The sequence below is a fragment of the Kribbella sp. NPDC050820 genome, from assembly GCF_040653975.1.
Classification (GTDB): Bacteria; Actinomycetota; Actinomycetes; order Propionibacteriales; family Kribbellaceae; genus Kribbella.
On record NZ_JBFAHB010000067.1, the window covers coordinates 1 to 51016 of the forward strand.

57 protein-coding genes are annotated in these 51016 nt (G+C 69.2%); 36 read left to right on the plus strand and 21 right to left on the minus strand.

What is annotated here, in order from left to right:
- Nucleotides 1-296: 296 nt before the first annotated feature.
- The 12 genes from AB0H36_RS37500 to AB0H36_RS37555 all read left to right on the plus strand — a co-directional run bounded on the left by AB0H36_RS37500 (nucleotide 297) and on the right by AB0H36_RS37555 (nucleotide 10246).
- A complete protein-coding gene (locus AB0H36_RS37500; protein WP_360534871.1) occupies nucleotides 297-1436 on the plus strand; it encodes a hypothetical protein in 1140 nt (379 codons plus the stop codon).
- Nucleotides 1433-1747 carry a hypothetical protein gene (locus AB0H36_RS37505; protein ID WP_360534873.1) on the plus strand — a complete coding sequence of 105 codons (315 nt, stop codon included), beginning with the start codon at nucleotides 1433-1435 and terminating at the stop codon, nucleotides 1745-1747. The genes AB0H36_RS37500 and AB0H36_RS37505 overlap by 4 nt, the downstream gene beginning before the upstream one ends.
- Nucleotides 1748-1767: 20 nt before the next feature.
- Nucleotides 1768-1941 (plus strand): hypothetical protein, encoded by a 174-nt coding sequence (locus AB0H36_RS37510; protein ID WP_360534875.1) that lies wholly within the window; start codon nucleotides 1768-1770, stop codon nucleotides 1939-1941.
- Entirely contained in the window at nucleotides 1938-2243 is a 306-nt protein-coding gene (locus tag AB0H36_RS37515) for a hypothetical protein (protein WP_360534877.1), read from the plus strand. Before AB0H36_RS37510 ends, AB0H36_RS37515 begins: the two co-directional genes overlap by 4 nt.
- 28 nt (nucleotides 2244-2271) lie before the next feature.
- Nucleotides 2272-2769 (plus strand): single-stranded DNA-binding protein, encoded by a 498-nt coding sequence (locus tag AB0H36_RS37520; RefSeq protein WP_360534879.1) that lies wholly within the window; start codon nucleotides 2272-2274, stop codon nucleotides 2767-2769.
- Between the two features lie 94 nt (nucleotides 2770-2863).
- Nucleotides 2864-3787: a bifunctional DNA primase/polymerase gene (locus AB0H36_RS37525; RefSeq protein WP_360534881.1), complete on the plus strand. Its 924-nt coding sequence runs from the start codon at nucleotides 2864-2866 to the stop codon at nucleotides 3785-3787.
- A complete protein-coding gene (locus AB0H36_RS37530; RefSeq protein ID WP_360534883.1) occupies nucleotides 3787-5379 on the plus strand; it encodes a DNA cytosine methyltransferase in 1593 nt (530 codons plus the stop codon). The genes AB0H36_RS37525 and AB0H36_RS37530 overlap by 1 nt, the downstream gene beginning before the upstream one ends.
- Nucleotides 5379-6173, plus strand: coding sequence for a hypothetical protein (locus AB0H36_RS37535; RefSeq protein WP_360534885.1), 795 nt, complete (start codon nucleotides 5379-5381; stop codon nucleotides 6171-6173). Before AB0H36_RS37530 ends, AB0H36_RS37535 begins: the two co-directional genes overlap by 1 nt.
- Nucleotides 6173-7186: an AAA family ATPase gene (locus tag AB0H36_RS37540; RefSeq protein ID WP_360534887.1), complete on the plus strand. Its 1014-nt coding sequence runs from the start codon at nucleotides 6173-6175 to the stop codon at nucleotides 7184-7186. The genes AB0H36_RS37535 and AB0H36_RS37540 overlap by 1 nt, the downstream gene beginning before the upstream one ends.
- A gap of 146 nt (nucleotides 7187-7332) precedes the next feature.
- Nucleotides 7333-7530, plus strand: a complete 198-nt coding sequence (locus AB0H36_RS37545; protein WP_360534889.1) for a helix-turn-helix domain-containing protein — start codon at nucleotides 7333-7335, stop codon at nucleotides 7528-7530.
- The gene (locus AB0H36_RS37550; RefSeq protein WP_360534891.1) at nucleotides 7530-8903 is read left to right on the plus strand and encodes a tyrosine-type recombinase/integrase; all 1374 of its coding nucleotides are present in this window, start codon (nucleotides 7530-7532) and stop codon (nucleotides 8901-8903) included. The genes AB0H36_RS37545 and AB0H36_RS37550 overlap by 1 nt, the downstream gene beginning before the upstream one ends.
- 185 nt (nucleotides 8904-9088) lie before the next feature.
- Nucleotides 9089-10246: a hypothetical protein gene (locus AB0H36_RS37555; protein ID WP_360534893.1), complete on the plus strand. Its 1158-nt coding sequence runs from the start codon at nucleotides 9089-9091 to the stop codon at nucleotides 10244-10246.
- 202 nt (nucleotides 10247-10448) lie between these two features.
- Here AB0H36_RS37555 and AB0H36_RS37560 read toward each other — a convergent pair whose 3' ends face one another.
- The 3 genes from AB0H36_RS37560 to AB0H36_RS37570 all read right to left on the minus strand — a co-directional run bounded on the left by AB0H36_RS37560 (nucleotide 10449) and on the right by AB0H36_RS37570 (nucleotide 14773).
- On the minus strand, nucleotides 10449-11972 hold the full coding sequence (locus tag AB0H36_RS37560) for an alkyl sulfatase dimerization domain-containing protein (RefSeq protein WP_360534895.1): 1524 nt from the start codon (nucleotides 11970-11972) through the stop codon (nucleotides 10449-10451).
- Nucleotides 11912-12334 carry a hypothetical protein gene (locus AB0H36_RS37565; RefSeq protein WP_360534897.1) on the minus strand — a complete coding sequence of 141 codons (423 nt, stop codon included), beginning with the start codon at nucleotides 12332-12334 and terminating at the stop codon, nucleotides 11912-11914. Before AB0H36_RS37565 ends, AB0H36_RS37560 begins: the two co-directional genes overlap by 61 nt.
- Nucleotides 12335-12406: 72 nt before the next feature.
- Nucleotides 12407-14773, minus strand: a complete 2367-nt coding sequence (locus AB0H36_RS37570) for an arylsulfatase (protein WP_360534899.1) — start codon at nucleotides 14771-14773, stop codon at nucleotides 12407-12409.
- Nucleotides 14774-15027: 254 nt separating this feature from the next.
- Here AB0H36_RS37570 and AB0H36_RS37575 point away from each other — a divergent pair, with 254 nt between their 5' ends.
- The gene (locus AB0H36_RS37575; protein WP_360534901.1) at nucleotides 15028-15516 is read left to right on the plus strand and encodes a DUF1269 domain-containing protein; all 489 of its coding nucleotides are present in this window, start codon (nucleotides 15028-15030) and stop codon (nucleotides 15514-15516) included.
- 40 nt (nucleotides 15517-15556) lie between these two features.
- Here AB0H36_RS37575 and AB0H36_RS37580 read toward each other — a convergent pair whose 3' ends face one another.
- The gene (locus tag AB0H36_RS37580; RefSeq protein WP_360534903.1) at nucleotides 15557-16126 is read right to left on the minus strand and encodes a hypothetical protein; all 570 of its coding nucleotides are present in this window, start codon (nucleotides 16124-16126) and stop codon (nucleotides 15557-15559) included.
- Nucleotides 16127-16292: 166 nt separating this feature from the next.
- On the opposite strand from AB0H36_RS37580, the gene AB0H36_RS37585 reads away from it, so the two are divergent.
- From AB0H36_RS37585 to AB0H36_RS37605, 5 genes are all read left to right on the plus strand, one after another.
- On the plus strand, nucleotides 16293-16865 hold the full coding sequence (locus AB0H36_RS37585; protein WP_360534905.1) for a TetR/AcrR family transcriptional regulator: 573 nt from the start codon (nucleotides 16293-16295) through the stop codon (nucleotides 16863-16865).
- 72 nt (nucleotides 16866-16937) lie between these two features.
- Nucleotides 16938-17693 carry an alpha/beta hydrolase gene (locus AB0H36_RS37590; protein WP_360534983.1) on the plus strand — a complete coding sequence of 252 codons (756 nt, stop codon included), beginning with the start codon at nucleotides 16938-16940 and terminating at the stop codon, nucleotides 17691-17693.
- Between the two features lie 67 nt (nucleotides 17694-17760).
- Nucleotides 17761-18537 carry a 6-phosphogluconolactonase gene (locus tag AB0H36_RS37595; protein WP_360534907.1) on the plus strand — a complete coding sequence of 259 codons (777 nt, stop codon included), beginning with the start codon at nucleotides 17761-17763 and terminating at the stop codon, nucleotides 18535-18537.
- Nucleotides 18538-18549: 12 nt separating this feature from the next.
- On the plus strand, nucleotides 18550-19845 hold the full coding sequence (locus AB0H36_RS37600) for a glycoside hydrolase (protein ID WP_360534909.1): 1296 nt from the start codon (nucleotides 18550-18552) through the stop codon (nucleotides 19843-19845).
- 3 nt (nucleotides 19846-19848) lie between these two features.
- Entirely contained in the window at nucleotides 19849-20835 is a 987-nt protein-coding gene (locus tag AB0H36_RS37605; protein ID WP_360534911.1) for a BadF/BadG/BcrA/BcrD ATPase family protein, read from the plus strand.
- On the opposite strand, the gene AB0H36_RS37610 is transcribed toward AB0H36_RS37605, so the two are convergent.
- The 5 genes from AB0H36_RS37610 to AB0H36_RS37630 all read right to left on the minus strand — a co-directional run bounded on the left by AB0H36_RS37610 (nucleotide 20832) and on the right by AB0H36_RS37630 (nucleotide 24984).
- The gene (locus AB0H36_RS37610) at nucleotides 20832-21554 is read right to left on the minus strand and encodes a GntR family transcriptional regulator (protein ID WP_360534913.1); all 723 of its coding nucleotides are present in this window, start codon (nucleotides 21552-21554) and stop codon (nucleotides 20832-20834) included. The two genes, AB0H36_RS37605 and AB0H36_RS37610, sit on opposite strands and share 4 nt — an antisense overlap.
- A gap of 35 nt (nucleotides 21555-21589) precedes the next feature.
- A complete protein-coding gene (locus AB0H36_RS37615; protein WP_360534915.1) occupies nucleotides 21590-21982 on the minus strand; it encodes an SgcJ/EcaC family oxidoreductase in 393 nt (130 codons plus the stop codon).
- A 56-nt stretch (nucleotides 21983-22038) separates the two neighbouring features.
- On the minus strand, nucleotides 22039-22995 hold the full coding sequence (locus AB0H36_RS37620; RefSeq protein ID WP_360534917.1) for a sigma-70 family RNA polymerase sigma factor: 957 nt from the start codon (nucleotides 22993-22995) through the stop codon (nucleotides 22039-22041).
- The gene (gene trpD, locus AB0H36_RS37625; RefSeq protein WP_360534919.1) at nucleotides 22995-24041 is read right to left on the minus strand and encodes an anthranilate phosphoribosyltransferase; all 1047 of its coding nucleotides are present in this window, start codon (nucleotides 24039-24041) and stop codon (nucleotides 22995-22997) included. The genes AB0H36_RS37620 and trpD overlap by 1 nt, the downstream gene beginning before the upstream one ends.
- Nucleotides 24042-24189: 148 nt before the next feature.
- Nucleotides 24190-24984, minus strand: coding sequence for a glycoside hydrolase family 16 protein (locus tag AB0H36_RS37630; RefSeq protein WP_360534921.1), 795 nt, complete (start codon nucleotides 24982-24984; stop codon nucleotides 24190-24192).
- A gap of 81 nt (nucleotides 24985-25065) precedes the next feature.
- Between AB0H36_RS37630 and AB0H36_RS37635 the strand changes: the two genes are divergently transcribed.
- A complete protein-coding gene (locus AB0H36_RS37635) occupies nucleotides 25066-25944 on the plus strand; it encodes a sigma-70 family RNA polymerase sigma factor (RefSeq protein ID WP_360534923.1) in 879 nt (292 codons plus the stop codon).
- Here AB0H36_RS37635 and AB0H36_RS37640 read toward each other — a convergent pair.
- The gene (locus AB0H36_RS37640) at nucleotides 25910-26677 is read right to left on the minus strand and encodes a phosphotransferase (protein ID WP_360534925.1); all 768 of its coding nucleotides are present in this window, start codon (nucleotides 26675-26677) and stop codon (nucleotides 25910-25912) included. The two genes, AB0H36_RS37635 and AB0H36_RS37640, sit on opposite strands and share 35 nt — an antisense overlap.
- An 84-nt stretch (nucleotides 26678-26761) precedes the next feature.
- On the opposite strand from AB0H36_RS37640, the gene AB0H36_RS37645 reads away from it, so the two are divergent.
- Nucleotides 26762-28012, plus strand: coding sequence for an FAD-binding oxidoreductase (locus AB0H36_RS37645; protein ID WP_360534927.1), 1251 nt, complete (start codon nucleotides 26762-26764; stop codon nucleotides 28010-28012).
- A gap of 71 nt (nucleotides 28013-28083) precedes the next feature.
- Here AB0H36_RS37645 and AB0H36_RS37650 read toward each other — a convergent pair whose 3' ends face one another.
- Both AB0H36_RS37650 and AB0H36_RS37655 read right to left on the minus strand, forming a co-directional pair.
- Nucleotides 28084-28992, minus strand: coding sequence for an SH3 domain-containing protein (locus tag AB0H36_RS37650; protein WP_360534929.1), 909 nt, complete (start codon nucleotides 28990-28992; stop codon nucleotides 28084-28086).
- Between the two features lie 244 nt (nucleotides 28993-29236).
- The gene (locus AB0H36_RS37655) at nucleotides 29237-29872 is read right to left on the minus strand and encodes a helix-turn-helix domain-containing protein (protein ID WP_360534931.1); all 636 of its coding nucleotides are present in this window, start codon (nucleotides 29870-29872) and stop codon (nucleotides 29237-29239) included.
- Between the two features lie 56 nt (nucleotides 29873-29928).
- Here AB0H36_RS37655 and AB0H36_RS37660 point away from each other — a divergent pair, with 56 nt between their 5' ends.
- Nucleotides 29929-30447: an ester cyclase gene (locus AB0H36_RS37660; protein WP_360534933.1), complete on the plus strand. Its 519-nt coding sequence runs from the start codon at nucleotides 29929-29931 to the stop codon at nucleotides 30445-30447.
- Nucleotides 30448-30593: 146 nt separating this feature from the next.
- Nucleotides 30594-31388, plus strand: coding sequence for an enoyl-CoA hydratase/isomerase family protein (locus AB0H36_RS37665; RefSeq protein ID WP_360534935.1), 795 nt, complete (start codon nucleotides 30594-30596; stop codon nucleotides 31386-31388).
- Here AB0H36_RS37665 and AB0H36_RS37670 read toward each other — a convergent pair.
- The 3 genes from AB0H36_RS37670 to AB0H36_RS37680 form a co-directional block, all read right to left on the minus strand.
- Nucleotides 31362-31664: a YciI family protein gene (locus tag AB0H36_RS37670; RefSeq protein ID WP_360534937.1), complete on the minus strand. Its 303-nt coding sequence runs from the start codon at nucleotides 31662-31664 to the stop codon at nucleotides 31362-31364. The genes AB0H36_RS37665 and AB0H36_RS37670 overlap by 27 nt on opposite strands.
- 81 nt (nucleotides 31665-31745) lie before the next feature.
- The gene (locus AB0H36_RS37675) at nucleotides 31746-31901 is read right to left on the minus strand and encodes a DUF6131 family protein (protein ID WP_360534939.1); all 156 of its coding nucleotides are present in this window, start codon (nucleotides 31899-31901) and stop codon (nucleotides 31746-31748) included.
- Nucleotides 31902-31997: 96 nt separating this feature from the next.
- Nucleotides 31998-33401, minus strand: a complete 1404-nt coding sequence (locus AB0H36_RS37680) for an MFS transporter (protein ID WP_360534941.1) — start codon at nucleotides 33399-33401, stop codon at nucleotides 31998-32000.
- A 158-nt stretch (nucleotides 33402-33559) separates the two neighbouring features.
- On the opposite strand from AB0H36_RS37680, the gene AB0H36_RS37685 reads away from it, so the two are divergent.
- The 3 genes from AB0H36_RS37685 to AB0H36_RS37695 are packed head-to-tail and all read left to right on the plus strand — an operon-like array spanning nucleotide 33560 to nucleotide 35871.
- A complete protein-coding gene (locus AB0H36_RS37685) occupies nucleotides 33560-33931 on the plus strand; it encodes a YciI family protein (protein WP_360534943.1) in 372 nt (123 codons plus the stop codon).
- Nucleotides 33928-35169, plus strand: coding sequence for a DUF6596 domain-containing protein (locus AB0H36_RS37690; protein WP_360534945.1), 1242 nt, complete (start codon nucleotides 33928-33930; stop codon nucleotides 35167-35169). Before AB0H36_RS37685 ends, AB0H36_RS37690 begins: the two co-directional genes overlap by 4 nt.
- Before the next feature lie 36 nt (nucleotides 35170-35205).
- Entirely contained in the window at nucleotides 35206-35871 is a 666-nt protein-coding gene (locus AB0H36_RS37695; RefSeq protein ID WP_360534947.1) for a hypothetical protein, read from the plus strand.
- Nucleotides 35872-35878: 7 nt separating this feature from the next.
- On the opposite strand, the gene AB0H36_RS37700 is transcribed toward AB0H36_RS37695, so the two are convergent.
- The 3 genes from AB0H36_RS37700 to AB0H36_RS37710 are packed head-to-tail and all read right to left on the minus strand — an operon-like array spanning nucleotide 35879 to nucleotide 37618.
- Nucleotides 35879-36430 carry a DUF4240 domain-containing protein gene (locus tag AB0H36_RS37700; protein WP_360534949.1) on the minus strand — a complete coding sequence of 184 codons (552 nt, stop codon included), beginning with the start codon at nucleotides 36428-36430 and terminating at the stop codon, nucleotides 35879-35881.
- Between the two features lie 50 nt (nucleotides 36431-36480).
- Entirely contained in the window at nucleotides 36481-36801 is a 321-nt protein-coding gene (locus tag AB0H36_RS37705; protein ID WP_360534951.1) for a dihydrofolate reductase family protein, read from the minus strand.
- Nucleotides 36802-36814: 13 nt separating this feature from the next.
- A complete protein-coding gene (locus tag AB0H36_RS37710; protein WP_360534953.1) occupies nucleotides 36815-37618 on the minus strand; it encodes an alpha/beta hydrolase in 804 nt (267 codons plus the stop codon).
- A 103-nt stretch (nucleotides 37619-37721) separates the two neighbouring features.
- Between AB0H36_RS37710 and AB0H36_RS37715 the strand changes: the two genes are divergently transcribed.
- Nucleotides 37722-38414 (plus strand): TetR/AcrR family transcriptional regulator, encoded by a 693-nt coding sequence (locus AB0H36_RS37715; protein WP_360534955.1) that lies wholly within the window; start codon nucleotides 37722-37724, stop codon nucleotides 38412-38414.
- Here AB0H36_RS37715 and AB0H36_RS37720 read toward each other — a convergent pair.
- Nucleotides 38394-39509 (minus strand): LacI family DNA-binding transcriptional regulator, encoded by a 1116-nt coding sequence (locus AB0H36_RS37720; protein WP_360534957.1) that lies wholly within the window; start codon nucleotides 39507-39509, stop codon nucleotides 38394-38396. The genes AB0H36_RS37715 and AB0H36_RS37720 overlap by 21 nt on opposite strands.
- Before the next feature lie 215 nt (nucleotides 39510-39724).
- On the opposite strand from AB0H36_RS37720, the gene AB0H36_RS37725 reads away from it, so the two are divergent.
- The 8 genes from AB0H36_RS37725 to AB0H36_RS37760 all read left to right on the plus strand — a co-directional run bounded on the left by AB0H36_RS37725 (nucleotide 39725) and on the right by AB0H36_RS37760 (nucleotide 47369).
- Nucleotides 39725-39973 (plus strand): hypothetical protein, encoded by a 249-nt coding sequence (locus AB0H36_RS37725; protein ID WP_360534959.1) that lies wholly within the window; start codon nucleotides 39725-39727, stop codon nucleotides 39971-39973.
- Complete coding sequence (locus AB0H36_RS37730) at nucleotides 39970-40305, plus strand: L-rhamnose mutarotase (protein WP_360534961.1); 336 nt, start codon at nucleotides 39970-39972, stop codon at nucleotides 40303-40305. Before AB0H36_RS37725 ends, AB0H36_RS37730 begins: the two co-directional genes overlap by 4 nt.
- Nucleotides 40302-41465 (plus strand): L-rhamnose isomerase, encoded by a 1164-nt coding sequence (rhaI, locus tag AB0H36_RS37735; protein ID WP_360534963.1) that lies wholly within the window; start codon nucleotides 40302-40304, stop codon nucleotides 41463-41465. The genes AB0H36_RS37730 and rhaI overlap by 4 nt, the downstream gene beginning before the upstream one ends.
- Complete coding sequence (locus AB0H36_RS37740; protein ID WP_360534965.1) at nucleotides 41462-43501, plus strand: bifunctional aldolase/short-chain dehydrogenase; 2040 nt, start codon at nucleotides 41462-41464, stop codon at nucleotides 43499-43501. Before rhaI ends, AB0H36_RS37740 begins: the two co-directional genes overlap by 4 nt.
- 10 nt (nucleotides 43502-43511) lie before the next feature.
- On the plus strand, nucleotides 43512-44954 hold the full coding sequence (locus AB0H36_RS37745) for an L-fucose/L-arabinose isomerase family protein (protein WP_360534967.1): 1443 nt from the start codon (nucleotides 43512-43514) through the stop codon (nucleotides 44952-44954).
- A complete protein-coding gene (locus AB0H36_RS37750; protein WP_360534969.1) occupies nucleotides 44951-46372 on the plus strand; it encodes a rhamnulokinase family protein in 1422 nt (473 codons plus the stop codon). Before AB0H36_RS37745 ends, AB0H36_RS37750 begins: the two co-directional genes overlap by 4 nt.
- 6 nt (nucleotides 46373-46378) lie before the next feature.
- The gene (locus AB0H36_RS37755) at nucleotides 46379-46621 is read left to right on the plus strand and encodes a LuxR C-terminal-related transcriptional regulator (protein ID WP_360534971.1); all 243 of its coding nucleotides are present in this window, start codon (nucleotides 46379-46381) and stop codon (nucleotides 46619-46621) included.
- A gap of 157 nt (nucleotides 46622-46778) precedes the next feature.
- Nucleotides 46779-47369 (plus strand): hypothetical protein, encoded by a 591-nt coding sequence (locus AB0H36_RS37760; RefSeq protein WP_360534973.1) that lies wholly within the window; start codon nucleotides 46779-46781, stop codon nucleotides 47367-47369.
- Nucleotides 47370-47427: 58 nt separating this feature from the next.
- Here the strand turns inward: AB0H36_RS37760 and ilvA are convergent, their stop codons facing one another.
- Nucleotides 47428-48720 carry a threonine ammonia-lyase IlvA gene (ilvA, locus tag AB0H36_RS37765; RefSeq protein WP_360534975.1) on the minus strand — a complete coding sequence of 431 codons (1293 nt, stop codon included), beginning with the start codon at nucleotides 48718-48720 and terminating at the stop codon, nucleotides 47428-47430.
- A 232-nt stretch (nucleotides 48721-48952) separates the two neighbouring features.
- Between ilvA and AB0H36_RS37770 the strand changes: the two genes are divergently transcribed.
- Nucleotides 48953-49819: a hypothetical protein gene (locus tag AB0H36_RS37770; protein WP_360534977.1), complete on the plus strand. Its 867-nt coding sequence runs from the start codon at nucleotides 48953-48955 to the stop codon at nucleotides 49817-49819.
- A 116-nt stretch (nucleotides 49820-49935) separates the two neighbouring features.
- Entirely contained in the window at nucleotides 49936-50469 is a 534-nt protein-coding gene (locus AB0H36_RS37775) for a GNAT family N-acetyltransferase (protein WP_360534979.1), read from the plus strand.
- Here AB0H36_RS37775 and AB0H36_RS37780 read toward each other — a convergent pair.
- Nucleotides 50454-50879 carry a GNAT family N-acetyltransferase gene (locus tag AB0H36_RS37780; protein WP_360534981.1) on the minus strand — a complete coding sequence of 142 codons (426 nt, stop codon included), beginning with the start codon at nucleotides 50877-50879 and terminating at the stop codon, nucleotides 50454-50456. The two genes, AB0H36_RS37775 and AB0H36_RS37780, sit on opposite strands and share 16 nt — an antisense overlap.
- Nucleotides 50880-51016: the final 137 nt, after the last annotated feature.

Sequence of the window (51016 nt, forward strand, 5' to 3'; positions counted from 1 at the left end):
CACCCTGCGATCCTCGGCCGGAACATCCACGGGCACAGTCAACGCCATAACCCATGATCCCACGAGGTAAAGCTATTTCGTTACCGCGACACTAGCACCTGGCCCCGCTAGACCTAGCACCTCCGCTAGCAACCGAAAGTAACCCGTGACCTGCGAAGACACCAGGTCTAACGGGTCCGCGAAGCCATGCCACAAACAGCCCAATTCAGGCCTCAGGAGCGCCCTTGACCCCCCGAACCACCGCTAGTGCTAACCCCACCCCTCAACGGCCCGCAGATAGCCATAGGAGCCCGCTGATGCGCACTCTCACCACCGCCTGGAAGACGCTCCGCGACCACCTCAGCGGTTACTCTCCGCGACCGGAATTGGTGTGTGGTGGGTTCGCCTCGACCCCGCCGGCGCTGCCCGGCGCCCCGTTGGCGTTCGGTGCCGGCGACGTGCCGATCGGCCTGGACTACTACGGCAACCTGGTGCACCTGCCGCCCGGTCACGTCCTGATCAGCGGCGACCGCAAGACCGGAGTGACCACGACGGTGCGGGGATTGGCGATCCACGCCGCCAAGTACCCCGGCGCGCGGCTGCACGTCTACGACAGCACCGGCGAATGGGCCGCGATGCGGCTGCTCGCGGACCGGTTCGTCACCCGCGCCCACGGCATCGCTGACGGCCTGTCCGACGACACCGCCGCCGCGCAGGTGCTGGCCGACCTCGACGCCCTGCACCGCGAGATGCAGCGCCGCAACGACCACCTCCAGGCGCTCAACGCCGACCTCGCCGCCGCCGGCGCCACCCGGCAGGTGACCAGCGTGGCCGACGCGACAGCGCTGCCGCCGTCAGCGCTGAAGGCGGCCGGGATCGACCCGGCCCGCACCGACACCGAGACCGCGGGACTGCACCGGCACGTGGTCGTCATCCCCAACCTGGACTGGTGGCTCACCCACGACCCGCACGGCACCGGCCGCGACATCGGAGACAAGCTGTTCTGGCTCGCCGGCCGCGGTGAATCCGTCGGCATCCACCTCGCCGCCGCCGTCACCGCCCGCCGCCTGCCCGACGTGTCGCCCGCGCTGGTCCAGCGGCTCCGCACCCGGATCGTGCTGCGGATCGCCAACCACACACACGGCGAGCGCGTCATCCCAAGCTTCGGGCACGCCGAGGCTTTCGCCGCCGCCGAGACCGCACACGACCGGTTCCCGATGCTGGCCTGGATCGCGACCCCCGACGACGGTGGAACGCTGCTGCGCAGGGTCCAGCTCTACCGCACCGACCCGATGCGCCTGCACCGCGCCCTCGGCTGGTGCCACAACGATCGAGGCCGGCGCGGCTGGCTCACCGGCGACGCCCTTGCGGTCTGGGAAGAGACCCAGGCCTGGCACGCCGCCCAGCGTGCCAGCGGTACGGCCAGTGACACCAGCGACGGTGAGGGCCGCCGGTGATCGCGCCGCTGATCCAGCCCGTCGAAACCGTCCACGCCGTCGCCCACACGGTGCCCCTGGCCGCGCTCGTCAGCGCCGCAAGCGTGCTGGTGCTGATCGTCGCGGCCGTGGTGTTCGGCGGCGGCTACCTGCTCACCTGCCGGATCTGGCCGTTCCGGGCCTGCGGGCGCTGCAAGGGACTCGGCCGGTTGCACGCCCCCAATGGCAAGGCATGGCGCGACTGCCCCCGCTGCAAAGGCACCGGCCGCCGCCTGCGGATCGGCCGCCGGTTGTGGAACCACGCCGAACGCACCAAACGCAACGCCATCTGACCCACCACCCGAGAGGACCCATGACCGTGGCGAGAACCAAGACCAGCAAGAAGAAGCTCACCCGGCGCGAGGAGTACAACGAGGCGCTGGCCGACCTGAACCGCTACTCCGACAACAACGAAACCCGCGACGCGGTCAAGGCCCGGCGCCGGTTCGAGAAGGCCGCCGGCCGCGTGCGGTGGTGGCACCGGTGACCACCGTAGATCTGATCATCGAGGCCACCCGCGCCCGCGCCAACGCGCACGCCAAGCACGGCGCCAACAGCATCGAAGCCTTGGCGGCGGACTCGCCGCGCTGGCTGCCGGTCCTGGTCGAGGAAGTCGGCGAGCTCGCCAACACACTCACCTACGACGGACCCGGCCACAACACCCGCGCCGAACTCATCGACGTGCTCGCCGTCGTCACCGCCTGGCTCGACGCCATCGACAGCCGCACCCGGCTCAACGCCCGCCGCGCCGAACGCGGACTGGCACCGATCGGCCCCAACGCCGCCTGACACACCACCTCCCAGGAAGGAAATTGCTGTGAGCAACGAAACCATCATCACCATCGTCGGGAACCTGACCGACGACCCCGAACTGCGCTTCACCACCTCCGGTGCCGCGCTGGCCCGGTTCTCCATCGCCTCGACCCCGCGCCGCTACGACAAGGCCGCGGGCGAGTACGTGGACGGCGACACGCTGTTCCTGCGGGCCACGGCGTGGCGGCAGGTCGCCGAGAACGTCGCCGAATCCCTCCAGCGTGGCCAGCGGGTGATCGCGACCGGCCGGTTGCGGCAGTCGAACTGGGAGACCCCCGAGGGCGACAAGCGGTCCTCGATCGACCTGGAGGTTGACGAGATCGGCCCGTCGCTGACGTTCGCCACCGCCAAGGTCTCCAAGGCGACCCGCGCCGCGAAGACCAGCGGCAACCCCGACGACCCGTGGGCCAACGCCAACCGCCAGCCCGCCACCGTCGCCGCGGGCGGTGCGGTTGGCGGCGACCCGTGGACCCGGCCCGACAGCGGCGAACCGCCGTTCTGACCCACCCCTGAAGCCCGGTGGCCGGGCCGCGCGCACCTGGACCGGCCCGGCCACCGGAGACCACCTGACCTGCTCCGTATCGATTGGAGGAACCGTGACCCCGAACCTGCCGAACCTGTCGGTCGCGCTCGACGCGGCCCGGCGCGGCTGGCCGGTGTTCCCTCTCGCGCCGGGCGCGAAGGTGCCCGCGATCGAGGCGTGGGAGACCGCCGCTACCACCGACGAGGCCCGGCTGACCCGTTGGTGGAACTGGCCCGGCCACGCCCACCATGGCGTCGCGATCGCCTGCGGACCGGCCCGCCTGGTCGTGATCGACCTGGACCGGCCCAAGGCCGGGCAGACCGCGCCGGCTGCGTGGCAGCGGCCCGGGATCACCGATGGCTGCGACGTGTTCGCCGACCTGTGTGCTGAGGCTGGGCAGCCGTTCCCGACAGGTGCGCACGGCACCTACACCGTTCAGACCGGGCGCGGCGGGTTCCACTTGTACTTCACCGCACCCGAAGGTGTGGAGTTGCGCAACACCGGCGGCACCCGGGGTCGTGGGCTGGGGTGGCTGGTCGATACCCGTGCCGCCGGCGGGTACGTCGTGGCCGCCGGGTCGGTTGTCGCAGGCAACCGCTACGACCTGGTCCACGACGTGTCCCCCGCGCCGCTGGCCGGGTGGCTGACCGAACGCCTCACCGTCCCGGCCGTAGTGCCCGCTCCGGTGGCGCCGGTGCGCGTTCACGCCGGGCACCGGTCGGCCTACCTGGACACCGCGGTCGCTGACGAGTGCCGCCACGTCGTCACCGCCGCCGCGGGCGAGCACAACAACGCGCTGTTCATGGCCGCGCAGAACCTGGGCCGTCTGGTCGCCGGGGGCGCGCTGACCGAAGCCGAGGTGTACGCCGCCCTGTTGGACGCCGAACACCAGTTGGCGGCGACCTGTCCCGAGCCGCACTCCGAAACCCAAGCCCACAAGACGATCACGTCCGGCCTGCGGGCCGGTGCGAAGCGACCCCGGAAGGTTGCCGCCTGATGAGTTTCGCGATGAGTTGGACCGACCTGTTCTGTGGGGCCGGGGGATCGAGTACCGGCGCGATCCAGGTCCCCGGCGTGACGGTGCGGATGGCCGCGAATCACTGGCGGCTGGCGGTATCGACCCACCAGGAGAACCACCCGCGCACCGACCACGACTGCGCCGACCTGTCGCAGGTCGATCCGCGCCGCTACCCGCGCACCGATGGCGCGTGGTTCTCCCCGGAGTGCACGAACCACTCCCAGGCCAAGGGCCACAAACGCAACATCGACGCCACCCCGGACCTGTTCGGCGAGACCCTGCCCGACGAGGCCGCCGAACGGTCGCGGGCGACGATGTGGGACGTGCTGCGGTTCACCGAGCACCACCGGTACCCGGTGGTGATCGTGGAGAACGTCGTGGACGCGGCGAAGTGGGTGCTGTGGCCGTCGTGGCGGGCCGGGTTCGACGCGCTCGGCTACTGCCTGCACATCGTCTACCTCAACAGCATGCACGCCCAGGCCGGCGGCCTGCCCGCCCCGCAGTCACGAGACCGCATGTACGTCGTCGCACACCTGAAGAAGACCCGCTGCCCGGACCTGAACCGCTGGACCCGCCCCGTGGCGTACTGCCTCGACTGCGACCAGCTGGTGCGGGCGATGCAGGCCTGGAAGAGACCCGCCTTGGCGTGGGGCCGCTACCGCGCGCAGTACGTGTGGCGCTGCCCGAACGTGGCCTGCCGCAACCAGATTGTGGAGCCGGGCTGGCTGCCTGCCGCGTCCGCGATCGACTGGAGCCTGACCGGCGAGCGGATCGGCGACAAGGCCCGTCCGCTCGCGGCCAAGACCATGGCGCGGATCGCCGCCGCGCTCGACCGCCACGCCCGCATCGCCGCGCTGTCACAGACGCCGCTGGTGGTGCCGATGGAAGGCCGCGACGGCAAACAGGCCATGCCCGTCACCGCCGTGCTGCGGACCCAGACGACCCGCAACGAAAACGCCCTGCTGGTGCCCGCCGGCGGCACCTGGAACGACACCGGCACACCGGTCACCGAGGTGATGCGGACCCGGACCGCGACCGAATGCGAAGGGCTGGTGATCCCGCTGCGCGCCAACAACACCGCCAAGACCACCGGGCAGGTGTTTGACACGTTCGCCGCCGCAGGCAACCACCACGGCCTGCTGATGCCCTACTACGGCAACGCCACGGCGGCCAGCGTCCGCAGCACCGACGACCCGCACGGCACCTTCACCACCCGCGACCGCTACGCCCTCGTCATGCGCAACAACACGGGCGGTGCCGAGATGTCCACCCCGGCCGGGGAACCGCTGCGCACCCTCACCACCGCCGGGCATCAGTCGCTCCTTGAGTACGCCACCCCGGCCGTCGAGGACTGCCTGTTCCGGATGCTGGAGCCGCACGAGATCGCCGCCGGCATGGCCTTCACCCCCGGCTACGTCGTACTCGGCAACAAACGCGAACGCGTCCGCCAGCTCGGCAACGCCGTCACCCCGCCCGCCGCCCGCGACCTGATCGCCGCCACCGCCGAAGCACTCGGCCATGACATCACCGGCATCGGCGACCTCGATGCCGGGCAGGCGGTGGCCGCCTGATGACCGCGGTGGAGTTCTTCCTGGGCACGCACGAGCCGGGCTGGCTCGCCTGGTCGCCGGTGCCGCTGTTCGTGTCGGATCGGCGGCTGCGCCGATACCGCAGCCTGCCGCGCGCGGCCTGCGGTTGGGCGCTGGACTCCGGTGGGTTCACCGAGTTGGACACCCATGGCAGTTGGGACCACGGACCGACGCCCGACGCGTACGTGGCGGCGGTTCGCCGGTACCGCGACGAGATCGGACAGCTGGCGTGGGCTGCACCGCAGGACTGGATGTGTGAGCCGTGGATCACCACCAAGACCGGCCTGTCGATCGCCGAACACCAGCGCCGCACCGTGGACAACTACCTCACCCTGCGCGCCCTCGCCCCCGATCTGCCGTTCGTTCCTGTCGTGCAAGGCTGGCAGGTTGACGACTACCTGGCCTGCGTCGAGTTGTACGCCGCAGCCGGTGTTGACCTCACGACAGCGCCTGTGGTGGGGCTTGGGTCGGTGTGCCGCCGCCAGGCCACCGGCGAGGCGGCCGACATCGTGGACGCGCTCCACTCGGTCGGCGTCGGCCGCCTGCACGGTTTCGGCATCAAGGTGCTGGGCTTGCGCCGCTACGGTCAGCGCCTCGCCTCCGCCGACTCGATGGCGTGGTCGTTCGCCGCCCGGTACGAACCGCCGCTGCACGGCTGCACGCACGTCACCTGTGCGAATTGCCCCCGGTTCGCGTTCGCCTGGCGCGACGACGTGGTCGCTTCCATCCCGCCCCATGAGCCTTTGTCGCTGTTCGATCGAGAGGCCGCTGCCTGATGACCGCCAACCCGCTCGACCCCGGCCACTACGGCGACCAGTTGGGCAGCAACGTACGCGCGCTGCACCCGTTCGCTGACGCCTGGACCGCCGACCGGCTCGTGCAGCACGACTTTCCCGAACCGAACTGGGCCATCACCGGCCTGGTCCCGGAAGGACTCTCGGTGCTCGCGGGGGCGCCGAAGGTCGGCAAGTCGTGGCTCGCACTCGGCTGGGCGGTCGCCGTGGCGGGCGGATACCGGGCACTGCACGCGATCGACTGCGCCGCCGGCCCGGTGCTCTACCTCGCACTAGAGGACAACCCGCGCCGCCTGCAAGGCCGCATCCTCAAGGTGCTCGACGGAGCCACCGCCCCGGCCGGGCTGTACCTGCCCACCGCCTGCCCCAACCTGTCCGCCGGGGGAGCGGACATGATCCGCGCCTGGCTCGACACCCACCCCGACGCCCGCATGGTCGTCATCGACGTGTTCGCCAAGGTCCGAGGAACGCCCGCCGGATCGAACGCCTACAGCGACGACTACCGCGCCGCCGGACTCGCCAAGGCCATCGCCGACGAATACGGCATCGCCGTCGTACTCGTTCACCACACCCGCAAAATGGCCGCCGACGACTTCCTGGAGGAACTGTCAGGAACCAACGGCATCGCCGGAGCCGCCGACACCATCCACGTCCTCGCGCGCTCGCGCCACGAGGCCGACGCCGTGCTCAAGACCACCGGCCGCGACGTGGAAGAAGCCGAACGAGCACTGAAATTCGACCAGCCCACCGGCACCTGGTCACTGCTCGACGGACCCGCCCTCGACCACACCCTGCACGACACCCGGGCAGTGATCCTTCGCTACGTCCGAGGCCACCAAGGCGCCACCCCGAAGGAGATCGCCGACGCCACCGGAACCGCCCACGACAACACCAAGCGAACCTGCTCACGGATGGCCGAAGCCGGCCACCTGGTCCGCGTCGGCAACGGCGGGTACACCGCACCGCCAGAACCGGGGACAGGCGGTCTCCCATGAGCTGTCCCCGCTGTCCCCCTGTCCCCCTCGACGCTCTGACCTGCGGTTTTACCTCCGAACCAGGGGGACAGTCCCCAACCCTGCTGTCCCCGCTGTCCCCCTCCATGAGCGAATCCCTCTCTCGTCGCCTCCCAAGGAGCACCCCGATGACAACGCCGACCACCATCCGTACCCGCCTGACGATCCCCGAAGTCTGCGCTGAACTCGGCATCTCCAGATCCACCTTCTACGAGTGGCGAACCAAGGGCGTCGCCCCGACGTGCATCAAGCTGCCCAACGGCGAGATCCGCATCCGCCGCGACGAACTCGAACGCTGGCTCGACAGCCTGGAGGAGGCCGCCTGATGGAAACAACCTTCGATGTGCGGATCTCCGACGAACTCCAGGTCAACAAGCTTGCCAAAGGCAAACAGAGTTACACCGTCCGCTGGAGGGTCGCTAAGGAACCGTTCAGCCTGACCCGCTCGAACAAGACTCTCGCCAAGAACGAACGGTCCAAGCTGGTCAGCGCGGTCGGTCGCGGCGAGGCGTTCTACACCGACACCGGGCGGCCGATCTCCGAAGCTCGTGCGCTGAATAAGGTGACGTTCTACGAGTTCGCCTGCGAGTACGTGGACATGAAGTGGCCGCGGGCGGCGGCGAACAGCCGTCGCAGCATCGCCGACGCTTTGGTGGCTGTCGCCCCCGTGATGCTGAAGGGGCGCAAGACAGGTGCGGACGCCAAGGCGCTCCGGATGGCGCTACACAAGTGGGCATTCAACAGTGCCCAGCGCGAATCGGCTCCCGACGACGTACGAGCACTTCTGAAGTGGGCTGCTGCAAGCAGCAAACCGCTCTCAGATCTTGCCAAGCCAGACACGATCCGCGCTGCCCTGGACGCGGTCGGAAGCAAGCTGGACGGCAAGGCCGCATCAACCACCTACACGGCCCGCCGGCGGGCCGTTCTGTGGAACCTGTGCGAGTTCGCCGTAGAGAAGAAACACCTCACGGTGAACCCGATCACGACCATCAAGTGGGCACGACCGAAGGTCCACAACACGGACGTAGTGGACCCGGCGACGGTACCGAATCCGCAGCAGGCCAGGGCGCTGCTGACGGCCGTGGGTCAGCTACCTGGCAGCGGGCCACGGATGGTGGCGTTCTTCGCCTGTATGTACTACTCGGCGCTGCGTCCCGGCGAGGCGGTTGACCTGACGAAGGCCAACCTGCACATCCCGGACGAGGGACGCGGGAAGCTGTACTTGACGGGGTCGAATCCGTTCGCGGGCAGCGCCTGGACTGACAGTGGAGAGGACCGCGACCAGCGAGGGCTGAAGCACCGCGAGCAGGGCGCCGGCCGGTGGGCTCCATGCCCACCCGAGCTGACCGAGATCCTTCACGACCACCTCAACAGGTTCGGCACGACCAAGGACGGGTTGTTGTTCTGGGGTCAGCGAGGCGGAGCCCTGCCGGGCAAGACGTACCAGGCGATGTGGAAGGCCGCACGGGTCGCCGCCTTCGGTATCGAGGTGGCCCGAACCTCACGACTCGCCGAGCGCCCGTACGACCTTCGACACGCGGCGGTGTCCACCTGGTTGGCGAGCGGGGTCGATCCGCAACGCGTCGCCGACTGGGCGGGGCACTCGCTCGAAGTCCTGATGAGGGTCTACGCCAAGTGCCTGGACGGCGAGGAGGACCAGGCGATGGACCGGATCGAGGCCAAGCTCCGGGGCGACTGAGCACCTCCGGAGCGATCGGCCCTGACCCGTGGAGCCGGCGCGATGACGCGCCCCGAACGGCACGCTCCCGCACGACGAGGCGGAGCAGTTGGCAGCATCGAGCCTGCAAGCCCGGTGAAAACCGCAAGGCGGATGTCGGCCCCCCGGTGCACACTTGATCCGTCTGACACAGGAAGGCGAAAGGTGTGAACATCGGCTTGAAGGTCCCAATGGCCGAGGAACTCGTGTGGGCAAATGTGATGCGCCCGCGTATCCCGCTGGTGTACCTGGACCTGCACGTGGTCATCCGGATGGCGCGCGCATTGCGGGGCGACACGAAGGTGTCGGCTGAGTACCTCCAGCTGTACCGGGCGGCGCTGCGTGCGAAACTCGAGAGGCGCGCCATGTTCCCGCTCAGCGGCGAGCACCTCTGGGAGATCGCGCAGATCACCGACCCCAAGCAGCGCGGCAACATCGCCGACATGCTTGAGACGCTGTCCGACTACGGCTACTTGGCTGGGCGCACGCTGATCGCAGAACTCGAGATCGAAGCGGGCATGGCGAAGATCCTGGGTGAGGACATCTCTGATCGGAGTGTTGCGCTTGTGCGGTCGACATTCGGACACGCGTTTGGAATGGTCGGCGGGCTGAAAATCGTGAACCAGAACGGTGGCGACACCTCCGACGCGGTCCGTGCCCAGATGTCCGACGCCGAGTTCGACAGTCTGATGGCCAGGATGAATTACGAGATGGAGCGCCGCATGCTGCGCGGTCCGTCCGATGAGGACCTCAAGCAGCTCCAGGCCGATCCCGCCTTCCAGCCGGAGGTGGCCGCTGAAGGTCAGAGGAGTCGGCTCGCATGGGAGCAGGACACCGAACGGGTGTTGAACAAGGATCCGAAGTGGCGTCGCGGCCGACTTCGCGACGTCATCGCTGCTCGCGAGTTCGTGCACGAGTGGATCGAAATGTACACCCGCATGCGGATCGAGCGTCAGAAGGCGGGCTTGCCTAGCTTCGATCCGCCCGACGACGAGTTGCGACGGTTCATGGGGGCGATGCCCCACACTCAGGTCGCGGTGAGCGTGAAGACCAGGTATCACAAGGATCCGCAGCACAGGTGGACCGTGAACGACATCGTCGACATCGATGCTGTTTCGGTGGCGTACGCGTACTGCGAGGCGGTGTTCCCAGATAAGGCGGTGCGCCACGCTCTGTTGAGTTCGAAAGAGCTGCAGCCCATCGGAACCTACGTGCCCCGGCGTCCCGGGGAGCTCGCAGAGTGGCTGGACTCGCTACCGACCCTCGCTGCGCCGGGTCTCCTCGTACCACACCCGGTGAATCGGTCGTCGTCGGCCGCCGGTTGACGCGACAGGCTGGAAGGGGTCGGTTTGTCGAACTGTGCAGAATGCGTGCAATGGTGCCGACCGGCGGATCGTCATCAGCCAGCGTTGATGCAGGTCAGCGCCACAATGGGGCGTTCCGAGCACCTTGGCCTTGAAAACCGGTATGGCGGGTGACCGTCATCGTGGGTTCGAATCCCACACCCTCCGCTCGAGAAGTCTGTGGCTATGGCGTGACGATGGGGAAGTTCTTGTCGCCTGGGTCCAGTGCTGCGGTGAGCCGGGCGAGGGCGCCGGCGTCGCCGGTTAGCTCGAGGCCTGCGGCAGCGAGGGCGTCGGCGGTCAGGCCGCCCAGTGCCAGCGCAGGCAGGGCCCGTTTGGTGGTCGTCAGCGTCGCGTCGGCGTCGCCCCGCTGTGGCCGGCCGCTGTACGTGAGGACACCATTTGCCAGCCGCAGTCGGTACTGCTCGCCTGTGTCTGTCAGTGCTACGTCGATCGTGAGCTTCTCGTCCCACGCCTTCGGCCCGTTGACCTGGATGGCGATGGCGTCGAACAGCATCGCCGGAGTGAGTTGCCCGATGACATCGGGAGCCGCCGTCTCGGTCGGCGTACCGAACTGGCCGTGGCGGAGCTCCGTGGCGCCGGACAGGTAGAAGTCGCGCCAGGTGCCGTTCTCCGAGCCGTAGCCGAGCTGCTCGTAGGTGTCGGCCAGCACCTCGCGCGCCGCGGCGTGGTCAGGCTGTGCGAACACGGCGTGGTTGGCGACCTCCGCGGCCCACCGGAAGTCACCGGCGTCAAAGGCGATCCGGGCGGCCGCGACCGTGGCGTCGATACCGCCGGCGAGATCTACGTACCGCTTCGCCCGCTCGACCGGCGGGTGCTCCCACAGATGCGCCGGATTGCCGTCGAACCAGCCGAGGTAGCGCTGGTAGATCGCCTTCACGTTGTGGCTCACCGAGCCGTAGTACCCATGCGTGCTCCAGGCCCTCTCGAGCGCCGGCGGCAGCACCATCGCCTCGGCGATCTCCGGTCCGACGAGCCCCTTGTTCAGCATGCGCAGCGTCTGGTCGTGCAAGTAGGCGTAGAGGTCGCGCTGGAGCGAGAGGAACTCGACCACCCGCTGGTCGCCCCACGTCGGCCAGTGGTGAGAGGCGAAGACGACCTCGACGTCGCCGCCGAACAGATCGATGGTCTCGGTCAGGTACTGCGACCACCGGTGCGAGTCGCGGACCACCGCGCCACGCAAGGTCAGCAGGTTGTGCAGGTTGTGCGTGGCGTCCTCGGCAGCACACAACGCCTTGAAGTCGGGCAGGTAGATCAGGAATTCCGACGGCGCCTCGGTGTCGGGAGCCATCTGGAAGACCATGCGGACGCCGTCGACGGTTGTCTCGTAGCCGGTCGTCGTGACCAGGTCCGTCGGCTCCGTCAGAGAGACCGCGCCGATCGAGACGGTCTGGCCGAGCCCGGCGCCGACTCCGCCCTGTGGTCCGCGGGCCAGTGCCGCGCCGTACATGTACGCCGCCCGCCGGTTCATCGCCGTACCGGCGTAGACGTTCTCGGCGACCGCGTGCTCGATGAAGCCCTCGGGAGCGAAGATCCGAACCTGCCCGGCATCGACCTCGTCCTGGGAGACGAAGCCCTTGACGCCCCCGAAGTGGTCGACATGGGAGTGCGTGATCACCACGGCTTTCACGGGCCGGTCGCCACGGTGCTTGCGGTACAGCGCGAGCGCGGCCGCGCCGGTCTCCACCGACAGCAGCGTGTCGAAACGACGATGCCCTCCTCGCCTTCGACGAGAGTGGTGTTCGACAGGTCCATCCCGCGAACCTGGTAGATGCCGGGTACGACCTCGAAGAGCCCGTCGATCGCAGCCAGTTGCGACTGTCGCCACAGGCTCGGATGCACCGTGTCCGGGCAGTCGCCCGCCAGGAAGTCGTACGTCGAGTTGTCCCACAACACGGTTCCGTCCGCGCCGACGACCGCCTCCTCGATCGGTACGACGAGGCCACGGTTCGCGTCCTCGACGTCCTGCTCGTCGGAGAACGGCATCGACGCAAGGGCGTCCTTGTGCTGGTCGCGGACAGTGACGCTGGCATCTCGGGAGGTCGTCATGCGCCCAACCCTCCGCGCGAACGATCCACCGCAGCATCCCCCGGACCGGATGAAGCCGGGCCACAATCCTCTCTACTGGCGGGCCATGGCGACCTTCAGGTCGGTGGTGGTGTCGACGATGAGGTCTCCGGAGAGGTCGATGGCGACGCGCTTGAGGGTGCCGGTGAAGGGGAAGTCGTCCTGGTAGTAGTCGTGGGCGACCCGGCTTCCGCTGTCCCGGCCGCAGGTGAGGCCCTCGGTGCTGAAGATGTTGGGTACGGAGTGCGGCATCTCGACGGCGCCGACCAGCTGGCCGTCGATGTAGAGCTGGCCTTGGGCGGGCACTCCCTTCCCGGCCTTGAAGTCTGGTTTGCCCGTCGGTTCGAACTCGTAGCGCAACGAGACATCGCCGTGGGGTACGTCGACGTCGGAGACGACCATGAAGAGATCCCGGCCGAGGAAGTTGTAGGCGAAGTGCAGCTTGTCGTCCTTCACGAACAGGCAGTAGCCGCCGACGCGGCCGCCATGCGCCACCAGCACTCCCTCAGCACCGTCGTCCGGGACCTGCACGTCGGCCGTGATGCTGAACGCGCGGTTGTAGACCTTCGGCGCCGCTGAGAACGGCACCGGCGCGCCGCCGGGGTAGTAGACGAAGGTCTCGCGTGGCTTGCCGATGGTCGGTCGCTCGACGTTCACTCGCTGGAGCATCGAGCCGTCGAGCGGCATCACGCCGTACTTGCCGGCCTCGGCCCACCAGCGGCCGACCATGTCGATCACCTTGTCGCGATGCTCGGCGGCCAGGTTCTCGGTCTCCGCGTAGTCGTTGCTCAGGTCGTACAGTTCCCAGTCGTTCGCCTCGAGATCGGCGAGGATCGTGGCGTCGATGGGGTCTCCGTAGTGGCGGTTCTTCTGCGCCGCCTCGGTGAAGTTCGGGCCCGGCCACGGGCAGACCGCGCGCCAGCCGTCGTGGTAGATCGCGCGGTGGCCGAACATCTCGAAGTACTGCGTGTGGTGCCGGGTGCCGACGTCGGAATCGTCGAAGGTGTGCGCGAAACTCACGCCCTCGATCGGCGCCTGGGTGACCCCGCGGATCTCCTTCGGCGGGGTCAGGCCGAGCGCGTCCAGCACCGTCGGGACCAGGTCGATGATGTGGGCGTACTGCGTCCGAAGCTCGCCGCGAGCGGAGATCCCGTCGGGCCAGGACACGATGCATGGGTCGCTGGTGCCGCCGCGATAGGTCTCGCGCTTCCAGCGCCGGAAGGGGGTGTTGCCGGCGTTCGTCCAGCCCCAGGGGTAGTGGTTGAAGACGTTCGGGCCGCCGATCTCCTCGATCCGTTCGAGGTTCTCCTCCATCGACTCGGGCACGTTGTTGAAGAACATCATCTCGTTCAGCGAACCGACCGGTCCGCCCTCCGAGCTGGCGCCGTTGTCGGAGATCATCACGAAGAGCGTATTGTCCAGCTCGCCGATCTCCTCGAGGAAGTCGATCACTCGCCCGAACTGGTGGTCGGTGTAGCTGAGGAAGCCGGCGTACACCTCCATCATTCGCGCGTAGACACGTTTCGCACTCTCCGGCAGGGTCTCCCACTCGGGTACGTCGGGGTCGTGCGCGGACAGCCGGGTGCCGGGCGGGAGGACGCCCAGCTCCAGTTGACGCGCGTGGACGACCGTGCGGTACTCGTCCCAGCCCGCGTCGAACTTGCCTTTGTACTTGTCCGCCCACTCCTTCGGCACATGGTGCGGCGCGTGCCCGGCGCCGGTGCAGTAGTGCAGGAAGAACGGCTTGTCCGGGGCGTTGACGTACGCGTCCTTGACGAACTCGATCGCCTTGTCGGCCAGATCGCTGCTCAGGTGGTACCCGTCCTCGGGACGCGCGGGCGGTTCGACCGAGTGGTTGTCGTAGACGAGCTCGGGGTACCACTGGTTGGTGTCTCCGCCGAGGAAGCCGTAGAACCGCTCGAAGCCTCGGCCGAGCGGCCAGCGGTCGTACGGACCGGCCGGCGTCTCGTGCTCGGGTGGAGACAGGTGCCACTTGCCGACCAGGAAGGTGTTGTAGCCCTGCGGCCTCAGCATCTCGCTGAGCATTCCCTTGTCGAACGGCAGAATCGCGTTGTAGCCCGGGTAGCCGGTGGACGTCTCGGCGATGGTGGCCAGCCCCAGCGAGTGGTGGTTCCGCCCGGTGAGGATGGCTCCGCGCGACGGTGAGCAGAGCGCCGTGGTGTGCATGTTGGTGTAGCGCAGGCCGTTGTCCGCCAGCCGGTCCAGCACCGGCGTGTCCACCAGTCCTCCGAAGCACGACAGCTGTCCGAAGCCGACGTCGTCGAGGACGAACATCAGTACGTTCGGCGCTCCGTCGCGCGCTCGTGGCGGTGTCGGCCACGCCGGACTCGACTCGTCGCTGGTCCGGCCCACAACCCCCGGGAACGGCTCTCCATCCTGGTACGTCACCAACTCGCCCATCTGCAGCGACCCCTCTCTGTCTGTCAGGACATGTCGGACCGAACGCCGGCCCGCCCGGGCGGGAACGACACGCCACCCCGCATCCACGCTCCCTGGCCGGGCTCGCGATCGGCTCATCCCGAGGGGATGAGGTGCCCGGGGCCTGGGAGTTCTGTGATTGGTTCCGGCGGACGGACAACCGGTCGTCGGCGTACGCCCCCTGCTGGTTGGGATCGAAAGGCTGCGCCGAGGCCTCGAGGTGGAGGAGCGGTGGCATGACCGCGTTCACGGTGTGGAAGTTCGATGATCCGGACGGCGCCGACCGGGCCGTGCGGGTGCTGCGGGATGCTCAGGCCGACGGGCTGGTGAAGATCCTCGACCATGCGGTGGTCAGCTGGCCGAAAGGGGAGTCCAAGCCGGCGACGCACCAGAGCCACGAGGAGACCTGGCGAGGCACCGGGTGGGGTGCGTTCTGGGGTGTGTTGCTCGGAGCGCTCTTCTTCGTGCCGATCATCGGTGGCGTCGTCGGTGCCGCGATCGGCGCGATCAGCAAGGCGACCGAGGACGTCGGCATCAGGAAGGAAGACCTCGAGCGGATCCGCACCGAAGTGACCGAGGGGACCTCCGCCCTGTTCGTCGTCACCGAGCAAGGGGACCTCGATCGCCTGGGCGAGCGCTTCCACGGCATGGGCAGCAAACTCGTCCACACCAACCTCACCGATGCCGAACGTCAAACCCTCCTGGAGACCTTCGGAAGCCGCTGACCGCTCACCCCGCCGGCTGCCGGTCGCAGGTGGCTGCTTGTTACTTGGTCGTGGCGCGGCGGTGGAGGCGGATCGCTGAGATCAGGAAGAAGATGCCGCCCAGCGTCGCGTACCCGGCGAGGGTGGTGAGCGACGGCTTCGCGTCGGCGGCCTGCAGGATGAAGCTGGTGCCGGCGAGGGTGGAGATTCCGCCGCTGAGGATCATCGCCCACTGGCCGCCGAGCCGGTGGCGCAAGATCGCGACGATCAGTTGAACGATGCCTGCGGTGATGGCCCAAACGCCCCACACCCGTAGGACATCGGGAATGCCGGAGGTGACGGCGACGGCCAACCCGACGGCGGCGAGCAGACTCACCGCCATGTTGACGTACAGCGGCACTCTCGGACGGTCGGCTCCCGAAGAGCGGAAGTCGATCACGGCCGCGGCGACGTCGAAGAGCGGGTAGATCACCAGCAGGGCGATGCTCGCCGGGTTGAGCGTCGAAGCGGTCAGGGCGAGCAGGCCCGCCCAGACGACGGCGAATCCGAAGCGGGCGTAGTACAGGTTCCGCAGGCCTTGTGCCGCGCTGGTGGCATCAGCTATGTCGCCGGCGACGATGGATCCGGACATCAGGTCCCTCTCTCGATGGTGAAGCGGTGGGTGATCCCGCCCGGCGGCGCCGAACTGGGAGACAGAACGATCGGTACACCTGATCTTGCGCAAGCTGGTCGGCGATTGTCAAGACCGATCGTTCTGTCTGCTAGCCTCGACGCAGTACTTCGAGGGAGGAAAGCGGATGTCGGAAGCGCGGTATCGGCTGCTCAAGACGGCTAGTGAACTCTTCTATGCCGAAGGCCTGCACGCGGTCGGCATCGATCGCGTGATCGCTGCCGCACCGGTGACGCGCGCCACGCTGTACAGGCACTTCCCGAGCAAGGACGACCTCGTCGTCGCCTACCTGACACAAGCCGACGAGGCGATCCGCGCACGGGTGGACGCGGCCCGGACTGAGGACGCATCCCCCGACGACGTCATACGAACTGTCGGCCGGTTCATCGCCGACGACATCCAGCGCCCCGGCTTCCGGGGCTGCGCGTTCCTCAACGCCGCCGCGGAGTACCCCGACCCGACTCATCCGGTCCACCAAGCGGTTCTCAGGCACCGGCAGTGGTTCCTGGCCACGATCACCGAGCTCTTCACGGACACCGGAAAGCCCGACCCGGAACCCGCCGCGCGGCACTTCATCATGCTCCGAGACGGCGCCATGACCGCCGGTTGCCTGACCGATCCGAAACCCATCACCGAAACCTTCCTGCGCGGAGTCGAAGGCCTCCTCACCTACCGCAGCCACCTGCAACCGCGCGCCTAGAACCAACCCGCAACGAAGACGGCTGAGCGCAGGGTCGTCTGCGGGTGGTCGTGGGAGGGTGGGGGGATGGAGATGCGGGTTCCGGTTCGGGGTGGTGAGGTTTGGGCTGAGCATGTGGCTGGGCCGGGGGTGCCAGTGGTTCTGCTGCACTCAGGGCTCGGGGATTCGCGGGGGTGGGATCCGGTGATGCCGCGGTTGGTGGAGCGGCATCGGGTGGTGCGGTACGACGTCCGCGGGTACGGGCGATCCGCTCCGCCGACGGGTGAGTTCTCGTTGGTCGGGGACTTGGTGAGTGTGCTCGATCAGCTGGGGCTCGAGGAGGTCGTGCTGGTCGGGTGCAGCCTGGGCGGGGATACGGCGCTGAGTTTGGCGTTGGACGAGCCGGCGCGGGTGCGGGCGCTGGTGCTGCTGTGTCCGGGCGTCAGCGGGTTTCCGATGCCTGAAGATCCGGAGGTCGATGCGGAATTCGAAGCGCTCGCGGAGAAGCGGGACGTGGCCGGGGCCGTGCAGCTTGGGCTGCGGCTGTGGGCGGCCGCCGGAGCCGACGAGGCGGTGGTTGCTCAGCTGGAGGCCGCCGTACCGGCGTGGTTCGACCAGGGCGACTTCCTGCGGAAGGGCCGGCCTGTCTACGACCGGCTGCACGAGATCCAGGCGCCGACCGTCGTGATGGTCGGCGACAAGGATCGGTCGATCCTCGCGGCCGTGGCCGGCGCGACCGCGGCCCGGATCCCCAACGCCGACTTCATCTGGCTGCCCGGCGCCGACCACTACCCGAGCCTCCGCTGTCCTGACCTGGTGGCCGAGACCATCCTCCGCCAGGCGGTCTGACCCTTGCTGTAGACCAGTTGAACCAGATAGGTTCATCAGGTCTAGATGGTCGAGTGGAAGGGAGCGCATGCGCGTCACCGTCTTCCCGACGCCTACCGAGCTCGGTCTCGCGCTGGCGGAGCGGATCGCCGACGGAATCGACGCGGCGCGTGGCGCCGGCCGGCCCTACGTGCTCGGCTGTCCCGGCGGCCGCAGCCCGGTCAGCACCTACACGGCACTCGCGGCCCTCGTCCGGAGCCGCGGATCGGACTTGTCCGGCCTGGTCATCGCGATGATGGACGAGTACGTCGAGCCGTCCGGCCAAGGCTTCGCGTACATCGCGCCCGCTCTCCCGCACAGTTGCCGCCGGTTCGCACGCGAGTGGATCGTCGAGCCGTTGTCAGCCGCGGCCGGGCCCGGCTGCGGCATCCGGCCCGAGCATGTCTGGGTGCCTGATCCGCAGGACCCCGAGGACTACGACCGCCGCCTGGAGGCAGCCGGTGGCGTCGACCTGTTCATCCTGGCCTCGGGTGGGTCCGACGGGCACATCGCCTTCAACGCAGCAGGTAGCGACCGCCACTCCCGATCCCGGGTCGCCCAGCTGACCGAGCCGCTCCGCCGCGACAACCTGGCGACCTTCCCGACCTTGGCCTCCCTCGACCAAGTCCCGTCGTACGGCGTCACTGTCGGCATCGAAACCATTGCCCGCCATTCCCGGTCGGCCGTCTTGGTTGCGCACGGCAACGACAAGCGGACGGCCGTCGCCCGGCTCCGCGCGGCCCGCCGGTACGACGCGCAGTGGCCGGCCACCATCGTGCACGAGTGCCCCGATCCCGCGCTCTTCGTCGACGAGACCACGACCTGAGGAGAGATTGCTTTGTCGCGCATCAAACTCGCCTACCTGGGCGGTGGCTCCACCCGCGCCGCGGGCACCATGGCGTCGTTCATGCACAAGGGCGAGCGGTTCGCCGGCTCGGAGGTCGTGCTGATCGACCTCGACGCCGACCGGCTCGCGCTGATCCGCGAGCTGGCCGAGCGGATGGCCAAGGCCGCGGGCGTCGACATCACGGTGACCGCCACGACCGACCGCCGCGAAGGCCTGCGGGACTGTGACGCGCTGCTGTCCAGCTTCCGCCCGGGTGGCTTCGCCGCGCGCGCTCTGGACGAGCGGATCCCGTTGAAACACGGGGTGATCGGGCAGGAGACCCAGGGCCCCGGTGGGTTCTTCATGGCGCTGCGGTCTGTCGCCGTGATGAAGGAGGTCGCGGCGGACATCGCGGCGGTCTGTCCACAGGTGAAGATCTTCAACTACACCAACCCGGTCAACATCGTCGCGCAGGCGATGACGTCGTACACCGACATCCCGACCGTGTCGCTGTGCGAGGGCCCGATCATCTTCCCGGAGTACGTCGCTCGCGCCGCCGGACTCGACCCGGAGAAGCTGAACGTCACCATGGCCGGCATCAACCACCTGTGCTGGAGCACCTTCAACGAGTACGACGGCCAGGACGTCATCCCGCTGCTGCGCGAAGGACTCGAGGCGCGCGACAAGGAGTTGGACGAGGACCAGCGTCGGCTGCTGCGGCTCGCCGTGACGATGGGGCGCGTGCCGTCGGAGTACTTCAAGTACTACTACTTCCGCGACGACATGCTGCGGCGCATGCAGGCCGATCCGAAGGTCCGCGCCGAGGTGATCCTGAACGCCGTACCCGGCTATTGGGAGCACTACACCGAGCAGTCCCGCTCCGACGATCCCGTGCTCGACCAGGCGCGATCGCGGGGTGGGATCCACGAGTTGGAGCTGGCGATCGACGCGATGCACGCGCATTTCAACGACACTGGCGACGTCTTGCCGGTGAACCTGCCGAACGCCGGTGGCGCGTTGCCCGGGTTCGACGAGGACGTCGTCGTCGAGGTCCCGACTCGGGTGGATGCGAGCGCGTTCACGCCGATCCCGCAGCCGGCCCTCGATCACTCGGTGGCGGGTCTCGTGAAGGCGTTGGCCGAGCACCAGGTACTCGCGGCGCACGCGGCGTGGGAGGGCGACAGCCGAGACGCGGTCCGGGCGCTGGCCGCGCACCCGCTGGTGCCGTCGCTGCCCACGGCGGAGGCGCTCTACCTGGAGATGGCACACGCACACGCGGCCCACCTGCCGGCGCGGTTGGTCCCGTAGGTGATGTACCTCGGGGTCGACGCCGGCAACAGTAAGACCGCGGCCATCCTCTGCATGAGCAGCGGGAAGGTCTGCGGAGCAGCTCGGTCCGGTATCGGCGACATCTACGGCGCCTCGCGGCCTGAGGAGGCAGTGGACTCCGTCGTCGATGCCGTCGAGCAGGCCGCGGGTGAGTCGATGGGCGACATCGCCGGCGCAGCGTTCCGGCTGGCCGGTGTGGACTGGCCGGAGGACCACGCGTTCTGGGTGGAGACCTTGTCGTCCCGGCTGCCGGGCTTGCGGCAGGTGTCGATTCTGAACGACGGCTTCGCCCCGATCCGTTGCATCGAGCCGTCTGGGGTCGGCGTGGCCGTCGTGGCCGGGACGGGGCCCGCTGTTGCCGGACGAGGACCCACGCAGCGCGAGTGGAGTGCAAGCTGGTGGATCCTGGAGCCGCTGGGCGCAGGTGGCATGGGCGACCGCGCGCTGCACGCCGTCTACCGGCACGCGCTCGGTCTGGGGCCGGAGACTGCGCTGACTGCGTCGTTGCTGCAGCTCTACGGGTACGACGACGTCGAGCAACTGCGGCACGCCTTCACCCAGCGAGTCGGGTCGCGGCCGTGGCAGGACAAGGCCCAGGCCGCCCGGGTAGTGCACGGCCTGGCGGCTGCTGGTGATGCCGTGGCCGTCGAGATCGTGCGGACTCAGGCGGCTCACTTGGCCGAGTACGCGAGGACGGCGGCTGTCCGGATTGGGTTCACGCCTGGCGTGGACGCCGTACCGGTGGCGTTGTCGGGGTCAGTGCTGACGGCGGAGGCGTCGCCGCTTGCAGAGGAGCTCGTCCGGGCGTTGCAGGTCGAGCTACCGGGGACAAGGCCGGTCGTGACGTCGCTGCCGCCGGTTGCTGGTGCAGTGCTGGATGCGATGGCTGAGGCAGGGGTCGCGCTGACGCCGGAGGTGATCGAGGAGCTGCGGGCGACGATGCCTGCGGCCGACTTGCTCCGGACCTAGACGCCGGGACGGAACAGGTCCGCCTGGAAGCGGTAGGCATCGCCGCGGTACGTCGTACGGCTGATCAGTACGGGCAGGCCAGCCGTGTCGTAGGTGACCTCCTGGCCGACGAGGACCGGAGCGTCGGCGGTGAGGCCGAGCAGGTCGGCCTGCTCCGGTCCGGCGCCTAAGGCCTGCAGTGTGTAGGCACTGCGGGCCACCACGATGCCGCAGGTCTCCTCGAGCGCCTGGTACAGCGAGCGGTCGGTCAGGTCGACGTCGGCGAGTGCACGGGCTCGGTCCGCGATGAGCACGGAGTCGTCGAGGCAGATCGGCATCTCGTTCATCCCGCGCAGCCGATAGACCCGCAGCACCGGCGCAGCGGGGGCGATGCCGAGTAGCTCCGCCTCGTCGAGACTCGCCTGCCGCTCCCGTACGTCGAGAATGCGAGACGTCGGCCGCAGTCCGCGGGCACGGGCCATCTCGGTGAAGCTCTGCAGCACGCTCGGCGGCGTACCGACGACCTTCTCCGGCACGAACCAGCCACGCTGAGCGGACCGCTCCAGCAGCCCTTCGTCGGCGAGCCGCACCAAGGCCTGCCGCAGGGTCGCCCGGCTGACCCCCAACTGCTCGGCCAGCCCACGTTCACCCGGCAGCCGGCTCCCCGGCGCATAAACCCCACGCCGAAGCCCGCCCGTCAGTCGCCCGTAGGCAACCTCACCCGCCGACCGCTCCACCACCCCCGCATCCTAAGACCCCAACTGGCCTAACTGGTTCATTTCATGGGGAACGAGTGGTGTTCGTGCGTGACGGTCCAGCGGCCGTTCTCGCGGCGGAGGCCGATCGTCAGCCGCAGGCGCAGCGCAGGCTCGGCCTCGAACTCGGCGGGCGTGCCGCAGCGCAGGAGGGCGAACGCGAAGGCGACGTCCGAGCCCGCGGTCACCTCCAGCGAGTCCAGGGCGAACGACGCACCCGAGGCCTGCCACTCGAAGAACCCCGGCCACGTCGCGCGGTAGGCGTCGACACCGCGCACCCCGTCGTACGGCGGGGGCACGTCGAACATCACGATGTCCGGCGAGTGGTCGGCGAGCACCGTGTCCAGGTCGCCGGCGTGCACCGCGGTGACCCAGTTCTCGATCAGCGTGCGGACTTCCTGCTCGTTCGTCATCCTCGAGTCCTTTCGAAGGGGTTGTCACACCTACAACCCCGGCACCTCGAGGAAACTCATCGCGGCAGCTCGTCGGGCAGCCCGAAGGACGCGAAGTCCGCGTCCAGGAAGGACACCACCTCGACGATCTCCGACCCGCGGACGAAGATCACGTCCAGCCCGCCCGGCACGTACCGGTCGTGGTCCCACAGGTACGTCCCGAACGCGAGCTGCCCGTTCGCCCGGACCGGCAGGAACCGCCACTTCTCCCGCAGCGGCCCGTCCAGCAGGAACCGCCGGATCCCGGCCCGCCCGGAGAACCACTGCATCAGCGGCGGCATCGAGTACTTCGCGTCGTCGGCCAGCATCGCCACGATCGCGTTGACGTCACCGGCTTCCCACGCGGCTACGTACCGGCGTACCAGGTCACGCTCGGCGGACTCACCCAGCTCCCGCAGTGTCTCCTGCTGACTGGGCTGCAGCGAAGCCAGCACGGCGCGCGCCCGCTGCAGCGCGCTGTTGACCGCAGCAACCGACGTTCCGAGCAACTCGGCCACCTCACGCGCAGCAAACGCCAGTACGTCGCGCAGCAGCAAGACAGCACGCTGTAGCGCGGACAGGTGCTGCAGCGACGCCACGAACGCCAGCTCGACCGACTCCAGCGCCATGACTCGCGCCTCCGGACTCAGACGTGCGGTCCAGTCCAATCGGCGCGACGGGTACGGCTCCAGCCACTCCGCCTCGAAGGACGCGTTCAGGTCGGTCGGCAGCTCCCGCTTCCCGCGCTTGGCGATCAGCGTGAGGCAGCGGTTCGTGGCGATCTTGTAGAGCCAGGCCCGGATCGCACCGCGGTCCTCGTACCTGCCGAGGCCGCTCCAGGCCCGCACCAGCGTCTCCTGGACGGCGTCGTCCGCGTCGGCGTCCGACCCGAGCATCCGGTAGCAGTGCGCATGCAGCTCCCCACGCCACGGCCCCACCAGCTGTCCGAAGGCGTCCTCATCACCGCCTCTTGCGGCGTCGAGCAGCTCACGCATTAAGGGCACGCTAGCGACTGACTGGTCCAGCGAGCCAGCTTTGCCGCAGTCTTTCCGTTGTCCACAGCCTCCCGGCACCGCTCCAGACAGTCTGCGAGCTGCTCGAGCAGCAGGCCCTGGCCAAGGTCCAGCGTGGCCAGTGCAGCCGCTGCATTCAGCAGTACGACGTCCCGCACCGGCCCACGCTCACCGTCGACCAGACCGCGCAGCACCCGTGCGTTGTACGCCGCATCACCACCTCGCAGCTCAGCCAACGACACCGGCCGCAACCCAAGCGATCGCGGGTCGAACACCACCTCGGACGCGCGGCCGCCGTACACGACCCAGACGCGTGAGAGGCCAGTAGTGGTCAGCTTGTCCAGCCCGTCGTCGCCACGGGCAACCAGAGCGGACCGGCCCTGCGCAGCGAGTGCACCGGCGAGCATCGGCAGCATCTGCGGGTTGGCGACACCGACCAGCTGGTGCTGCGGGTCCGCTGGGTTCAGCAGCGGTGCGAGCACGTTGAAGGCGGTCGGCACGGCCAGCTCACGCCGTACGACGGCCACGTGGCGCAGCGCCGGGTTGAAGCGTGGAGCGAACAGGTAGGTCAGCCCGACGTCGGCGGCGACCCGCGCGGCCTCGTCAGCTGATAGGTCGAGCGGCACGCCCAGGTGCTCCACCAGGTCGGCAGAGCCGCCGGCGGACGAGGAGGCAGCGCGTCCGCCGTGCTTGACCACAGTCACGCCGGTGGAGGCCGCGACGACCGCAGCCATCGTGGAGATGTTGACCGCGCCGGTCCGGTCGCCGCCCGTGCCGACGATGTCGACGAACGGTCCGCGGATCCGCACCGGCGCTGCGTGCGAACGCAGTACCGACGCCAGGCCGGTGATCTCGTCGGCCGTCTCGCCCTTGGCGCGCAAGGCGATCAGGAAGCCGGAGATCTGGGCCGGCGACACGTCGCCCAGCACCAGCTGGTCCATCGCCCACGCGGTGTCCGCGGCGGTCAGGTCGGAGCCGGTCAGGAGCGCGGAGATCAGCCCGGACCAGGTCCGGAACGTTGTTGCCATCGGCAATCCTCGGGGTGCGGGGCCGCCCACGAGGAGAGATCACAACGGCCGCCTCGCAGGAGACGGCCGGGTGGGTACGCGGAAGCAGACCGTCTAGTCGACGGCCCACCAGTTGCCCGCGCACAGGAACATGCGCACGACTATAGCGTCAGGCGACGAGCTCCTCCGCGACGTTCCAGCCGCGGATGTGGTCGATGATGAAGGTCGGGACGAGGTGCGCGTCGTCGCCCAGGCTGCGGTCGGGGAAGTCGAAGACGGCGAGCATCAGCTGCATCGGGTAGGACGGGGCGCCCGGGCAAGTCCGGATCGGGGCGCCGTCGACGAAGAACGTCGCCTCGCCGGGGACCCACTGGACCGCGTAGCTGTGGAAGTCGCGCAGGTCGATCGGCAGCGGCACGACCTCGAAGTCCTGCGGCAGGATCGGGTCACGCAGTTGCTTCAGGCCCATGCCGACCCCCGTGGACACGCCCGGCACGATCGCGTCGCCGAACACCTCCATCACGCAGATCTCCCCGCACCGCTCCGGCTGGTCCTCGAGCCCGACCATCCACAGCGACACCATCGACCGCGGACTGATCTCGGCCCGGGCGCTCAGCTCGACGTACCCGCCGTACGGCGTCCAGCCCCAGAACGGCTCCTGCTCCTCCTGGACCACCAGGCCCTCGCGGTACGGCTGCTGGCCGATGGTGCTGCCGAGCGGGCCGGCGTAGTTGCCGGACTGGATCCCGGACACGCGCAGGTCCGGCTTGTGGTCGCCCTCGCACCACAGGCCTTGGTCGGTGGGGATGCTGAGCGTGAGGCAGGAGTCATCCAGGGTGTACGACGCGGCTGACGCCGTACGCGAGCTCCAGTGCGGCAGGTAGTACGGCGACCACACGGACAGGTCCAGCGAGGAGCCGTCGAAGTGGTCCTCGAACACCAGGTCACCACGGGTGGCAGGCATGCCACCATCATGGGCCCTGTCACATCAATGTGGCGCGATCCGTCAGGGAGATGACGGCGTACGGACGGGAGACAGTGAGCAGTGGACGACCACGACCAGCTTGCGCGGCAATTCGAGCAGCACCGAGGGCACCTGCGTGCGGTGGCGTACCGGATGCTCGGCTCACTGGCTGAGGCCGAGGACGCGGTGCAGGAGGCGTGGCTGCGGCTGAGCCGGACCGACGTGAGTGACGTGGGCAATCTGGGCGGCTGGCTGACCACTGTGGTGTCGCGCGTCTGTCTGGACACGCTCCGCAGTCGCAAGTCGCGGCGGGAGGATTTCGTCCCGGACCCGATCGTGACGCGGGAGGACTCTGCGCCGGGGCCGGAGGAGCAGGCCGTCGAGGTCGACGCGATCGGGCTGGCGCTGCTCGTCGTACTCGAGACTCTGGCGCCGGCGGAGCGGCTCGCGTTCGTGCTGCACGACATGTTCGGGGTCAGCTTCGACGAGATCGCGCAGATCGTGGACAAGTCGCCCGCCGCGACCCGGCAGTTGGCCAGCCGGGCGCGCCGCCGCGTCCAGGGTGCGCCCGCGGGTGACGGGGATCCGGGCCGCCGCCGGGAGATCGTCGAAGCCTTCCTGGCCGCCTCACGCGGCGGCGACTTCGAGGCCCTACTCGCACTCCTCGACCCCGACGTCGTCCTGCGCGCCGACGCCGGCGACGCCACCGCGGAGTTCGCCGGCCCGGCGGTCTCGAAGCTCGTCCGCGGCGCCCGCGCCGTCGTCGAACAGGCGCTCCTCTTCAGCCGCATGGCCCCCTACACCGAGCTCACCCTCGTCAACGGCCACCCCGGCGCCGCCACCATCGTCAACGGCCGCCTGATGGGCGTCATGGATCTGGTCGTCGTCGACAACAAGATCACCGAAATCAACATCCTCGCCGACCTCAACCGCCTCGCCGAGCTGCCTGTTCCGGCTTGATCAGTGCCAACACCCGCCTGGCCTGCGCTTCAGCGGTGCCGGGCGGGTTCCGGTCGGCACTGGGTCCTCCCGGCCCGACCAAGGTCAACCAGAAGGCCGCCCAGAGACAGCGAGCTGAGTGGAACCGAGCCGGATCGACGGCGAACCGGTCGGCGAAGCCGGTCCAGTCGGTCTCCCGGCCGGAGAGGTGCTCGACCAGGTTGGCGAGCTCGACGGCAAGATCGCCGCGGCCCGCGTCCTCGAAGTCGACGATCCGGACACGGGTGCCGTCCCAGAGGTAGTTCTCCAGGTTCGGATCGCCGTGGGCGACGACTGGATCCGGTACGTCGGTCAGCTCGTCGGCAGTCTCCAGCCAGGCCTGCGCGGCTGAGCCGATGACGCCTGGCGTCTTCCGCAGTACGGCGAGTCCCCGCCGGACCCGGTCGACGAGGGCCGCCAGGTCGATCGGCTGCAGCTCATCAGGAGGTATCGACCAGAGCGTTCGCAGCGCGTTGCCGAGGGCGTCGAGCCGAGGACCGTCCAGGGACCCACTGAGAGGGAAACCGGGGACGACTGTCATCGCGATCGACGGAGGAGGGCCGGTCCGGTCGAGTGGGGTCGGGGCGAGATCCGGTGCGTGGCGGTTGATCAGCGTCAGGGCGGCCCACTCGCGGTCGGGTTCGTCACGGGGCCAGGAGCGGTAGCGCTTGGTCAACACCGAACCGTCGACTTCGACCGCATGTGTGGGAGCCATCCAGAAAAGTTTGGCCGGGGTGTCAATTCTGGCGGGGTTCCTTCGACGTCTGGGTGAGAGCGGACGTGCGAGGGAGTGGTTGGGATGACTGCGCAGGTTGTCGGGTCGGTTGCCGATGGTGTGGTGGCGGGGTTGTTGGGGGCGGGGTTCAACGGGGGGATCTGGCTGCCGGGGAGCGCGGAGTACGACGTTCAGCGGCAGTCTGTGATTCCTACGGTGGACTCGCGGCCGGTAGTGGCTGCGGAGGCCTACGGGCGGACCGACGTGCAGGCGGTGGTGCGGACGGCCCGGGAGTACGGCGTGCCGGTCGCGGTGCAGGCGACTGGACACGGGACTCGGGTCCCGGCTGACGGCGGGATCCTGCTGAAGACGACGTCGATGAGCAGTGTGCTGGTCGACCCGGAGCGGCGGATCGCGAAGGTGGGCCCGGGAGCTCGGTGGGGCGCCGTACTCGACGCCGCACGCGAGTTCGGGCTCGCGCCGCTGTCGGGCTCACACCGCGACGTCGGCGTCACCGGCTACACGTTGGGTGGCGGGGTCGGTTGGCTGGCGCGGAAGTACGGGTTCGCAGCTGACAGCGTGATCCGGGCCGAGATCGTCACCGCAGACGGCCGGTTCGTCACCGCGAGCGCCGAGCAGCACCCGGACCTGTTCTGGGCGATCCGCGGCGGCACCGGTAACTTCGGCATCGTCACCTCGCTCGAGTTCCGGCTGTACCCGGTCCGCCAGGTCCACGCCGGCATCGTGTACTACGGCGCCGACCACGCGGCCGCCATCCTGCGCCGTTACCGCGACTGGACCTCCACGATCCCCAACGAGCTGAGCACAGCCGTCGTACTCACCAAGGACGACGGTGTCGCCATCAAGGTGATGTACGCCGGTGCCGCCGACGTCGCCGAGCACCTGCTGAAGCCACTCTTCGAAGTCGCCGGACCGCGACTGGCCGGCGAGCTCCGGACGATCGAGTACGCCGACGCCGCGATGGGCGGCACGCCCGCCCGGCACCTCGACTTCCTCGACGAGTTGTCGGACGACCTGATCGACACGCTGACCGCAGCGGACGCGACCGTGGAGATCCGGCACTGGGGTGGCGCGATGGCGCATCCCGGGCCCGGCGCCGGCCCGGTCGGTCACCGGAGTGCGTCGTACTCGCTGATCGTCGACCGCGAGCAGCCGCACCTGCCGAGCTCCGGTCGCACCTTCGTGAACTTCCTGGGCGATCCGAGCAAGGCGGACACGGCGTACGCGCCGGAGGACCTGCGCCGGCTCCGCGAGGTGAAGCGGGCCTACGACCCGACGAACTTCTTCCACCTGAACGCCAACATCAGGCCATGACAAAGCGACCCCGCGTCCTCAGGTTCCAGAGGGCGCGGGGTCGCTGGGGCGTCAGCGGAGGGGCCGACGGATCAGACCGTGCCTTCGTTTCCGTAGACGGAGACGTGCACGTGGTCGTAGTGGTTCGCGGTCGCGCCGCCGCGGTCCTCCATCCAGCGCCAGCCTTCGCTGCTGCGCTGCACGGTCCAGATGCGCTGCGCCCAGATCAGCTCGCTGATCCCGAGCTTCTGGTAGTTCGCCTTCAGCCAGGCGGCGACCTCGTCGCCCTCCGAGCCGCTGACCATGATGTCGAGCGCGCGGCCGGTGGAGTGCTCGGAACCGCTGTCACCGGCGCGGAGCCCGCCGTACGACGTGATGTTCGGGAACTTCGCGCAGACGGCCCGGTGCACCCGGATCGCGTCCTGGGTCAGCCCGTCCTCGACGGCCGAGCCCGACTCGCAGGCGGCCTGCGAGATGGTGCCCGCGGTGCTCGCGACCGGCTTGGTGGCCGACAGGTACGCCGCCTTGACCCAGCGGGACTTGCCGTCCCGGACGATCTCGGCCCAGATGCCGTCGATCTTGCCGGTGACGGAGACCTGGGTGCCCTTCGGCACGACGTCGAGCAGCACACCCGTGAGGGGGACGGACCAGACGTTCAGGTCGGTGGTGGTGTACTTCGAGCCGGTCACCTTCGGCGGGGTCGCGCCGGCCGCAGCGGCGGCGCGGGTCTTCGTCGCGGTCGGCTTCGGGATCGGCGCCTGCTTCTTCAGGTGCTTCGCCGTCGGCGACGCCTTCGGCTTCGGAGCCGGGGTGGCGACCTTGATCGGGGGACGGAGGGCGTCCCGGCTGATCGCCGACTCACGCTGCACCTGCAGGGACGAGGTGGCGGTCGGGGTGTCGAGCTTGACTTCCTGGTCGGGGAACGCGGCTGCCGAGCCGGTGGCTACCAGGGCCACCGCCGCACCGGGGATCACCACCTTCGCGATACCGGGCTGGATCACCTTCGGGCGCGGTTGACGGTGCCGCGCCTGTCTATGCCGTCCTGCAGCCACTGACCTTCCCAATCTGTCGAGACCAAACCGTTATCGACCGGAGGAGTCAAGCACACATCCCGGCCGGGGTTCGAATCGACCCCCGTTCTTAACGCATTACGAACATCCAATTGGGGTACCGGGCGTAATCCGCCCGCTATCCGGAAGTTATCCGTCCGAGATCAAGCGATTGGGCCATTTTCGTGTGGTCGTTTCAGCACAGAGCGTCAGTGATCGCCCGCCCGATCCAGGCTTGGTAACGGTCGACCGGCCAGCCGCGAGTCAGTACCAGCAGCTCGTAGAGCTCGACCGAGATGTAGGTCCACAGCACATCGGCGACCTCGTCGAGCGTGATGCCGGCGCGCAGCTGGCCGCTCTCGAGCAGGTGCCGGCCGAGCATCGTCATCCCGGTCAGCCGCTCGTCCAGCAGCGTCTGCCAGGTCTCCCGGAGCGTGTCGTCGTGGTGCCGGCCGTCCCGGATTGCGATCTGGACCCGGGCTGACCGCTGCTGCCGGCCGGCGAGACCGTCGACGTACAGCTGGATCTTGCGCCGTACGTCGGGTTCCGCCTGGATGGCCCGGGCTTCCGGGCGCTCGGCCATCGGGACCGGCTCGTCGTCGCCGGCGATGACGAAGTCGAACACCGCCTTGGCCAGCGCGGCCTTGGTGCCGAAGCCCTTGTAGATGCTCTCCGCCGAGACGCCGGACCGCTTGGCGACCGCGGTGATCGTGGTCGCCTGGAAGCCGTCCGCCTCGAACAGATCCCGGGCCGCGACCACGACGTCGCGCCGCCGTTGTCGGGCGCGCTCGCGCCGGCCGGAGGCGTCGTACTGCCTCTTGACTTCTGCCATCACCGGTCCCCATGGTTTTAGGTACAGGCTCACTGTATCGAATTTCAGGGGGAAAGATGAACACCGACGTGACCTCAGCGGGGGAGATCGCCACCCGGGCGATCCGGATCATGGCCGACGGGACGCGGGGCGACTTCGACGCGCTGGTTCATCCGGCCGCCGTCAACTCCGAGGACAACGTCGAGCCGCCGGCCTGCCGGGTCGGCGGGCCCGAGGGCTACTACCAGACCGCGCTCTGGCTGCGGACCGCGTTCGCGGACCTGGCCTACGAGATCCACCACGTCGTTGCCAACGGCAATCTGGTGGCGATCCACTCGACGATGAGCGGCCGGCACGTCGCGCCGTTCGCGGTCTACACCGAGTCCGGCGCCGTGGACACGGTGTTCCCGCCGACCGGCAAGACCTTCGCCATCACCCAGTCGCACTGGCTGCGGATCGAGGACGGCAAGGTGATCGACCACTGGGCGAACCGCGACGACCTCGGCCAGGCCAAACAACTCGGCTGGGTCCCGCCGACCCCGGCGTACCTCGTCCGGATGGCTCGCGCGAAGTCCCGCGCCAAGCGCGCGGCATAGACCGGACCGTCAGGCCATCACAATCGAGCGCGGTGCAGCGATCCCGCGCTCGCGCGGCCGCTGCGTCGGCGATTGTGATGGGCTGGCGGTCCGCCAGTGTGATCCAGCCGGCGGCGGAGACGGCTGCCGGCTGGTTGACTGCGGGCGTGGATGAGCTGGGTTTCCGGGTCGAAGGCGGGGCGGTGGCCCGGCTCGTGATCGACCGGGTCGAGAAGCGGAACGCGCTGACGCGGGCGATGTGGGAGGCCCTGCCCGGGGTGCTCGCCGAGCTGGCCGCCGACGACGCGGTGAAGGTCCTCCTGGTGACCGGCGCCGGGCCGACCTTCTCGGCCGGCGCGGATATCGGGGAGCTGATCTCCGGCGCCGATCCGGCCGATCCGATGGCGGAGCTCCGCGCGTTCAACCTGCGGGCGCAGACGGCGTTGCGGGAGTTCCCGAGGCCGACGGTCGCGGTGGTCCGCGGGCACTGCATCGGCGGCGGGCTCGAGCTCGCCGTGAACTGCGACTTCCGGTTCGCGGCGTACGACGCGACGTTCGGCGTGACGCCGGCCCGGATCGGCGTGGTCTATCCCCCGGATGCGATCAAGGTCCTGCTCGACCTGGTCGGTCCGGCGACGACGAAGTACCTGCTGTTCAGTGGCGAGCTCCTGACCGCTGCACAGGCCGAGCTCAAGGGGCTGGTCGACCGGGTGGTCGATCCGGCTGAGCTGGACGCCGAGGTCGCGGCGTTCGCGGCGACTCTGGTGTCGCGGTCGCAGCTGACGATCCGCTCGGCCAAGGAGTCGGTCAACGCGCTGCTCGCCGGCGCGGACGCCGACACTCAGGCGCGACGGCGCTACCAGGAGACGATCGCGACCGGCGAGCTGGCCGAAGGCATCGCGGCGTTCACCGAACGGCGGGCGCCGCAGTTCCCCTCAGGCGCTGATCAGGGTCCCGCGTAGCTCGACTCGGTCGCCGACGATGGCCGAGATGCGCGCGGCGACGGCTTCGGCGCCGGCGTCGTCGGCCACGTCGATCAGGACGATGCCGGCCACCTGCGGGTCGGCAGGGACGAACGGCCCGGCGGTGGCGGTCTGCTTTTCGTCGCGGATCCGCACGATCCGGCCCTCGCTGGGCAGCTGCAGCTCCTCGGCGCTGACGACCTCGGCCAGCTCGGCCTTGACTTCGGGTATCCGGCGGGCGGCGTCCGCCCCGTAGACCATCACGACGTACTTCATGGGCTCACGGTAGCGACGAGGACGGACAGAACCCCGCGGGACAGGGCGCCCGCGGGGTTCTGAGGTTCAGATCTGTCAGTGTCAGTACCAGTGCCTTCGTCCGCCGACCGCACGGCCGGTGGACCCGAGCAGGAACAGCACGGCCCCGACGAGCAGCACGATGATGCCGAGCGTCCACAGGATCGAGATGTTCAGCACGAGACCCAGGACCAACAGGATCAGTCCGAGGATGAGCATGAAGCCTCCTTGTCGAGGGGCCGCCGGGCGGAAGTGGCGGCCGCAGGAATCCGGTGCCCACTCCGGCCGCCGTAAACCTCCAACACCTGTTTGACCTCAGTGGGTGGCGACTGCCTGCAACTGTCGCTCCACAGGACGCTTGCGGCTCAGCAGCACGGCGCAGCCCGCGACGCCGACGGCTAGGCACGCCCACACCGCCCAGAACGCGATCCGGTATCCATGTGTCAGCGCGGTCGGGGTGGAGCCCGTCGTACTGGCCGCTGCGACCGCGGAGAGGGCTGCGATGCCCACTGCGCCGCCGATCTGGAAGCTGGCGCTTTGCAGGCCGGAGGCGACACCGGAGTCCTCGCCGGCGACGTCGCTGAGCGAGGCGATCGACCCAGCCACGGTCCCTGCGCCCAAGCCGGCGCCGAAGATCGTCAGGCCCCAGAAGGCGAGCTCGAAGTACCCGGCCTGGACGGTCAGTTGCGTCATCAACGTCGTACCGGCACCTGCCACCAGCAGCGCGGCGAAGGCGACCCGGCGCGGCCCGAGCCGGGTGACCAGGTGCTGGCCGATGATCGACGCCACCACAGCGGCCGCCGCGAGTACGGCGGACATCAGCCCGTAGCGGACCGCGGACACACCAAGAGCGAACTGGGCGTACTGCGTGTAGACGTAGTTCAGCCCGAACGCCGCCAGCCCCCAGCTGATCGTGATGAGGTTGCCGCCGACCAGAGCACGCGACCGGAAGATCCGCAGCGGCACGAGTGGTGCGGCCGACCGCTGCTCCACCAGCACGAACAGCCCGAACAGCAGAGCGGACAACAGCACCAGCGCGAGCGTCCGGCCAACAGGCGAGTGCGGTGCCTCGACGACGGCGTACACGAGCACGATGAGCGCAGCGGTCACAGTGACCGCACCGGTGACGTCGAACCCGCGCCGGCCCGGTCCACGGCTCTCCTGCAGCAGCACGGGCGCCAGTACGACGACCAGTAGGCACACCGGCACGTTGATGAAGAAGATCCACTGCCAGCCCAGTCCGTCGGTGACCGGGCCGCCGATGAGCGATCCCGCCGTACCGCCGACTCCACTGGTCGCTCCCCAGATGCCCAGCGCTTTGTTGCGGTCCGGTCCGTCCGGGAAGGTCGTCATCACGATCGCCAGCGCACTGGGCAGCAGTACGGCGGCCGACGCGCCCTGCAGGCCACGTGCCAGCACCAGCGCGTCACCACTCCACGCGAAGCCGCACAGCAGCGACGACGCGGCGAATAGCACCAGTCCGGTGATGAACACTCGCCTCCGGCCGAGCAGGTCGGAGATGCGCCCGCCCAGCAGGAGCAGGCCGCCGAACATCAGCGCGTACCCGCTGGGCACCCACTGCACGCCACCGGCCGAGAAGGTGAGCTCACGCTCGATCGACGGGACCGCGACCAGCACGATCGACGCGTCCAGGATGATCATGAACCCGGTCAGGCACAGCAACGCCAGCGCCCACCAGCGCTTGGACTCGGTAACCATGTGGCATCTCCAGTAAGCGGCAGGCCGCCCCGGCTGGGCGTGCACTCGGCGGAGACGTCGGGGCCGCCCCGTCCACCTCGACATTTCTGTCGAAAGTCGCCCGGTGGGTACGACGTACCGAGTGAGAGGGGGTCACAGCGGCCTCCGGGAGCGACAGGATGGTGCCTGTGAAGTATGTGCTGCTGATCTACAGCAACCCCGAGAGCTGGGCGAGCCTGTCCGCCGAGCAACGCGACGGTCTGTCCCGTGCGCACGACGAGCTCACCCGTGAGCTCAGTGAGCAGGGCCTGCTGGTCAGTGCCGCCGGCCTGGCCGACCCCATCACCAGCCGGACCGTCTCGGTGCGCGACGACACCACCACGACCACGGACGGGCCGTACGCTGAGGCCAAGGAGCACCTGGCCGGGTTCTACCTGGTCGAGTGCGACGACATCGACCAGGCGATCGGCTACGCCGCCCGGATGCCGGACGCGAAGTACGTCGCCGTGGAGGTGCGACCGGTGATGGACGCGTCCGGGCTGGAGATGTGACCGAGCCCGCGGCCTTCGAGCTCCTGCTGCGGGAGCAGGCGCCGCAGGTGCTGAGCGCGCTGGTCCGGCACTACGGGCACTTCGACCTGGCCGAGGAAGCGGTCCAGGAGGCACTGCTCGCGGCCGCGCAGCAGTGGCCGGACGAGGGCGTCCCGGACAACCCCCGCGGTTGGCTGATCCGGGTCGGATCGCGGCGACTGACCGACCTGCTGCGCAGCGAGTCGGCCCGGCGTCGGCGGGAGGAGAACGCGGCTCAGCTCGCCGCGCCGGAGGAGTTCGTTGCCGCCGGCCCCGACATCGACGATCCGGGCGGCCGGGACGACACGCTGACTTTGCTCTTCCTGTGCTGCCATCCGGCCCTGTCGCCGGCCTCGCAGATCGCGCTGACGTTGCGTGCGGTCGGCGGTCTCACCACCGCGCAGATCGCAGCCGCGTTCCTGGTGCCGGAGGCAACGATGGCGCAGCGGATCAGCCGGGCCAAGCGCAGCATCAAGCAGGCGGGCAGCACGTTCGAGCTGCCTCCCGAGGCCGAGCGGGACGAGCGGATGGGCGCCGTACTCCATGTCCTCTACCTGATCTTCAACGAGGGCTACACCGCGTCGTCCGGTGCGTCGCTGCACAGTGCGGAGCTCACCACCGAGGCGATCCGGCTCGTGCGCGGCGTACGGCGCCTGTTGCCTGACGACGGTGAGGTCGCCGGGCTACTGGCGCTGATGCTGCTGACCGACGCGCGGCGGCTGGCCCGCACTGGGCCTGACGGTGCACTGGTCCCGCTGGCCGAGCAGGATCGGTCGAAATGGAACAAGGCAGCCATCGTCGAGGGCGAGGCGCTGGTGACCGATGCCCTGGCGCGCACGCAGCTTGGGCCCTACCAGGTGCAGGCGGCGATCGCTGCCGTGCATGACACGGCCGAGCACGCCGACGACACGGACTGGCGGCAGATCGTCGCGCTGTACGAGGTGCTCGAGCACATGGTCGCCAACCCGATGGTGAAGCTCAACCACGCCGTCGCGGTGGCCATGGCGACCGGTCCGAAGGAGGGCCTCGCCGTACTCGAGCCGCTGGAGTCCGACGACCGGATGACCGACCACCATCGCCTGGAGGCCGTGCGCGCCCACCTGCTGGAGATGTCGGGTGATCTGGCCGGTGCGCGGGAGAGCTACCTGCTGGCGGCGCGTCGTACGACGAGCGTGCCCGAGCGCAACTACCTGCAGTCGAAGGCAGACCGGCTGGCCTAAGTCGCGATGCACCCGACGGTGTGTCAAGTTGGAGGGGTGGATCTCACCAGGGCCTCGCTCCTCCGCGAGATGCTGACCGGCACCGAGCTCGGGAGCCGGACGACGGACTTCGCTCACTCGCTGCGGCGGTTCACCACGCGGACCGGCGGCCTGATGCTGTTCGGCCCGCCCGACGACGAGCCCTGGCACCTGACTGCGCACCTGGACGACGAGCTGCACCGGGCCGGCGTGGAGGACGTCCGGCCGTCGCTGGTCCGCTGGTCGCCGCCGCCGGGCGCACCGCCGCACCTAGCGATCGGCCTGGACCGGCTGCGCGACGCCGGCCGTGGCGAGTCCCTGCTGGTCGTGGCCGAGGAGCACCCGGCGGACACGCTGCTCGAGCGCATCAGCGACGTACGGCGACGCGGTACGACGATCTTCAGCATCGGCAACGGGGACAAGGAGCTGACGTCGCTCAGCCATGAGGCGCTGGTGCCGGAGTTGCTGGTGCCGGACGGGTTCGGCTGGACCAGCCGGCAGATCGAGCTCGACCACGACGAGCCGCAGGCCGCGATGACCGACCTCGAGCCCCGGACGACGGAGGGTTTCGAGATGGCGCAGCACCTGGTCAGCCTGGCCGCCGCCGACGAGGACGCAGGCATGCCCAGCTGGCGCCGCCGCCTCCGCGCCGCGATCGAGCGCCTCGGCGGCGAGCCAGGGTGACCGTTGGTCAGTTGTCCAGGTAGAGCGCCGCCAGCCGCGGCAGGTGGGCGTGCAGGTCGTCCTCGTCGTCGAAGTCGATCTCCTGCCCGACCGGCAGGTCCGGTGTGTCCGGCGCCTCCGCGTCGACCGCCTTCCAGTAGGCCGCCTCGTCGCCGGCCACGTTCTTGTACGCGTGGCTGCCGACGTGCAGCAGCCCCTCGCCGTCGAATCCCTCGAAGCCCTCCGGCCGGTCCTCGTCGACCACGTCGGCCAGGGAGTCCGGGTCGGCCAGCGCCGCCTCCCAGACCTCCCGCCCCTGCGCGACCAACCAGCCCCGGAACGAGTCGAACCCGTCCTCCGAGGCCCCCGAGTTGATCAGGTACGCCGCCGCCCACAGGTCCCACCGGTACGACTCGACCTGCAACCGCGCGAGCTCGACTCCGAACCCGGCGATCTCCTCGGCCTCCAGCCCGCCCAGCAGCTTGGTCAGCGCGTCCGCAACCCCATCCGGATCCACCACGGTGTCGTCCACCCCACCGCGCGCACCCTCGACCAATCCCCAGAACCCGTCCCTGTCCACCCTCACAGCGTCCCTCCGCGGCCGGGACCTGTCGAGGTCCCGGCCCGCGCTCAGACGCGCTGGAAGGTGGTGATCAGGATTCCTTCGCCGACGGTGCGGTTCTGGGCGAGGCGCCAGGTGGTTCTGCCGGGGGTTTCGGCGAAGAGTTTGCGGCCGGTGCCGAGGAGGACGGGGAAGGTCATCAGGTGGAGCTCGTCGACCAGGTCGGCGGCGAGCAGGGCCTGGGCGAGCTGGATGCTGCCGGGGACCTGGATCTCGCCTGCGACCTCGGTCTTGAGCTTGGCGACCTCGTCGCGGACGTCGCCGGACAGGACCCGGGTGTTGTTCCACTTCGGGTCCTTCAGCGTGCCGGAGACGACGTACTTGAGCATGCTGTTGTACCTGTCACAGCTCCTTCGCGAAGTCGCGCAGGACCGGGGCCAGCACCGGCGGCTCGACGTTGTGGTTCTCGCCCGGCACCGGCAGCAACCGCGCGGTCGGCAGCAGCTCGGCCACCGCCTCGGGGCCGACCTTCAGGTACGGCGGGGTGTTGTCGCCGTGCATCACCAGGACCGGAACGTTCACCGCGGACCAGCGATCCGTCGGCAGCGGGTTGCCGGACATCGTGGTGCCCATGATGCGGCCGTCGTACGCGATCGTGCCCGCGATCTGCTCGACGCCGGTCCAGATCGGGGTGCCACGCATCGCGTCGACGAACTCCGGCGGCATCAGCGCCGCCGCGGTCATGAACAGCTCGACTGCGTCACCCGGGCGGCCGGCCTCGACGCCGGCCTCGAGCCGCTCGACGTAGTCGGTGGGCAGCGGCGGGCGGGCGTCGTCGACGACCACCGGCGGCTCGAACAGCGCGAGCGCTGCGATCGGCAGGCCGGCCGCCGCCGCGTCCAGCGCCAGCAGGCCACCGGAGGACCAGCCGAACAGGATCGCCGGCTCCCCGGCGTCCTCGATCAGCGCGGCCAGGTCCTCGATCTCCCGCTGGATCGCGTACGGCTTGGTGTCGGTGCTCTCGCCCCGGCCGCGCCGGTCGTAGACGTAGACCCGGAACTCGTCGCTCAGCAGCTTGGCCACTTCGGCGTTCGACGGGTTCACGGCCCGGTGCGCGGTGGCGCCGTCGATCATGATCAGCGGCCGGCCCGCCCCGGTGGCGTCGAAAGCGATCGTGGTGCCGTCAGCGGACTTCACGGTGCTCATCTGCGTGCCCTCCCTGTGGTGTCGTTCGGAACTAGACCGTACAGTACTCACAACGGAACTGGACTGTCTAGTATGATTTTGGGAAATCTTCGAGGAGGACCCCGTGGACCAACGCCAACGGGCTGCCGTCTGGCAGCCTGACCAGGCCGTCGAGATCGAGGGTGAGGGCCGGACGCCGCGCAAGCGCCGCGCGATCCTGGCCGCGGCCACCGAGGTCTTCCTGCAGCACGGCTACCTGGGTGCCAGCATGGACCTGGTCGCCGCCAAGGCCGGCGTCTCCAAGCAGACCGTCTACAAGCAGTTCGAGAACAAGGAGCGCCTGTTCGCCGAGATCGTCGGCGGCACCAGCGACCAGTTGCTCGACGGCCTGACCAAGGCGTACGCCGAGAAGCTCGACGGAGCCACCGACGCACGGGAAGCCCTCGGCAACCTGGCGCGCTACTTCCTCGACAGCCTCACGAACAGCAGCGTGCTGCAGCTACGCCGACTCGTCATCGCGGAGGCGGACCGCTTCCCGGAGGTCTGTGGCGCCTGGTTCCACAGCGGCTTCGAGCGATCACTGGAGGCGCTGGGCATCGCCTTGACCAGCCTGACCGACCGCGGCATGCTCCGTGAGCTCCCCGACCCGACGCTCGCGGCGTATCAGTTCGCCGGCCTGGTCATGTACAAGCCGATGAACCGCGCGATGTTCGCCGGCACCGAGGCCCGGCCGCCGGCCGACGAGTTCGACCAACTGGCCGACCAGGCCACCGAGGTCTTCCTCGCCGCCTACGGTCTAGAGAGTTCCGCGCGTTGAGGTCCTGACGACCAGCTCGGGTGTGAAGGTGACGCGCTGGTGCTCGTGGTCCGGGTTGGACGACTCGTCGAGGAGTAGCTCGGCGGCCGTGCGGCCCAGCAGCTGCCGGGGCTGACGGACGGAAGTCAGCGGTACGGCGGCCGCCGCGGCGAACTCGATGTCGTCGTACCCGACGATGGCGAGGTCCTCGGGAACGCGCAGGCCGAGACTCACGCACTGCTGCAGCAAGCCCAACGCCAGCAGGTCGTTCGCGCAGAACGCGGCGGTCGGGCGGCGGGTCGCCGGGAGGCCGGCAAGTCGTTGCCCTGCGCCCCTGCCTTCGGCGACGGTGAGGGCGCCGGTGGTGAGCTCGATCAGGTTCTCCGGGGCCTTGCCGGCCTTGCGGAGTGCGCGGCGGGCGCCGTCGCGACGGTCGATGACCTGGCCGATCGTGTTCGGTCCGCCGACGTACGCGATCCGGTCGTGGCCGAGCTCGAGCAGGTGCGCGATGGCGAGCTCGCCGCCGAGGATGTCGTTCACCGCGACCGAGCAGTGCTCGTCGTCGTCGATCGCGCGGTCCACCACGACGACCGGCGTACCGCGGGCGGGGAGTTTGCGCAGGCGGGACGAGTTCTGGTCGATCGGGGTGATCAGCACGCCCTGGACGCGCTGCTGCTCGAGCAGGTCGAGGTAGTCGGCCTCGCGGTCGGCGTCCTCGTTGCTGTTGCACAGGAACACCGACAGGCCGGCCGCACGGGCCGCGTCCTCGACGCCCTTGGCGACGTCGGTGAAGAACGGGTTGCCGGCGTCGAGCATCAGGTACGCGAGGATCCGGCTGCTGCCGGCGCGGAGCTGGCGGGCCGACTCGTTCCGCACGAAGCCCAGCGAGGCCATCGCCGCCTCGACCTTCGCCCGGGTCACCGGGCTGACCACCTCAGGCCGGTTCAGCACGTTCGACACGGTCCCCAAGGACACTCCGGCCGCCGCTGCAACCGCCTTCACCCCGGCCGCATGCTGCTTCGCCTTCCGCCGCCGCCCACCAGTGGATTCCTTGCGACTGCCTGACGGCCGGTTGACGGTGCTTGAGGCCTGGTCCGGCGCGTTGTCTGCTGCCATGCGCGGCCTCCCGGCGTCAAGGTCCCACGGGACGGGTTTGAAACGTCTTAGCAGCCGAGAGCGTACCTGTTTTCCGGCCGTTTTCCGCAGTCCCGCGTCCGGGATCGGCCGCTCGGGCCGGACGAGCCCTTGACGGCAAAAGCCCTTCGCCCGTACGTTCGTGCAATCTTCTTGAAACCTTTCAGCAACTCAGCCGCCCCGAGTTGGAGGTGACCATGCCCGACGCCACGCCGCTGTTCCCGGACCTCTCGGTGGCGGAGAACATCGCGATGGGCCGCCAGCCTCTGGGTCGTTTCAAAACCATCGACCGGGCCGCGATGGTCCATCAGGCCGCCCAGTTGTTCACCCGGCTCGGCGTGTCGATCGACCCCAACCCGGCCGGCCCGCGGCCTGTCGATCGGCCCGCCGACCGAGTTCACCGCGGCCATCATCGACCGGTTCAACTTCTGAGGACTGCCTTGTGAATCGCTACTGCTTCTGCCTCCAGGTCAGACCCGACCGTTTGGAGGAGTACGTCGAGCGGCACCGGAACGTCTGGCCGGAGATGCAGGCCGCGTTACGGGAGACCGGGTGGCACAACTACTCGCTCTTCCTCCGCGACGACGGCCTGCTGATCGGGTACGTCGAGGCCGAGGACCTGGAGGCGGCGCAGAAAGCGATGGCTGCGACCGAGGTCAACACCCGGTGGCAGGCCCAGATGACCGAATTCTTCACGGGGATCGACGGGCGTCCGCCGGACGAGTCGTTCCTGTTGCTGCCCGAGATCTTCCATTTGAAAGAGGACCAGACCCCATGACTACCGATGCTGTGAAGACCGCCCTGAGCCGCCAGGAGATCGAGCTGCCCTCGTGGGCGTTCGGGAACTCGGGGACCCGGTTCAAGGTGTTCAGCCAGCCCGGTGTGCCGCGCTCGCCGGAGGAGAAGATCGCCGACGCCGCTGTAGTGCACAAGTACACCGGCGTGGCCCCGAGCGTCGCGCTGCACATCCCCTGGGACAAGGTGGACGACTACGCGGCGCTGGCGGCGTACGCGAAGGAGCAGGGTGTCCGGCTCGGCGCGATCAACTCCAACGTGTTCCAGGACGACGACTACAAGCTCGGCAGCGTCACCAACCCCGACCCGGCGGTACGGCGGAAGGCCACTGACCACCTGCTCGAGTGCGTGGACATCATGGACGCGACCGGGTCCCGCGACCTGAAGCTGTGGTTCTCCGACGGCACCAACTATCCGGGCCAGGACGACATGCAGGACCGGCAGGACCGGCTGGCCGCGGCGCTGAAGGAGGTCTACGACCGGCTCGGTGACGACCAGCGGATGCTGCTGGAGTACAAGCTGTTCGAGCCGGCCTTCTACACCACGGACGTGCCGGACTGGGGTACGTCGTACGCGCACTGCCTGGAGCTGGGGCCGAAGGCGACCGTCTGCATCGACACCGGGCACCACGCGCCGTCGACCAACATCGAGTTCATCGTCGCCTTCCTGCTCCGGGCCAAGAAGCTCGGCGCGTTCGACTTCAACAGCCGGTTCTACGCCGACGACGACCTGATGGTCGGGGCGGCCGACCCGTTCCAGCTGTTCCGGATCATGAACGAGATCGTCCGTGGCGACGCCCTCGACCCGGACCGCGGGATCGCCTTCATGCTCGACCAGTGCCACAACATCGAGGTGAAGATCCCGGCCATCATCCGCTCGGTGATGAACGTCCAGGAGGCCACCGCGAAGGCGCTGCTGGTCGACCGGGACGCACTGCGGAAGGCGCAGCAGGACGGCGATGTGCTGGAAGCCAACGCCGCGCTGATGGACGCCTACAACACCGACGTCCGGCCGCTGCTCGCCGAGCTGCGCGAGTCGCAGGGCCTGGACCCGAACCCGGTCGCCGCCTACCAGCGCAGCGGCTACTACGAGCAGATCGTCAAGGACCGAGCCGACGGCCAGCAGGCCGGATGGGGAGCATGACAGTGAGCGCCACCGCAGCCGAGCTCGTTGCGCGTAGCAACAGACTGGGTGCCGATCCGCGCAACACGAACTACGCCGGCGGGAACACCTCGGCGAAGGGCACGACGATCGACCCGGTCACCCAGCAGCCGGTCGACCTGGTCTGGGTGAAGGGGTCCGGCGGCGACCTCGGCACGCTGACCGCCGCCGGCCTCGCCGTACTGCGGCTGGACCGGCTGAACTCGCTGGTCGACGTGTACCCGGGCGTCGACCGTGAGGACGAGATGGTCGCCGCGTTCGACTACTGCCTGCACGGCAAGGGCGGGGCCGCGCCCTCGATCGACACCGCGATGCACGGGCTGGTCGACGCTCCACACGTCGATCATCTGCACCCGGACTCCGGGATCGCGCTGGCGACCGCGGCCGACGGCGAGAAGCTCACCGCCGAGTGCTTCGGCGACCGGGTGGTCTGGGTGCCGTGGCGGCGGCCCGGGTTCCAGCTCGGTCTCGACATCGCGGCGGTGAAGCGGGAGAACCCGCAGGCGATCGGCTGCATCCTCGGCGGCCACGGCATCACCGCCTGGGGTGACACCTCCGAGGAGTGCGAGGCGAACTCCCTCGACATCATCCGTACGGCGGAGCGCTTCCTGGCCGAGCGCGGCAAGCCGGAGCCGTTCGGCCCCATCGTTCCGGGCGTCGAGCCGCTCGACGCCACGGCACGTCGCGAACGCGCCGCCGCCTTGGCCCCGGTCATTCGCGGTCTCGCGTCGACCGACAAGCCTCAGGTCGGCCACTACAACGACTCCGAGGTCGTGCTCGAGTTCACCGCTCGGGAGAAGCTGGGCGAACTGGCTGCGCTCGGCACATCGTGTCCTGATCACTTCCTGCGGACGAAGGTCCGTCCGCTGGTCCTCGACCTTCCGCCGACGGCGCCGATCGAGGACGCGATCATCCGGTTGCGGGAGCTGCATCTGCAGTACCGCGAGGACTACGCGGCGTACTACGACCGGCACGCGCAGCCGGACAGCCCGCCGATGCGCGGCGCGGACCCGGCGATCGTGCTCGTGCCCGGGGTCGGCATGTTCAGCTTCGGCAAGGACAAGCAGACCGCGCGGGTGGCCGGCGAGTTCTACGTGAACGCGATCAACGTGATGCGTGGGGCCGAGGCGGTGTCGACGTACGCGCCGATCGACGAGCGCGAGAAGTTCCGGATCGAGTACTGGGCGCTCGAAGAGGCCAAGCTGCAGCGGATGCCGGCGCCGAAGCCGCTCGCGACCCGGGTGGCGTTCGTCACCGGTGGTGGGTCCGGGATCGGCAAGGCGATCGCGCAGCGGCTGGCTGCCGAGGGCGCCTGCGTTGTGGTGGCGGACCTGGATCTGGCGGCGGCCGAGGCGGTGGCCAAGGAGATCGGCTCATCCGATGTCGCGGTTGCCGTGGGCGCCGACGTGTCCTCCGCGGAGGCGGTCGAAGCGGCGCTGCGGGAGGCCGTGCTGGCCTTCGGCGGCGTCGACCTGATCGTCAACAACGCCGGGCTGTCCATCTCGAAGTCGTTGCTGGAGACAACGGATCGGGACTGGGACCTGCAGCACGACGTGATGGCGAAGGGCTCGTTCCTGGTGTCCCGGGCGGCCGCGAAGGTGATGATCGACCAGGGTATCGGCGGCGACATCGTCTACATCTCCAGCAAGAACTCCGTCTTCGCCGGCCCGAACAACGTCGCGTACGGCGCGGCCAAGGCCGACCAGGCGCACCAGGTCCGCCTGCTCGCCGCCGAGCTCGGCGAGCACGGGATCCGCGTCAACGGCGTGAACCCCGATGGCGTCGTCCGCGGCTCCGGGATCTTCGCCAAGGGCTGGGGTGCGCAGCGGGCCGCGGTGTACGGCGTACCGGAGTCGGAGCTGGGTGCGTACTACGCGCAGCGGACGCTGCTGAAGCGGGAGGTGCTGCCGGAGCACGTGGCGGCGGCCGTGTTCGCGTTGACCGGTGGGGAGCTCACTCACACGACCGGTCTGCACGTTCCCGTCGATGCCGGCGTAGCTGCCGCGTTCCTGCGTTAGGAGGGGTGGAATGACCGAGCTGGATGTTCGCCCGGGGCTGGAGCGAATCACGACGCGCAAGACCAGGATCGGTCTGGTCGCGGGCGGTCTGGGCGCCTACTGGCCGCAGTTCCCCGACCTGCTGCCGCAGTTGCAGGCGTCCGCGCGGCGGGTGTCTTCGCGGTTCGCTGACATGGACTGTGAGGTCGTTGACGTCGGGTTCATCTCGGACGCGCAGGAAGGTGCGGTGGCGGCGGAGAAGCTGCGGCTCGCTGACTGCGACCTGATCGTCGGGTTCCTGACGACGTACATGACTGCGTCGATGCTGGTGCCGGTCGCGCAGCGCAGCGGTGCGCCCGTGCTGCTGCTCAACCTGCAGCCGACCGAGTCGATGAATCATGCGACCTTCGACACCGGTGCGTGGCTCGCGTACTGCGGCGCCTGTCCGCTGCCGGAGATGGCGAACGCGTTCGAGCGGTGCGGGATCGACTTCCGGTCGGTGTCGGGGTACCTCGAGGACGAGCGGGCGTGGGCGCGGATCGATCGGTGGATCCGGGCCGCCGGCGTCCGGGCGGCGTTCCGGCACGGCCGGCACGGTCTGCTCGGGCACCTGTACCCGGGCATGATGGACGTGATCACCGATCCGACGCTGGTGTCGTCGCAGCTCGGCGGGCACGTCGAGATCCTGGAGATCGACGACCTGCGGGTGCGGGTCGAGCAGGTGACCGAGGCGGAGACCGCGGCCCGGATGGATCTGGCCCGGGAGATCTTCACGCTCGACGACTCCGTGGTCGAGGAGGACTTCCGGTGGGGCGCGACCGTGTCGGTCGCGCTGGACCGGCTGGTCGAGGACTTCTCCCTGGATTCCTTGGCCTGCTATCACCGCGGACTCGACGGGGAGATGCACGAGCGGGTCGCGGCCGGGATGATCCTGGGCGCCTCGTTGCTGACGGCAAGGGGTATCCCGGCGGCCGGTGAGTACGAGCTGCGGACGTCGCTGGCGATGCTGGTGATGGATCGGCTGGGCGCGGGTGGTTCGTTCACCGAGCTGCAGGCGCTGAACTTCCACGACAACGTGGTCGAGATGGGCCACGACGGACCGGCGCACCTGGCGATCAGCTCGGACAAGCCGTTGCTGCGCGGGCTCGGGGTATACCACGGCAAGCGTGGCTGGGGTGTGTCGGTCGAGTTCGACGTGAAGCACGGGCCGGTGACGGCCTGCGGGCTTGGGCAGCGCCGGGACGGTTCGTTCAACCTGATTGCGTCCGAGGGCACCGTCGTACCCGGGCCGTTGCTGCAGATCGGGAACACCACCTCGCGGGTCGACTTCGGGTGCGACCCGGGTGAGTGGACCGACGCGTGGTCCGGGTCGGGCGTCGCGCACCACTGGGCGCTCGGGACCGGTCACCGCGCCAAGGACCTGGCGGCGGTTGCCGACCTCCTCCATCTCGACCTGACCGTCGTCTCACCATGAAGCGCGTCGCGGCGGTGGATCTGGGCGCGTCCAGCGGGCGCGTCATGCTCGGCTCCGTCGGTGACGGCGTTCTCGAGCTCTCCGAGATCCACCGCTTCTGGAACGGCCCGGTGCAGGTCCACGACACCCTGCACTGGGACATCCTCCACCTCTACCGCGCCATGCTCGAAGGCCTCCACCAGGCCGGCTCCGTCGACTCGATCGGCATCGACTCCTGGGCCGTCGACTACGGCCTGCTGGACGCCGACGGCCACCTCCTCGCCAACCCGATCCACTACCGCGACGCCCGCACCGACGGGGTGATGGAGCGGGTGCTGGAGAAGGTCTCGGTTGCCGAGCTGTACGACGTGACGGGCCTGCAGCAGTTGCCGTTCAACACCATCTACCAGTTGGCCGTCGAGGGATTGCTCGAGCAGGCGGACAAGCTGCTGATGATTCCCGATCTTCTGGCCTACTGGCTCACGGGGGAGATCGGGGTGGAGCGGACCAACGCGTCCACCACGCAGCTGTACGACGTACGGAGTCGGGCGTGGAGCGAGTCGCTGGCCTCGCGGGTTGGTGTATCGATGAAGGTGCTGCCGGAGTTGCGGGACCCGGGAGCCGTGATCGGGACCGTGTTGCCGGAGACCGGGCTGGTGTCCGGTACGCCGGTGATCGCTGTGGGCTCGCATGACACGGCGTCGTCCGTGGTCGCGGTGCCGGCGGGTGACGAGCGGTTTGCGTACATCTCGTCGGGAACGTGGTCGCTGGTGGGGCTGGAGCTGGATGCGCCGGTGCTCTCCGACGAGGCGCGGGAGGCCAACTTCACCAACGAGGGCGGTGTCGACGGACGGATCCGGTTCCTGAAGAACGTCATGGGGCTGTGGATCCTGCAGGAGTGCCAGCGGATCTGGGGCGACGACGACCTGCCCGGACTGCTGCGGGACGCCGCCGGCGCGCCGCCGTTCGCCGTACTGATCGACCCGGACGCCCCCGAGTTCCTTGCGCCGGGCAACATGCCGGCCCGGATCGACGAGCACTGCCGGGCGAGCGGGCAGGAGCCGCCGCCGTCGAGAGCAGCCGTCGTCCGGTGTGTGCTCGAGAGCCTTGCGCTGGCCTACCGCCGTACGCTGCGGTCGGCCCAGGTGATCGCAGACCGCCCGGTCGACGTACTCCACGTCATCGGCGGCGGCTCGCAGAACGAGCTGCTCTGCCAACTGACCGCCGACGCGTGCGGACTGCCCGTGCTCGCCGGCCCGGTCGAGGCCTCCGCCCTCGGCAATGTCCTTGTCCAGGCTCGTGCCCTGGGCGAACCCCTGCCGGACCTGAGCGCCATGCGCGCGCTGGTCCGCGCTACCCATCGACTGCGGCGCTACGAGCCGCAGGGAAAACCGGCCGACTGGGACGCCGCCGAGTCCCGGGTGTTCGGAACAAGGTGATCCGTAATGACCGTCCTCCCCCAGGAAATCCGTCCGCTTGCGCGCCGGGTGCCGCCGCGTGAGATCAGCCATGACGACCTGCAGCTGCTCCGGCTGCTCGCGACCGGGCTGCCGGTGGACAGTGTGGCCCGCCGGCTCGACCTGTCCGAGCGGACCGTCCGCCGCCGTACCCGGATGATCTGCGACCGCCTCGGCTTCGGCACGGCCATCGAGGCGATCGTCTGGGCTGCCCGCCGCGGCCTGGTCTGACCGCTCACCCTCCCCTGCCTGCTCCGGGCGGGTCCGGTGTACGAACGGTTGCCGCGGGCACCTATCGCCTCCGGGTGCGGTAGCGGCTTCCGGGGTGCGTTAGCGGCCCGGGGGGTTCGGGTACCGGGGGATCCGAACGTCGAGCCGAGGAGGAACGATGGACGGAATGACCGTCCTGTGGATCGTTGTCGCACTGGCGGTGCTGGTGATCGTCGTGGCGCTGATCGCCGGAGCGATGTCCAAGCGCCGGGCCCAGCGGGAACGGCAGGAGGCGTACGAGCACGAGCAGCAGGCCAGGACGTCGGTGGCACGCGCGGACAAGCAGCAGGCCGCGGCCGATGAGGTCGAGGCGCGGGCACGCAAGGCGCGGGCGATCGCCGACGAGAAGGCGGCCGAGGCACGCCGGCTCGAAGCCGGCGCCAGCGAGCGGCGCGAAGCCGCGGCCGACGCTCGCACCGAGGCCGACGAGCACCGCACCCAGGCCCGGGACCTGCACCCCGACCAGCACACACCCCACGCCGCCAGCTGGGGCAAGGACCGCGACCGGGAGAGCACGGCGGCCTGGGACAAGGACAGCGACCGGGACAACACGACGGCCTGGGACAAGGACCGCGACCAGGAGAGCACGACGGCCTGGGGCCGGGACGGGCAGCCGACGGACGAGCACTGGGCCGACGGGCAGCACCCGGACGACCCGCGCCGTCAGACCCGACCGGACGAACAACCTCCCAAACGGCTGAGGCACTGACACACCAGACGCACGGATCCCGCCGGGACGCAGCGCTCCACCGGCGGGATCCGTGCGTTCAGATCAGGTAGCGGAACTCCGGCGAGCTCGGGTCGATCCGCTCGATCTCCAGCGGCGCGGCCTCCATCCGGGACAGCAGCCCGTCCAGGTCGCCGGCCCGGCTGATCTCGATGCCGACCAGCGCCACCCCGGTCTCGCGGTTGTTCCGCTTCACGTACTCGAACAACGTGATGTCGTCGTCCGGCCCGAGCACCTCGTCCAGGAACGCCCGCAGCGCACCGGGCTCCTGCGGGAACGTCACCAGGAAGTAGTGCTTCAGGCCTTCGTACACCAGCGAGCGCTCGAGGATCTCGCCGTACCGGCTGACGTCGTTGTTGCCGCCGGACAGCAGGCAGACCACGGTCTCGCCGGGACGTACGTCGAGACCGTTGCCCAGAGCGCCAGTCGACAGCGCGCCCGCGGGCTCGGCGATCAGGCCGTCGGTCTGGTACAGCTCGAGCATCTCGCTGCAGACCAGGCCTTCCGGCACGGACATCATCTCGACGCCGGCCTTCGCGACCAACGGCAACGTGACGTCGCCGACTCGCCGCACTGCGGCACCGTCCACGAAGCTGTCCAGGTGCGCCAGCGTCACCGGCTCACCGGCCTCGAGCGCCGCCGCCATGCTCGCCGCCCCGGCCGGCTCCACACCGACGATCCGTACGCCGGGATGGCGCTCGGCCAGCCAGGTCGCGACACCAGCGATCAACCCACCGCCACCGACCGGTACGACGAGTACGTCGGGCGCGTGGCCGAGTTGGTTGACGAGCTCGACCGCGACGGTCCCTTGCCCGGCAACGGTTCTCGGGTCGTCGAACGCGGGCACCATCGTCGCGCCGCTCGCCTCGGCGTCCGCGAGGGCTGCCGCGGCCGCGTCGTCGTACGTGTCGCCGGTGACGATCACCTGGATCTGCTTGCCACCGAGGGCCGCGATCCGGTCGCGCTTCTGGCGGGGCGTCGTACGCGGCACGTAGACCTTGCCCTGGACACCGAGAATGTGGCACGAGTACGCAAGGCCCTGGCCGTGGTTGCCCGCACTGGCACAGACCACACCGGCCGCCTTCAGCTCGTCGCCGAGCTGGGCGATCAGGTTGTAGGCGCCGCGGAGCTTGTAGGACCGGCCGATCTGCAGGTCTTCGCGCTTGAGCCAGACCTGGGCGCCGGTGCGTTCGGACAGCCGGAGGTTGCGTTGCAATGGCGTACGCACAGCGACCCCGTCGAGCCGCTTGACCGCTTCGTCGACGGCTGCCGCGTCAACCGCCTTCTGGTCTGGGCCGCTGGTGGATCGAGCGACTGAACTACTGCCCTGCATGAGCTTCCTTCCCGTGCATTTGCACGATCTTCGCCGATTCGCTCGATGCACAAGACAATTCGCGTCCACAGTACGGACGACTCACTACCTTTGCGCAAACAGGCCCTTGCCTCAGGCGTGAAACGGCTCTTCACTGGGCAGTCTAGTTTTCATACGCTCACTCGGTGTAACGGCCAGGGTCCTGGACGGGATGAACCGAGTAAAGCCGGTCACAGTGGACTGGAGGGCACGGATGGAACTGATTCCGTTCAGTCTGTGGGGAGACGCCCTGTGGTGTGGTCAGGAGGTCGTGCGGGAGGCCCCGCACGAGCAGGCGATCCGAAGCCTGTTCCTGGACCCCATCCCAGCGCGAGGAGCAGACCTGGACACCGACGCGGACCTGGTCCCGGAACCGCGCAACCGTTTCGATCCCCGATCCATCGCCGTACGGGTGCAGGGGAAGGTTGTCGGCTACCTGCCGAGGGACGATGCGCACCGGTACCACCCGGTGCTCTCAGAGCTGGTGGCGCAAGGCCTGCAACCGCAGGTGCCGTGCCACCTGTGGGTGAGTGAGTGGGAACCGGCCGACTGGGAGGGCAGGGGAGACCAGGGCACGGAGTTTCACGCGAGTGTCGCGGTGGCCCTCGGGCAGCCGCACATGCTGGTTCCGGTGAACCTGCCCCCACCGGGCAGCTTCCACCTGCTGCCGCCGGGCAGCGGCATCGTCGTACCGGGCAGTGAGGTCCATCCGGACGTCCTGGCGCCGTTCTTCCGGGCCGAGGGCGAGTGCTGGGCGTACGCCACCATGCACGCGCTCGAGGAGGAGGACGGGATCCAGGACCGCCACCGGATCGTGGTCGAGATCAGACTCGACGACGAACCGGTCGGACGGCTGAGCCCGCGGTTGAGCGCGGAGTTCCTGCCGGCCATCCACTACCTGGCCGACATGCGCGCCGAGACTGCCGCTCGCGTCGCCGTCCGCGGCGACCGCGCGGCATCGGAGGTGATCCTCTATGCGGCTCGGAGTCACGACCTGCCGGCCACCTGGCCGGACGGCCTGACCCGCTCCCCAGTCGCGTCCCCCCAATGGCACTACTGGGCTACGAAGGAAGCCAACTAGGCGGCTGCGCAGTACTCACCACGCCCTTTGGCGGGTACTGCGGAGCTACTTGTTCCAACTGGTCTCCGTCCTGAAATAGGTTTGCCGAGCGGAAGTGCGTCGCGTTGGGTGGGGGCGTGACGGAACTGCGTACTGAGAGGCTGTTGCTGCGGCGATGGCAGGAGTCCGACCTGGAGCCCTGGGCTGAGATGAACGCGGACCCCGAGGTGCGGGAGCATCTCGGTGACGTGATGACGCGGGAGCAGAGCGATGCGTCGGTCGCGCTCTTCCAGCAGGAGTTCGATGCCCGCGGCTACGGCTGGTGGGCGGTCGAGGCCGACGGCAGGTTCATCGGCTTCGCCGGCCTGGACGACGTCGACCCGGAGGTGCCGTTCACCGGCGTCGAGATCGGCTGGCGCCTCGCCCGCTCCTCCTGGGGCCACGGCTACGCCACCGAGGCCGCCCGCGCAGTCCTCGCCTACGCCTTCGACACCCTCGACCTCCCCGAGATCCTCGCCGTCACCACCGCCACCAACTACCGCTCCCAGGCAGTCATGCGCCGCCTGGGCATGACCCACAACCCCACCGACACCTTCGAAGACCCCACCGCCCCCGAGGGCCCCCTCCGCCCCCAGGTCGTCTTCCGAATCGGGCGTCAGGGGGAGAGGTAGAAGAGTTCGGGGTCGGCTTCGTCGAGGCCGTGCAGGATGCCGGTGGCGGTCCAGCCGGCGTGTTGCAGGAGTTGCTGCATCGGGAGGTTCGAGACGTTGGTCGAGGTGAACAGCTTCTCGGTGGTGCAGGAGGTCTTGGCCGCGTCGAGCAAGCGTCGGCCGATCCCTTGGCGCCGGGCGCCGGCGTCGACCATCAGCATGGTGACGAAGCCTTGCTCGAAGAACGTGTACTCCAGTGTGACGTAGCCGACCAGCCGGTGCGACTCGTCCTCGGCGGCCAGGACCAGGTCCTGTTCGCACCAGCGGCGGATCGCGTCGGCTCGGGCTTCGTCACCGGCTGCGGCGATCGCATCGACCTCGGTCAGCGACTTCCAGTCCGCCGCGGCTGCCCGCCGTACCGTCACGTCCATGCCCGGCATCCTGGCACGCCACCCGACCGGGAAGCGCGCGATTTAGCCTCGATCCACCGACCGGCCTGGCGTGGGTGGCTGATTCTCGATGCGCTGCAGGGTCGGCTGGGTGTGGCGTGGTGGGACGTCCCGCCTCG

Coding starts and splice junctions, on each gene's coding strand:
- AB0H36_RS37500 (WP_360534871.1), top strand. CDS start 297: ATGCGCACTCTCACCACCGCCTGGAAGACGCTCCGCGACCACCTCAGC.
- AB0H36_RS37510 (WP_360534875.1), top strand. CDS start 1,768: ATGACCGTGGCGAGAACCAAGACCAGCAAGAAGAAGCTCACCCGGCGC.
- AB0H36_RS37530 (WP_360534883.1), top strand. CDS start 3,787: ATGAGTTTCGCGATGAGTTGGACCGACCTGTTCTGTGGGGCCGGGGGA.
- AB0H36_RS37535 (WP_360534885.1), top strand. CDS start 5,379: ATGACCGCGGTGGAGTTCTTCCTGGGCACGCACGAGCCGGGCTGGCTC.
- AB0H36_RS37540 (WP_360534887.1), top strand. CDS start 6,173: ATGACCGCCAACCCGCTCGACCCCGGCCACTACGGCGACCAGTTGGGC.
- AB0H36_RS37545 (WP_360534889.1), top strand. CDS start 7,333: ATGACAACGCCGACCACCATCCGTACCCGCCTGACGATCCCCGAAGTC.
- AB0H36_RS37550 (WP_360534891.1), top strand. CDS start 7,530: ATGGAAACAACCTTCGATGTGCGGATCTCCGACGAACTCCAGGTCAAC.
- AB0H36_RS37565 (WP_360534897.1), bottom strand. CDS start 12,334: ATGACGACCTCCCGAGATGCCAGCGTCACTGTCCGCGACCAGCACAAG.
- AB0H36_RS37570 (WP_360534899.1), bottom strand. CDS start 14,773: ATGGGCGAGTTGGTGACGTACCAGGATGGAGAGCCGTTCCCGGGGGTT.
- AB0H36_RS37575 (WP_360534901.1), top strand. CDS start 15,028: ATGACCGCGTTCACGGTGTGGAAGTTCGATGATCCGGACGGCGCCGAC.
- AB0H36_RS37580 (WP_360534903.1), bottom strand. CDS start 16,126: ATGTCCGGATCCATCGTCGCCGGCGACATAGCTGATGCCACCAGCGCG.
- AB0H36_RS37585 (WP_360534905.1), top strand. CDS start 16,293: ATGTCGGAAGCGCGGTATCGGCTGCTCAAGACGGCTAGTGAACTCTTC.
- AB0H36_RS37590 (WP_360534983.1), top strand. CDS start 16,938: ATGCGGGTTCCGGTTCGGGGTGGTGAGGTTTGGGCTGAGCATGTGGCT.
- AB0H36_RS37595 (WP_360534907.1), top strand. CDS start 17,761: ATGCGCGTCACCGTCTTCCCGACGCCTACCGAGCTCGGTCTCGCGCTG.
- AB0H36_RS37605 (WP_360534911.1), top strand. CDS start 19,849: ATGTACCTCGGGGTCGACGCCGGCAACAGTAAGACCGCGGCCATCCTC.
- AB0H36_RS37615 (WP_360534915.1), bottom strand. CDS start 21,982: ATGACGAACGAGCAGGAAGTCCGCACGCTGATCGAGAACTGGGTCACC.
- AB0H36_RS37620 (WP_360534917.1), bottom strand. CDS start 22,995: ATGCGTGAGCTGCTCGACGCCGCAAGAGGCGGTGATGAGGACGCCTTC.
- trpD (WP_360534919.1), bottom strand. CDS start 24,041: ATGGCAACAACGTTCCGGACCTGGTCCGGGCTGATCTCCGCGCTCCTG.
- AB0H36_RS37630 (WP_360534921.1), bottom strand. CDS start 24,984: ATGCCTGCCACCCGTGGTGACCTGGTGTTCGAGGACCACTTCGACGGC.
- AB0H36_RS37640 (WP_360534925.1), bottom strand. CDS start 26,677: ATGGCTCCCACACATGCGGTCGAAGTCGACGGTTCGGTGTTGACCAAG.
- AB0H36_RS37645 (WP_360534927.1), top strand. CDS start 26,762: ATGACTGCGCAGGTTGTCGGGTCGGTTGCCGATGGTGTGGTGGCGGGG.
- AB0H36_RS37655 (WP_360534931.1), bottom strand. CDS start 29,872: ATGGCAGAAGTCAAGAGGCAGTACGACGCCTCCGGCCGGCGCGAGCGC.
- AB0H36_RS37660 (WP_360534933.1), top strand. CDS start 29,929: ATGAACACCGACGTGACCTCAGCGGGGGAGATCGCCACCCGGGCGATC.
- AB0H36_RS37670 (WP_360534937.1), bottom strand. CDS start 31,664: ATGAAGTACGTCGTGATGGTCTACGGGGCGGACGCCGCCCGCCGGATA.
- AB0H36_RS37675 (WP_360534939.1), bottom strand. CDS start 31,901: ATGCTCATCCTCGGACTGATCCTGTTGGTCCTGGGTCTCGTGCTGAAC.
- AB0H36_RS37680 (WP_360534941.1), bottom strand. CDS start 33,401: ATGGTTACCGAGTCCAAGCGCTGGTGGGCGCTGGCGTTGCTGTGCCTG.
- AB0H36_RS37685 (WP_360534943.1), top strand. CDS start 33,560: ATGGTGCCTGTGAAGTATGTGCTGCTGATCTACAGCAACCCCGAGAGC.
- AB0H36_RS37705 (WP_360534951.1), bottom strand. CDS start 36,801: ATGCTCAAGTACGTCGTCTCCGGCACGCTGAAGGACCCGAAGTGGAAC.
- AB0H36_RS37710 (WP_360534953.1), bottom strand. CDS start 37,618: ATGAGCACCGTGAAGTCCGCTGACGGCACCACGATCGCTTTCGACGCC.
- AB0H36_RS37720 (WP_360534957.1), bottom strand. CDS start 39,509: ATGGCAGCAGACAACGCGCCGGACCAGGCCTCAAGCACCGTCAACCGG.
- AB0H36_RS37725 (WP_360534959.1), top strand. CDS start 39,725: ATGCCCGACGCCACGCCGCTGTTCCCGGACCTCTCGGTGGCGGAGAAC.
- rhaI (WP_360534963.1), top strand. CDS start 40,302: ATGACTACCGATGCTGTGAAGACCGCCCTGAGCCGCCAGGAGATCGAG.
- AB0H36_RS37740 (WP_360534965.1), top strand. CDS start 41,462: ATGACAGTGAGCGCCACCGCAGCCGAGCTCGTTGCGCGTAGCAACAGA.
- AB0H36_RS37745 (WP_360534967.1), top strand. CDS start 43,512: ATGACCGAGCTGGATGTTCGCCCGGGGCTGGAGCGAATCACGACGCGC.
- AB0H36_RS37750 (WP_360534969.1), top strand. CDS start 44,951: ATGAAGCGCGTCGCGGCGGTGGATCTGGGCGCGTCCAGCGGGCGCGTC.
- AB0H36_RS37755 (WP_360534971.1), top strand. CDS start 46,379: ATGACCGTCCTCCCCCAGGAAATCCGTCCGCTTGCGCGCCGGGTGCCG.
- AB0H36_RS37760 (WP_360534973.1), top strand. CDS start 46,779: ATGGACGGAATGACCGTCCTGTGGATCGTTGTCGCACTGGCGGTGCTG.
- ilvA (WP_360534975.1), bottom strand. CDS start 48,720: ATGCAGGGCAGTAGTTCAGTCGCTCGATCCACCAGCGGCCCAGACCAG.
- AB0H36_RS37770 (WP_360534977.1), top strand. CDS start 48,953: ATGGAACTGATTCCGTTCAGTCTGTGGGGAGACGCCCTGTGGTGTGGT.
- AB0H36_RS37780 (WP_360534981.1), bottom strand. CDS start 50,879: ATGGACGTGACGGTACGGCGGGCAGCCGCGGCGGACTGGAAGTCGCTG.